Source organism: Bradyrhizobium sp. LA2.1 (assembly GCF_040547725.1).
GTDB lineage: Bacteria > Pseudomonadota > Alphaproteobacteria > Rhizobiales > Xanthobacteraceae > Bradyrhizobium > Bradyrhizobium barranii.
This window is the reverse complement of sequence record NZ_JBEPQI010000026.1, coordinates 55,619-112,657: the sequence shown is the minus strand read 5'-3', so window position 1 is coordinate 112,657 and position 57,039 is coordinate 55,619. Positions and strand designations below refer to the sequence as shown.

At 64.4% G+C, this 57,039-nt stretch carries 52 protein-coding genes and 1 pseudogene (2 of these 53 only partly in view); 21 read left to right on the top strand and 32 right to left on the bottom strand.

All coding sequences use genetic code 11. The features are described from left to right. The 7 genes from ABIB95_RS37135 to ABIB95_RS37105 form a co-directional block, all read left to right on the top strand. On the top strand, nt 1-137 hold the 3' end of the coding sequence (locus ABIB95_RS37135) for a sugar phosphate isomerase/epimerase family protein (RefSeq protein ID WP_354247140.1). The gene continues 697 nt to the left of window position 1, outside the view; 137 of the gene's 834 nt are visible here — the last part of the coding sequence; its start codon lies beyond the left edge, outside the window; its stop codon occupies nt 135-137. A gap of 19 nt (nt 138-156) precedes the next feature. Then, nucleotides 157-1,230: a Gfo/Idh/MocA family protein gene (locus ABIB95_RS37130; protein ID WP_354247137.1), complete on the top strand. Its 1,074-nt coding sequence runs from the start codon at nt 157-159 to the stop codon at nt 1,228-1,230. 100 nt (nt 1,231-1,330) lie between these two features. Continuing rightward, entirely contained in the window at nt 1,331-1,999 is a 669-nt protein-coding gene (locus ABIB95_RS37125) for an amino acid ABC transporter permease (RefSeq protein ID WP_354247134.1), read from the top strand. 9 nt (nt 2,000-2,008) lie between these two features. Then, complete coding sequence (locus ABIB95_RS37120; protein ID WP_354247131.1) at nt 2,009-2,650, top strand: amino acid ABC transporter permease; 642 nt, start codon at nt 2,009-2,011, stop codon at nt 2,648-2,650. A 22-nt stretch (nt 2,651-2,672) separates the two neighbouring features. Next, nucleotides 2,673-3,515, top strand: a complete 843-nt coding sequence (locus tag ABIB95_RS37115; protein ID WP_502917918.1) for a transporter substrate-binding domain-containing protein — start codon at nt 2,673-2,675, stop codon at nt 3,513-3,515. An 11-nt stretch (nt 3,516-3,526) separates the two neighbouring features. Then, on the top strand, nt 3,527-4,300 hold the full coding sequence (locus ABIB95_RS37110) for an amino acid ABC transporter ATP-binding protein (protein ID WP_354247127.1): 774 nt from the start codon (nt 3,527-3,529) through the stop codon (nt 4,298-4,300). 238 nt (nt 4,301-4,538) lie between these two features. Next, a complete protein-coding gene (locus ABIB95_RS37105; RefSeq protein ID WP_354247124.1) occupies nt 4,539-8,051 on the top strand; it encodes a tetratricopeptide repeat protein in 3,513 nt (1,170 codons plus the stop codon). Here the strand turns inward: ABIB95_RS37105 and ABIB95_RS37100 are convergent. The 7 genes from ABIB95_RS37100 to ABIB95_RS37070 all read right to left on the bottom strand — a co-directional run bounded on the left by ABIB95_RS37100 (nt 8,005) and on the right by ABIB95_RS37070 (nt 12,812). After that, nucleotides 8,005-8,802: an adenylate/guanylate cyclase domain-containing protein gene (locus tag ABIB95_RS37100; protein WP_354247121.1), complete on the bottom strand. Its 798-nt coding sequence runs from the start codon at nt 8,800-8,802 to the stop codon at nt 8,005-8,007. The genes ABIB95_RS37105 and ABIB95_RS37100 overlap by 47 nt on opposite strands. 89 nt (nt 8,803-8,891) lie before the next feature. Beyond that, entirely contained in the window at nt 8,892-9,104 is a 213-nt protein-coding gene (locus ABIB95_RS37095) for a hypothetical protein (RefSeq protein WP_014497603.1), read from the bottom strand. A gap of 1 nt (nt 9,105) precedes the next feature. Then, complete coding sequence (locus ABIB95_RS37090) at nt 9,106-9,291, bottom strand: hypothetical protein (protein WP_085403277.1); 186 nt, start codon at nt 9,289-9,291, stop codon at nt 9,106-9,108. Between the two features lie 79 nt (nt 9,292-9,370). Then, nucleotides 9,371-9,583 (bottom strand): hypothetical protein, encoded by a 213-nt coding sequence (locus tag ABIB95_RS37085; RefSeq protein ID WP_063985337.1) that lies wholly within the window; start codon nt 9,581-9,583, stop codon nt 9,371-9,373. A gap of 701 nt (nt 9,584-10,284) precedes the next feature. Next, nucleotides 10,285-11,478, bottom strand: a complete 1,194-nt coding sequence (locus ABIB95_RS37080; RefSeq protein WP_354247118.1) for an adenylate/guanylate cyclase domain-containing protein — start codon at nt 11,476-11,478, stop codon at nt 10,285-10,287. A 126-nt stretch (nt 11,479-11,604) separates the two neighbouring features. After that, a complete protein-coding gene (locus tag ABIB95_RS37075) occupies nt 11,605-12,189 on the bottom strand; it encodes a HutD/Ves family protein (protein ID WP_354247115.1) in 585 nt (194 codons plus the stop codon). 101 nt (nt 12,190-12,290) lie between these two features. Next, nucleotides 12,291-12,812, bottom strand: a complete 522-nt coding sequence (locus tag ABIB95_RS37070) for a hypothetical protein (RefSeq protein ID WP_354247113.1) — start codon at nt 12,810-12,812, stop codon at nt 12,291-12,293. A gap of 801 nt (nt 12,813-13,613) precedes the next feature. Here ABIB95_RS37070 and ABIB95_RS37065 point away from each other — a divergent pair. Then, entirely contained in the window at nt 13,614-13,913 is a 300-nt protein-coding gene (locus tag ABIB95_RS37065; RefSeq protein ID WP_354247110.1) for a hypothetical protein, read from the top strand. Between the two features lie 59 nt (nt 13,914-13,972). Here ABIB95_RS37065 and ABIB95_RS37060 read toward each other — a convergent pair. The 3 genes and pseudogenes from ABIB95_RS37060 to ABIB95_RS37050 form a co-directional block, all read right to left on the bottom strand. Next, a pseudogene (locus ABIB95_RS37060) lies at nt 13,973-14,816 on the bottom strand (SDR family NAD(P)-dependent oxidoreductase). A 10-nt stretch (nt 14,817-14,826) separates the two neighbouring features. Continuing rightward, on the bottom strand, nt 14,827-15,378 hold the full coding sequence (locus ABIB95_RS37055) for a carboxymuconolactone decarboxylase family protein (RefSeq protein ID WP_085403271.1): 552 nt from the start codon (nt 15,376-15,378) through the stop codon (nt 14,827-14,829). Then, on the bottom strand, nt 15,356-16,054 hold the full coding sequence (locus ABIB95_RS37050) for a TetR/AcrR family transcriptional regulator (protein WP_085403270.1): 699 nt from the start codon (nt 16,052-16,054) through the stop codon (nt 15,356-15,358). The genes ABIB95_RS37055 and ABIB95_RS37050 overlap by 23 nt, the downstream gene beginning before the upstream one ends. 168 nt (nt 16,055-16,222) lie before the next feature. Here ABIB95_RS37050 and ABIB95_RS37045 point away from each other — a divergent pair, with 168 nt between their 5' ends. The 5 genes from ABIB95_RS37045 (at nt 16,223) to ABIB95_RS37025 (ending at nt 20,793) form a co-directional block, all read left to right on the top strand. Further along, nucleotides 16,223-17,434, top strand: coding sequence for an ABC transporter substrate-binding protein (locus ABIB95_RS37045; protein WP_354247107.1), 1,212 nt, complete (start codon nt 16,223-16,225; stop codon nt 17,432-17,434). 4 nt (nt 17,435-17,438) lie between these two features. Beyond that, the gene (locus ABIB95_RS37040; protein ID WP_354247104.1) at nt 17,439-18,332 is read left to right on the top strand and encodes an MBL fold metallo-hydrolase; all 894 of its coding nucleotides are present in this window, start codon (nt 17,439-17,441) and stop codon (nt 18,330-18,332) included. A gap of 11 nt (nt 18,333-18,343) precedes the next feature. After that, a complete protein-coding gene (locus tag ABIB95_RS37035; protein ID WP_354247101.1) occupies nt 18,344-19,312 on the top strand; it encodes a Bug family tripartite tricarboxylate transporter substrate binding protein in 969 nt (322 codons plus the stop codon). Between the two features lie 31 nt (nt 19,313-19,343). After that, nucleotides 19,344-19,883: a VOC family protein gene (locus ABIB95_RS37030; protein WP_354247099.1), complete on the top strand. Its 540-nt coding sequence runs from the start codon at nt 19,344-19,346 to the stop codon at nt 19,881-19,883. Between the two features lie 100 nt (nt 19,884-19,983). After that, complete coding sequence (locus ABIB95_RS37025) at nt 19,984-20,793, top strand: class I SAM-dependent methyltransferase (RefSeq protein ID WP_354181002.1); 810 nt, start codon at nt 19,984-19,986, stop codon at nt 20,791-20,793. Between the two features lie 15 nt (nt 20,794-20,808). On the opposite strand, the gene ABIB95_RS37020 is transcribed toward ABIB95_RS37025, so the two are convergent. Then, nucleotides 20,809-23,649, bottom strand: a complete 2,841-nt coding sequence (locus tag ABIB95_RS37020) for an ATP-binding protein (protein WP_354247096.1) — start codon at nt 23,647-23,649, stop codon at nt 20,809-20,811. A 548-nt stretch (nt 23,650-24,197) separates the two neighbouring features. On the opposite strand from ABIB95_RS37020, the gene ABIB95_RS37015 reads away from it, so the two are divergent. The 4 genes from ABIB95_RS37015 (at nt 24,198) to ABIB95_RS37000 (ending at nt 27,335) form a co-directional block, all read left to right on the top strand. Further along, the gene (locus ABIB95_RS37015; protein ID WP_354181006.1) at nt 24,198-24,725 is read left to right on the top strand and encodes a hypothetical protein; all 528 of its coding nucleotides are present in this window, start codon (nt 24,198-24,200) and stop codon (nt 24,723-24,725) included. A 34-nt stretch (nt 24,726-24,759) separates the two neighbouring features. Then, nucleotides 24,760-25,407, top strand: coding sequence for a cysteine hydrolase family protein (locus ABIB95_RS37010; RefSeq protein ID WP_354247094.1), 648 nt, complete (start codon nt 24,760-24,762; stop codon nt 25,405-25,407). 105 nt (nt 25,408-25,512) lie between these two features. Continuing rightward, complete coding sequence (locus tag ABIB95_RS37005) at nt 25,513-26,490, top strand: ABC transporter substrate-binding protein (protein WP_354181010.1); 978 nt, start codon at nt 25,513-25,515, stop codon at nt 26,488-26,490. 23 nt (nt 26,491-26,513) lie between these two features. Then, nucleotides 26,514-27,335: an enoyl-CoA hydratase/isomerase family protein gene (locus ABIB95_RS37000; RefSeq protein WP_354181012.1), complete on the top strand. Its 822-nt coding sequence runs from the start codon at nt 26,514-26,516 to the stop codon at nt 27,333-27,335. Between the two features lie 25 nt (nt 27,336-27,360). Here the strand turns inward: ABIB95_RS37000 and ABIB95_RS36995 are convergent, their stop codons facing one another. The 17 genes from ABIB95_RS36995 to ABIB95_RS36915 form a co-directional block, all read right to left on the bottom strand. Continuing rightward, a complete protein-coding gene (locus tag ABIB95_RS36995; protein ID WP_354247091.1) occupies nt 27,361-28,923 on the bottom strand; it encodes a L,D-transpeptidase in 1,563 nt (520 codons plus the stop codon). A 220-nt stretch (nt 28,924-29,143) separates the two neighbouring features. After that, entirely contained in the window at nt 29,144-29,362 is a 219-nt protein-coding gene (locus ABIB95_RS36990) for a hypothetical protein (RefSeq protein ID WP_071916378.1), read from the bottom strand. Nucleotides 29,363-29,464: 102 nt separating this feature from the next. After that, nucleotides 29,465-30,658: a CaiB/BaiF CoA transferase family protein gene (locus ABIB95_RS36985; RefSeq protein ID WP_354247089.1), complete on the bottom strand. Its 1,194-nt coding sequence runs from the start codon at nt 30,656-30,658 to the stop codon at nt 29,465-29,467. A gap of 88 nt (nt 30,659-30,746) precedes the next feature. After that, nucleotides 30,747-31,961, bottom strand: coding sequence for an ABC transporter substrate-binding protein (locus ABIB95_RS36980; RefSeq protein WP_502917917.1), 1,215 nt, complete (start codon nt 31,959-31,961; stop codon nt 30,747-30,749). Nucleotides 31,962-32,177: 216 nt separating this feature from the next. Next, the gene (locus tag ABIB95_RS36975; protein ID WP_354247083.1) at nt 32,178-32,873 is read right to left on the bottom strand and encodes an ABC transporter ATP-binding protein; all 696 of its coding nucleotides are present in this window, start codon (nt 32,871-32,873) and stop codon (nt 32,178-32,180) included. After that, nucleotides 32,873-33,643 (bottom strand): ABC transporter ATP-binding protein, encoded by a 771-nt coding sequence (locus ABIB95_RS36970; RefSeq protein ID WP_354247081.1) that lies wholly within the window; start codon nt 33,641-33,643, stop codon nt 32,873-32,875. Before ABIB95_RS36970 ends, ABIB95_RS36975 begins: the two co-directional genes overlap by 1 nt. Next, nucleotides 33,640-34,920 (bottom strand): branched-chain amino acid ABC transporter permease, encoded by a 1,281-nt coding sequence (locus ABIB95_RS36965; protein ID WP_354247078.1) that lies wholly within the window; start codon nt 34,918-34,920, stop codon nt 33,640-33,642. The genes ABIB95_RS36970 and ABIB95_RS36965 overlap by 4 nt, the downstream gene beginning before the upstream one ends. Then, nucleotides 34,917-35,864 carry a branched-chain amino acid ABC transporter permease gene (locus ABIB95_RS36960; RefSeq protein ID WP_166349822.1) on the bottom strand — a complete coding sequence of 316 codons (948 nt, stop codon included), beginning with the start codon at nt 35,862-35,864 and terminating at the stop codon, nt 34,917-34,919. The genes ABIB95_RS36965 and ABIB95_RS36960 overlap by 4 nt, the downstream gene beginning before the upstream one ends. 118 nt (nt 35,865-35,982) lie before the next feature. Then, the gene (locus tag ABIB95_RS36955) at nt 35,983-37,215 is read right to left on the bottom strand and encodes a branched-chain amino acid ABC transporter substrate-binding protein (RefSeq protein WP_354247075.1); all 1,233 of its coding nucleotides are present in this window, start codon (nt 37,213-37,215) and stop codon (nt 35,983-35,985) included. A gap of 245 nt (nt 37,216-37,460) precedes the next feature. Next, a complete protein-coding gene (locus ABIB95_RS36950) occupies nt 37,461-38,588 on the bottom strand; it encodes a mandelate racemase/muconate lactonizing enzyme family protein (RefSeq protein ID WP_354247072.1) in 1,128 nt (375 codons plus the stop codon). A gap of 48 nt (nt 38,589-38,636) precedes the next feature. Beyond that, nucleotides 38,637-39,674: a tagatose 1,6-diphosphate aldolase gene (locus ABIB95_RS36945; protein ID WP_354247069.1), complete on the bottom strand. Its 1,038-nt coding sequence runs from the start codon at nt 39,672-39,674 to the stop codon at nt 38,637-38,639. Beyond that, a complete protein-coding gene (locus tag ABIB95_RS36940) occupies nt 39,671-40,600 on the bottom strand; it encodes a sugar kinase (protein ID WP_354247066.1) in 930 nt (309 codons plus the stop codon). Before ABIB95_RS36940 ends, ABIB95_RS36945 begins: the two co-directional genes overlap by 4 nt. Before the next feature lie 17 nt (nt 40,601-40,617). Beyond that, nucleotides 40,618-41,691 carry an ABC transporter ATP-binding protein gene (locus tag ABIB95_RS36935; protein ID WP_208069594.1) on the bottom strand — a complete coding sequence of 358 codons (1,074 nt, stop codon included), beginning with the start codon at nt 41,689-41,691 and terminating at the stop codon, nt 40,618-40,620. Nucleotides 41,692-41,697: 6 nt separating this feature from the next. Continuing rightward, nucleotides 41,698-42,702 (bottom strand): zinc-dependent alcohol dehydrogenase family protein, encoded by a 1,005-nt coding sequence (locus tag ABIB95_RS36930; RefSeq protein WP_354247063.1) that lies wholly within the window; start codon nt 42,700-42,702, stop codon nt 41,698-41,700. Nucleotides 42,703-42,710: 8 nt separating this feature from the next. Next, nucleotides 42,711-43,538 carry a carbohydrate ABC transporter permease gene (locus ABIB95_RS36925; protein WP_354247060.1) on the bottom strand — a complete coding sequence of 276 codons (828 nt, stop codon included), beginning with the start codon at nt 43,536-43,538 and terminating at the stop codon, nt 42,711-42,713. Between the two features lie 4 nt (nt 43,539-43,542). After that, nucleotides 43,543-44,430 carry a carbohydrate ABC transporter permease gene (locus ABIB95_RS36920; RefSeq protein WP_354247059.1) on the bottom strand — a complete coding sequence of 296 codons (888 nt, stop codon included), beginning with the start codon at nt 44,428-44,430 and terminating at the stop codon, nt 43,543-43,545. Between the two features lie 61 nt (nt 44,431-44,491). Continuing rightward, the gene (locus ABIB95_RS36915) at nt 44,492-45,793 is read right to left on the bottom strand and encodes an ABC transporter substrate-binding protein (protein ID WP_354247056.1); all 1,302 of its coding nucleotides are present in this window, start codon (nt 45,791-45,793) and stop codon (nt 44,492-44,494) included. A gap of 192 nt (nt 45,794-45,985) precedes the next feature. On the opposite strand from ABIB95_RS36915, the gene ABIB95_RS36910 reads away from it, so the two are divergent. Together ABIB95_RS36910 and ABIB95_RS36905 are read left to right on the top strand one after the other, a co-directional pair. Then, the gene (locus ABIB95_RS36910) at nt 45,986-47,026 is read left to right on the top strand and encodes a LacI family DNA-binding transcriptional regulator (protein ID WP_063985365.1); all 1,041 of its coding nucleotides are present in this window, start codon (nt 45,986-45,988) and stop codon (nt 47,024-47,026) included. Nucleotides 47,027-47,036: 10 nt separating this feature from the next. Further along, a complete protein-coding gene (locus ABIB95_RS36905; protein WP_354247053.1) occupies nt 47,037-47,771 on the top strand; it encodes an SDR family NAD(P)-dependent oxidoreductase in 735 nt (244 codons plus the stop codon). Nucleotides 47,772-47,781: 10 nt separating this feature from the next. Here ABIB95_RS36905 and ABIB95_RS36900 read toward each other — a convergent pair whose 3' ends face one another. Then, a complete protein-coding gene (locus ABIB95_RS36900; protein WP_354247051.1) occupies nt 47,782-49,218 on the bottom strand; it encodes a lipopolysaccharide biosynthesis protein in 1,437 nt (478 codons plus the stop codon). Between the two features lie 353 nt (nt 49,219-49,571). On the opposite strand from ABIB95_RS36900, the gene ABIB95_RS36895 reads away from it, so the two are divergent. After that, nucleotides 49,572-50,639 (top strand): endo-1,4-beta-xylanase, encoded by a 1,068-nt coding sequence (locus ABIB95_RS36895; RefSeq protein ID WP_354247048.1) that lies wholly within the window; start codon nt 49,572-49,574, stop codon nt 50,637-50,639. A 9-nt stretch (nt 50,640-50,648) separates the two neighbouring features. On the opposite strand, the gene ABIB95_RS36890 is transcribed toward ABIB95_RS36895, so the two are convergent. The 3 genes from ABIB95_RS36890 to ABIB95_RS36880 all read right to left on the bottom strand — a co-directional run bounded on the left by ABIB95_RS36890 (nt 50,649) and on the right by ABIB95_RS36880 (nt 55,959). Then, a complete protein-coding gene (locus ABIB95_RS36890; protein WP_354247045.1) occupies nt 50,649-51,602 on the bottom strand; it encodes a DUF6492 family protein in 954 nt (317 codons plus the stop codon). A gap of 95 nt (nt 51,603-51,697) precedes the next feature. Further along, on the bottom strand, nt 51,698-52,492 hold the full coding sequence (locus ABIB95_RS36885) for a protein-L-isoaspartate O-methyltransferase family protein (protein ID WP_354247043.1): 795 nt from the start codon (nt 52,490-52,492) through the stop codon (nt 51,698-51,700). Then, nucleotides 52,489-55,959: an ATP-binding protein gene (locus ABIB95_RS36880; RefSeq protein WP_247311692.1), complete on the bottom strand. Its 3,471-nt coding sequence runs from the start codon at nt 55,957-55,959 to the stop codon at nt 52,489-52,491. Before ABIB95_RS36880 ends, ABIB95_RS36885 begins: the two co-directional genes overlap by 4 nt. A gap of 135 nt (nt 55,960-56,094) precedes the next feature. Here ABIB95_RS36880 and ABIB95_RS36875 point away from each other — a divergent pair, with 135 nt between their 5' ends. Then, nucleotides 56,095-57,039, top strand: partial view of a non-ribosomal peptide synthetase gene (locus ABIB95_RS36875; protein WP_354247040.1) — the beginning only. The gene runs 5,499 nt beyond the window's last position; the window shows 945 of its 6,444 coding nt (coding positions 1-945); the start codon lies at nt 56,095-56,097; its stop codon lies beyond the right edge, outside the window.

Here is a 57,039-nt window from a genome sequence, read left to right as displayed (position 1 = left end):
CCGCCCTCAGCGTCGAGATGCCGTTGCCGGCACTCGACGCGAGAGAGCGGATCGCCACGGCGTTCAACGCGACCAGGAACTTGCTCGAAGGCCATGTCCGCGGCGCCAGACGCCGCGACTGTCACGGCTGGGCCTAAACCCAACGGAATGCACGAGATGACAAAAATCAGGATTGGCGTGATCGGCGCAGGATTGATCGGGCGCAAGCATCTGCGCAAGCTGGCCGAGCATGGCGACTACGAGCTCGCCGGCATCGCCGACGTCAACGCCGAGCAGGTCGCAGCCGAGCAGCCTGGCGCACGCGTCTTCGCGGATTACCGGAAGCTGCTCGACGAGGCGCGGCCCGAGGCCGTGATCATCGCATCGCCCAATCAGCTCCACGCCGAGAACGGCATCGCATGCGCGCGGGCCGGCATCCATATCCTGATCGAAAAGCCGGTCACCGATACGCTCGAGACCGCCGCCGGCCTGATCGCGGAGGTCCGCAAGGCCGGCATCCGGTCGCTGGTCGGGCATCACCGCCGCCATCACAGGCAGGTGAAGGCGCTCAAGGCGCTGCTTGGCGAGGGCCGCATCGGCGATGTCGTCGGCGTCTCGGCGATCTGGGCCACGCACAAGCCGGCCGACTATTTCAAGGCGGCGCCCTGGCGGTCGCAAGCCGGTGGCGGGCCGATCCTGATCAATCTGATCCACGAGATCGACTTCCTGCGCTTTGCGGTCGGCGAGATCGTCGCCGTGGAGGCGATCGCCGCGAACCGGCAGCGCGGCTTCGCGGTCGAGGATACCGCCGCGGCGCTGCTCGAGTTCGAGAACGGCGCGCTCGGGACATTTTTCCTCAGCGATTGCGCGGTGACGCCCTGGACGATGGAGCAGGGTCTCGGCGAGGCGCCGGAGTTTCCGTTCAGCGGCCAGAGCAGCTACCGCCTGATGGGCCGCCGCGGCGCGATCGAATTTCCAAGTCTCGATCAATGGACGCAGGAAGGCGGCGCGCAGGACTGGAACAGGCCGATCCAGGCGCAGGCCAATCATGCGGCGTCGATCGATCCTTACGTCGCGCAGCTCGATCATTTCCGCGACGTGGTCCGGGGCGTGACGCCGTCGCTGCAGCCGGTCGAGGACGGCGCGCGAAGCCTGCTGGTGACGCTCGCGATCGCGGAGGCCGCGACGGCGCGACGGCGCATCGACCTGCGCGAGCGCTACGCGGCGCTCGGTGAGCAGGCAACGACCTAGAGAACGGCTTTCACCGCCGTCGGACAGACGCGAACGGGCCAAGCCACGCCAAGAGGGCGGCCCGGCCACGCCAAGAGGGCGGCCCGGAGGGAGGAGCGAGGTGAACTACAAGTTCGATTTCGGACCCGTGATCGAGGGCCTGCCGGAGCTGCTCTGGGGCTGCGCCGGCACGCTCGGCCTGGCGCTGTCGGGCATGGTGCTGGCGCTGATCATCGGGATCGGCGGCGTGCTGCTGCGCGATTCCCGGTTCGCGCCGCTGCGCTGGCTCGTCATCGCGTTCGTCGAGGCAATCCGCAACACGCCATTCCTCGGCCAGATCTACTTCGTCTTCTTCGCGCTGCCGATGGTCGGCATCCGCCTCGATCCCACGCTGACCGCGATCATCGCGCTCGGCGTCAACGGCGGCGCGTATGCGATCGAGATCATCCGCGGCGGCGTGCAGTCGATCAACAAGGGTCAGGTCGAGGCCGGACTGGCGCTCGGCCTGAGCCGGACCCTGATCTTCCGCCTGATCGTGCTGAAGCCGGCGCTGCGCGCGATTTTCCCCTCGCTGACCAGCCAATTCATCATGCTGACGCTGACGACGAGCATCGCATCGGCGATCTCGGCCTATGAGCTGACCTCGGTCGGACAGGCGATCGAGACCAATACGTTCCGCAGCTTCGAGGTCTATGGCGTCGTCACGCTGCTCTATCTCGCGATGTCGTGGATGCTGATGCAGATGTTCGCGCGGATCAACGCGCGCTTCCTGCTCTATCCCGTGAAGTGAGGACGGCGCATGGACAAGAACCAGTTCCTGTTCCTGCTCGGCGGCCTGAAATGGACGCTGGCGCTGTCGGGAATCGGCTTCGCGCTCGGCTCGGTCGCCGGCCTCGGCGTCGCGCTGGCACGCACGTCGGGCCGGCGCTGGCTCGAACGCGGTGCGGCCGCCTACATCGCGCTGTTCCAGGGCACGCCGCTGCTGATGCAGCTGTTCGTCGTCTATTACGGCCTCGCACTCGCCGGGCTGAAGCTCGATCCCTGGGTCTCCGTCTCGATCGGCTTCACCCTGCATGCCGGCGCCTTCCTCGGCGAGATCTGGCGCGGCTCGATCGAAGCGGTGCCGCGCGGCCAGGTCGAGGCCGCCAAGGCGCTCAGCCTCGGCTATCTCGACCGGATGAAGGATGTCGTGCTGCCGCAGGCGATCCGCATCTCGCTGCCCGCGACGATCGGGTTCCTGGTGCAGCTGATCAAGGGCACCTCGCTTGCTGCCATCATCGGCTTCACCGAGCTGATGCGCGCCGGGACCATCGTGTCCAACCAGAACTTCAAGCCGCTGCTCGTGCTCGGCCTGGTCTGCGCGCTCTATTTTGCGCTGTGCTGGCCGCTTTCGCTCTATGGCGCGTGGCTGGAGCGGCGGCTCGTCACCGCGGCACGATGATGAATTCAACACAGAAGAGGGAATGATGACCAAAAAGATAATCCAGTTCAATCGCCGCCACATGCTGGCGCTCGGCGCCGCCGCGATCGCCTCGCCGTTCGTGCTGTCGCGCGCCGCCTACGCGGTGACGCCTTCGGAGATCAAGGCGCGCGGCAAGGTGCTGATCGGGATCCAGGGCGACAATCCGCCCTGGGGGTTCGTCAATTCCTCGGGCAAGCAGGAGGGCCTCGATGCCGACCTCTCCGAGCTGTTTGCAAAGGAGCTCGGCGTATCCGCCGAATTCACGCCGCTGGCTGTCGCCAATCGCATCCCGGCGCTGACGTCGGGACGCGTCGACATCCTGTTTGCGACCATGGCGATGCTGCCGGAGCGCGCCAAGGCGGTGCAATTCTCAAAGCCCTATGGCGCCAACATCATCACCTTCATCGCGCCGAAGGAGATGGAGATCAAATCGCCGGCCGACATGGGCAAATATGTCATCGGCGTCGCGCGCGGCAGCGTGCAGGACACCGACGTGACCAAGGCGGCGCCGCCCGGCACCACCATCCGCCGCTTCGACGGCGATGCGCCGACCATGCAGGCGCTGCTGTCCGGGCAGGTGCAGGCGGTCGGCGGCAACATCTTCTACATTCCGCGCCTCAACGAATCCAAACCCGGCACGTACGAGAACAAGCTCGAATTCACCAAACTCTATAACGGAGCCTGCACGCGGCTCGGCGAGAAGGAGATCAACGCCTTCGTCAACGGCTTCATCGACAAGATCATCGCCAGCGGCGAATGGGCCAGGATCTATCCGAAGTGGATGAACAACCCGCTGCCGGCCTTTCCCGACAGCATTCCCGGCATCCCCTTCACCGTCAGCTAACGGAGAGTGCCATGTCGGTCGCAGCCAAGTCGGTCGCAATCACGGCGGACACGATGATCGCGATGCGCGGTGTCAACAAATGGTACGGCACCTACCAGGTGCTGACCGACATCAACCTGGCGGTCCGCGCGAGCGAAAAGATCGTTCTGTGCGGGCCGTCCGGATCGGGCAAATCCACCCTGATCCGCTGCATCAACGCGCTCGAGAACTACCAGAAGGGCGAGATCGTCGTCGACGGCGTGCATCTCGGCAGCCAAGGCAAGGCCATCGACGCGGTGCGCCGCGAGGTCGGCATGGTGTTCCAGCAATTCAACCTGTTCCCGCACATGACGGTGCTGGAGAACTGTACGCTGGCACCGATCCGCTCTCGCGGCATTCCGCGCCCGGCGGCCGAGGAGACCGCGCGGCGGCTGCTCGACCGTGTGAAAATCCTCAACCAGGCGGACAAATACCCGGCGCAATTGTCCGGCGGTCAGCAGCAGCGCGCGGCGATCGCGCGAGCGCTCTGCATGGAACCGAAGGTGATGCTGTTCGACGAGCCGACCTCGGCGCTCGACCCGGAAATGGTCAAGGAGGTGCTCGACACCATGATCGGGCTTGCGACCGACGGCATGACCATGATCTGCGTCACCCATGAAATGGGCTTCGCCCGACAGGTCGCCGACCGCGTGATCTTCATGGCGGAGGGGCGGATCGTCGAGGAGGCGGAGCCGGAAATCTTCTTCAGGGCCCCGCAGCACGAGCGCACCAAAAAATTCCTCGGCGAAATTCTGCCACATCATTGAAGCCGTGCCGGCGCAGCGCGACGGCGGTCCGGTGTCCACCCTTGCCGGACGCCTCAATCCTCCCCGCGCGCCTTGATGCATGAAGGCGCGGAACGCTCACGCGGCGCCAGCTTCGCACCAGCTTCACACCAGAAACTGCCGCAACGGGACGCTAGGGTCGCGCTCGGTGGATCCCGCAGGCACGGCTGAACGCGAACTGACGGAACGAGAAGGCAAGTGCGATGGACGTCTCCTTCGCGTGACTGAGTATCAGTCAGCAATTTTGCGCTGCCTCCTTTTCCCTTCTGGTCAGCTTATGAATCGTCAAGAGCGTCGGGCCGCGGCCAAGCAACAATCCAAGACGGTCGCACCTCGACTTTTGCCGCGGCATCTGGAGGCCGCGAAACAGGGCAAATCGCTGTTCGATCTCGGCCGGTATGCCGAAGCCCTGGAATGCTTCGACCTGTTCGCGAAATTCAATCCTGACGTCGCGGCTCTGCATCAAACGCGCGGCCTTTGCCTGCAACGCCTGGGCCGGTTCGAGGAAGCGCAGGCCGCCTTCGAGAGGTCCATTGCGCTGAACCCCGGCGAGGCGGAGACGCACAAGAACCTTGGGACGCTTCATGCGAGATTTTTCCGGTTCGAGCGGGCCTTGGCGAGCATCGATCGCGCGCTCGAACTTCGTCCGAATTTTTCCGCAGCGCTCAACGAAAAGGCGCGGGCGTTGTGGAGCCTGCAATTGCGGGACGAGGCTCTCGCGGCCTTTCGCAAATCGCTGGCGGTCGACCCGGGCAATGCGGACACGATCTGGAACCTCGCACTGCTGCTGCTCGATCTCGGCCGGCACGCAGAAGCTCTCGAAGCCTTCAACGCCGCCGAGCCGCTGAAGCCGAATTCCGCAGCTCTGTATCAGAAGCGCGGCGCCTGCCTCCGGGAGCTGAACCGGTTCGAGGAAGCGGAGGCCGACTACGCGAAATCGATCGAGCTGGACTCCAGCCAGGAGGAAACGCACAACAACCTCGGCTCGCTTCACTGGAAGCATGGCCGCATCCCGCAGGCATTGACGAGCTTCGATCGGGCGCTCGAACTTCGGCCGGATTTTGCCGCGGCGCTTTCCAACAAGGCGCTGGTGCTGCTGAATCTGCTGTCGCTGGATGAAGCCTTCGCGGCCTTTCACAGGTCACTGGCGATCGATCCTGGTCATGCGCCGGCGACCTTCAATCTGGCGACGCTTCAGCTTCTGACCGGAGACTTCGAGCGTGGCTGGCTCGGGCGCGAAGCGCGCTGGCGAATTCCCTCTTTCGGTTTGCTCGATCGCGGTCTTCCCCAATCCCTTTGGCTCGGCGACCGGCCGATCGCGGGCAAGACCATCCTGCTGTACTGCGACGAGGGCCTGGGCGACTCGATTCAATTCGCGCGCTATGTCCCCATGGTGGCAGCGCTCGGGGCTCGGGTCATCCTGGGGGTCCAGCCTCCGATCCAGCGGCTCCTGGCTGATGTGCCCGGCGTCGCGACGTGTATCGGCCAATCGTCTGCGACTTCGCTGTCGTTCGACCTGCACTGTCCTCTTGGAAGCCTGCCGCTGGCGTTCGGGACGCGGCTCGATACGATCCCGTTCGCGCAAGCCTACCTTCCTGCGCCTCCGGCGGCGTGCGTGAAGGCGTGGGAAGACCGGCTTGAAGACCGGCTTGGCCCCCACAAGCGCTTCCGCGTCGGTCTTGTCTGGTCGGGAAATCCGGATCACAACAACGATCGCAATCGATCGATGGCGCTGCGCACGCTTGCGCCTCTCCTGGATTGCGACGTCCAGTTCGTCAGCCTGCAAAAGGGCGCCCGCGACCAGGACCGGGCCTTCCTCGGAGAGCATCCCGACATCGTCGACCTGACGGATCAGATCACGGATTTCACCGACACGGCGGCATTGATTGGCTGCCTTGATCTGGTGATCTCGGTCGACACCAGCGTCGTTCACCTCGCCGGCGCGCTGGGCGCTCCGGTCTGGACGTTGTTGCCCTTCAACCCGGATTGGCGCTGGCTGCTCAACCGCGACGACAGCCCGTGGTATCAATCCATGAGGCTATTCCGGCAACCGGAGATAGGCGACTGGGCCAGCGTCGTGGACTGCGTTCGCGTCGAGCTCGAGGGCCAGGTTTCCGCATGGCAGCCGGAAGCACGGTCACACCAGAGCAAAGCGGCGTCCCCCAGGACACAGGACGCGCTGCTCTCGAATCAGCTCGGCAATCAGCTCTGGCAACTCAAGCGCACGGACGAGGCTGTACTGCATTTCCAGCGGGCGCTGGAGCAGAATCCGCAATATCTGGAGGCGGCGAACAACTGCGGCATGCTGCTGTTTGATCTCGGCCGGTACGCGGAAGCCCTGGAATCCTTCAACGTCGTCGAGAAACTGAATCCAAATTCCGCGGCTCTCTATCAAATGCGCGGCGTTTGCCTGCTGGAGGTGAAGCGGTTCGAGGAAGCGGAGGCCGACTTCGAGAAGTCCATTGCGCTGGACTCCAGCCTGGCGGAGACGCACAGCAACCTCGGCTTGCTTCATTCGAGATTGGGCCGAATGGAGCAGGCATTTGCGAGCATCGATCGCGCGCTCGAACTTCGTCCGGATTTTGCCGCAGCGCTCGCCAATAAGGCAGTGGTGTTGTTGAATCTGCAATTGCCGGATGAAGCTTTCGCGACCTTTTACAGATCCTTGGCGGTCGACCCGCACGATGCGCGGACGATCTGGAATCTTGCGCAGCTTCAGATGCTGACCGGAGACTTCGAGCGAGGCTGGCTCGGGCGCGAAGCGCGCTGGAGACTCTTTCCAGTCGATCGCGGTTTTTCCCAATCCCTCTGGCTTGGCGACCAACCGATCGAAGGCAAGACCATCTTGCTTTATTCCGACGAGGGATTGGGCGATACAATCCAGTTCGCGCGCTATGTGCCCATGGTGGCCGCGCTCGGAGCTCAAGTGATCCTGGAGGTCCAGCCTCCGGTCCAGCGGCTCCTGGCCGACGTGTCCGGCGTCGCAAAATGTATCGGCCGCCCGTCTGCGACGTCGCTGTCGTTCGACCTGCACTGTCCTCTTGGAAGCCTGCCGCTGGCGTTCGGGACGCGGCTCGATACGATTCCGTTCGCGCAAGCGTACCTTCCTGCGCCTCCGGCCGCGTGCGTGAAGGCGTGGGAAGACCGGCTTGAAGACCAACTTGGCCCCCGCAATCGCCTCCGCGTCGGTCTTGCCTGGTCGGGGAACCCGGATCACACCAACGATCACAATCGAACGATGGCACTGCGCACGCTTGCTCCCCTCCTGGATTGCGACGTCCAGTTCGTCAGCCTGCAAAAAGGCCTCCGGGATCAGGACAGGGCCTTCCTCGGCGAACGTCCTGATATCGTCGACCTGACGGAACAGCTCACGGATTTCGGCGACACGGCGGCGCTGGTTTCCTGCCTCGATCTGGTGATCTCGGTCGACACCAGCGTCGTTCACCTCGCCGGCGCGATGGGCGCGCCGGTCTGGACGATGTTGCCTTTCAACCCGGATTGGCGCTGGCTGCTCAACCGCGACGACAGCCCGTGGTATCGCTCCATGAGGCTGTTCCGGCAACCGAAGAGAGGCGACTGGGCCAGCGTCGTCGACCGCGTTCGCGTCGAGCTCGAGGGCCTGGTTTCCGCGCGGCGCAGCCGCGACGGTGCGAGCGACGAGCTTGTAACTGCACTTGCGGGTCCCCTCACGCCTCCACCCGATACAGCCTCCACCGCTCCGGCACACCCTTGAGCTGATGCATGCCGTGATCCCTGAAGCTGATGGTTGATTGTGCCTTCAGCAAATCCTTGACCGCGCTCGAGACCAAGACTTCGCCGGCCCGCGCTTTCGCGGCGACGCGGGTGCCGATGTGGAAGGCGAGACCGACCATTTCGCCGCCGCTGATCGTATACTCGCCCGCATGCAGGCCGACCCTGATCTCTAGCCCCAGCGTGCGCACCGCCTTCTGGATCGCGGTCGCGCAACTGATCCCGGCAGCCGGCGCCTTGAACGTCGCTAGCACGCCGTCGCCCGTCGTCACGACTTCCTTTCCGCGCGAGCTCTTCAGCTCCTTGCGGACGGCTGCGTAATAATGGCCCATCACCTTGGTCCAGCGCGCATCGCCGAGCTTCGCGGCCTTGGCGGTGGAGCCGACGATATCGACGATCAGGATGGTGGCGAGCGCCCGCTTGAGATCGGTGCCGCGCTCGGCGGGGGGGCGCCGGAGCGCGATAGCTCCGACCAGCGGCTCATAGCGATGGCTGCGACGCCGCGCGATCGCGGCCTTTGCGTAATCCTGGGCACGCTGCGCCGTGCCGCACCGAACCGTCTTCTCCTGCGGCGAGCGCGTCCAGTAGACCTTGCGCCCGGCACCGGTGCCTTGGACCTCCACGCCGCCCCACTTCAGGAAAACCGCCGAGCCGACGCGCCTGACACACCACGCCTTCGACGTGTATCCCGATACGTTCGACTGATGGACTCCGATGCGAAGGAATTTTGGCATGAACGCGCGGCCAGTCGAAGGAACGTTTGGGCGGACCTGCGACCAACGTATTCGCACATGCCTGCATTGGCAACAGGGCTCCTCGCACCCTACGCTCCCCTGCGAGCCTCCTGCTTGCCGATCGAGCAGCGCCACGCCGCGAGACGTTCGGCTGGATGCTGCGCCATCCATTCGGCGAGCTGCGGCGCTCCCATCAGACAGGACTGCATCGTCACGTCAGCGAAATCCGAGGTCGTGACGATCTGCTCGTGGCAATCTGTCGGCGACGAGAGGCTGCAGAGCACGGCAATGATCTTGATCATGTCACGAGAGCTCCTTCGACGTACTCGGGCTCTGCGTCGCCGCCCGAGTGGTCGACCGCGGCTCGACGGGCCGCTCGCCGTCGGGATCGGCCCGCGGAAACACAGCGTCATAGTTAGCGCGCGCTTCGCGGATCAGCCGCGCACGCTCGCGCTCGGCCCTTGTGACCAGTCGAACAACTTCGCCCATATCGGCTCCACGGGGTGGCAAGAGAGGAAACTGACCAGACGGCCCTGATTGGGCGACCGGCTCACCGCGCAACCCGCAATCACGGGTACGATTCGTATCGCGTGCCGGCCGAACGCGCCGATGACCTCGCCGCATCGACGCTTGATGCCTTTTCGGCGCGCCGCTGATAGTCATTGGCCAGCATCTCGAGACGGGTCGCGACCACGATGTCCGTCATGGTCCGGGCCGCGCGCAGCAGGCTCTGCGCCGTCTCGAGATATTCCTTTCCTCGTCGTGACATCTGCATGGTCATAGGCGCCTCGCGCGGTTTTCTGAAAACATGTCGACAACCGACGGAAATCGACCGAACCAGTCGCGCTCACCCTGCCGGCGCGTCGCCAAACGTTCGACGCACTTTTTCGAGCAAAGGGGCTTTCGCCAAGAGTAGTAGCGGACCAGGCCAAACTTGCCGTCGCACGCGGCACAGCGAGCGGTTCGACTTCCAGAAACTTGGGAACAGTTTGGCATTGTCGTCTCCTCTTGTGGTCGCGTCCGATGTGTCGATCACCTTTTCTGTTGCATCGAGGCAGCCGCATCGACTGTCCTCGACCAAATCTTGCGGCACCAATCGCAACGCCGCCAGTGAAGCCAACCTAGGCGTCCTGCGCGAACATATCTTTCAACAACGCGTCCGATATTGCCCATAAGCACGACTTCCGTCGCGCGCAGGGGACGTACCCCGACAACTGCGCGTTTGCGCGATCGCCCGATTCCGGAACTGGATCAACGTCACAGCGACACACGCATGCACCGTTAATCACGGCACATCGAGGCCATGACGGGCGGCGATAGCGACCGTCGTTCGGAGATGCCGGGGTGTGCGGGACGATGGCAAGCTGGCGTTGCCGATAAGGAGCTGGATTTCTTCGCCATGCCGCAATCGGCGGCGCGCGGGTCATCGGCAATCTTGCGTCAGCGAGATTTCAACGGGCCGGCTGCGGCGAGCATCCCGCCTCAGCCGTGAAACGCAAACAGCTCGATCGGATCGCTGAAGCCGCGCACCTCGTATTTGCCGACATGCTCGAGCTCGAACTCCCGCTCGACCAGCTCGGCGAAGGCGCGCGAGAGCAGCACCGGTCGTCCCAGCTGCTTGGTCAAGGCTTCGAGACGGGAGGCCATGTTGACGGCGGGACCGATGACGGTGAAGTCGAGCCGGCTGGACGATCCGATGTTGCCGTACATGACGTCGCCGACGTGGACGCCGATGCCGTAGTTCAGCGGCGCGCGGCCGGTCCCGTTGTTCCGTGCGTTCAGCGCGACCATAGCCTGCCGGGCTTCAGTCACGGCGCGCAGCAGGTTTGCGCAGGCGCCGGGCCCGCTGAGCGGGAAAATGGCGAGCAGGCCGTCGCCGATGAATTTCAGGATTTCGCCGCCGTGCCGCGCGATCGGCTCCGACATCGCGTCGAAGTAGTCGTTGAGGAGATCGATGACGTCGTCGCGCGGCCAGTTGTCCGAGATCTTCGTGAAGTCACGGAGGTCGCAGATCATGATCGCGGCACGCACCGTCGTGCCGGTGCCGCGCCGCGTGGCCCCGGCCAGGATGAGCTCGCCGGCATGGGAGCCGACATAGGTCTCGAGCAGCGTTCGCGCCAGGCGGTTCTTGACGCGGATCTCGCTGACCAGCGCCAGCACCGGCAGCACGTTCTTGAGCGCAACTAGATGCGCGTCGTCGAAGCCGCCGGGGCGATCGGTCGCGAAGGTGACGAGATGGCGCTTGCCGAGTGTGTGGTGGAGCGGCCAGGCGACGTAGTCGGTCAGACCTTTCGCGCGCATCTCGTCATAGACCGCGTGCCTGCGGCCGAGCGACGGATCGCCTTCGAGGTTCTCGCGGAGTTCGCTCGCACCGTCCAGCATTTCGCTGACAGGGCTGCCGATGAACTCGGATCGCTCGAGCACATCGAAGTCGACCCGCGAGATCTTCGCCTCGCGCATGCCATCCAACCACATGAAGGCGGCGCCGAGCCATTGCGGATGCTGGATCCGGACGTGCATCGTCGACCGCTTGAGCGGAATGCCCGCCTGCTGGAGGCGGATGCACATCTCGGCAAAGATGTTGTCGACGAAGCGCTCGCCGCTCGTGCCGTTGGTCAGCCAGTCGACGACGCCGTCGGATAGCGTGGTGGGGCGATTTTGGTCTGGCGCGGTCATATCCTGCCCGTTCATATCGTGGCTTGCGCGGCGGTCCGCATGATCAGGGCAGATATCGTGTTCCGGCGCCGCGGCGTCAACCTAGCCATGTGCATGGATTGTGCGCATCCGCCGGGCGATTGCCATCTAGCCGACGAGCTGAATCGATCCCAGTACCGCCAGCCCTGAGACGAGTCCCAATCTGGACGCCTGGGTCTGCTCGACCTTCAGCGTGCTGCCGTCGGGGATGACAATATCCTCGCTATTGAGACGAATGCTGCAATCGCCGGAAACCGCGTAAACCAGGTGCGTGCCGGCGAACAAAGGCCGCTCGCCGGGTTCCCTGAGTGCCAGCAGCTCGATCTCGGCCGCGCCGCGCCGGGCCATCAGGTTGACGACCTCGACGGGACCCGCCTCGAGCGCGGTCACGACCTCCATCTCGCCGGTGAAGCGCACCGTCGTAAAAGGTTCACGCTCGTCGAAGTCCTGGCTGGGCGACTTCAGCACCAGCCCGCGCCCACCGACGACCATTTGCAGGCGGTCGATGCCGGGCATGTAGGAGAAGGGCCCGGGCGCCACGATCGGCGTCGAGGCAAAGCGCCAGAGCAGGCTGTCCCAATCCTTCGCCGGCGCGTCGGCGCGATGGGCATCCGCGATATCGGTGAAGATGCCGCCGCCGTTCTTCCAGGGCGAGCGGGTGTAGTCTTCGGACTTCAGCAGCGTGGTTTTCATGTTTTGAATCTATCCGGGAAGGCATGTGGCCGAGATCGCCCGCGCATCATGCGCGGGTTGGGCCGGCTTTGCCAACCGGTTTCACCAGCGATGAATTGCCGTCACGCCTTGGCGTCGAGGTTCAGCCTGGTGCTCAGCTCGTTGACGAGCGAATCCACGAACTGGTTCTGATAGGCCGTGATGCCGTTGAAATAGACTGGGCCGCCAGACTGCACCAGCAGGCCGCCGCCGGACACTTCGGTATCCTTGGCGCCGCTCTCGGATTGGGTATCGAGCTTGCCCATAGCGTCGTCGAGTTGCGCGGCGGTCTTGTCGTCCATCGCGCCATTGGCCTGAAGCGTGGCGAGCAAGGCCTGGTAGGCACTGCCGAGATCGGCTCCCGTCCCCGTCTCGGCGATGGCGGAGAAGCTGCCGTTGGCCTTGCCGCTGTAGCTCTTGTAGGTCAGCGTCTCCGTGGTGGTGCCGTCGCTGTTGGTCCGATTGTCGAGCAACAGCTCGAACGCGTTGCCATAGGCGCCCGTCGTCAGCATGTTCGGATCGTTCGGATTCTTGTTCTTGCTCGCGCCTGTCTTGTCGGAGCCTGCGGTCCAGTTCGGCGGAACGGTGTAGCTGACGTTGGTCACGGCGCGAATTCCTGTGATCATTGCGCGGAAACATTCAGCAATTTTTGCGCCAGCGAAAGCGCAGTTGATTCCTGTCGGCTTTCATTGTCGTAGCGCGCGGACTTCGCACAACGCTGCAAAAATTGCCCGGCAGTTTCATCCGGTCGCGCGATTGTGCGGAGCTTGCGCCTCTGTTCGTAGCCCGGATGAAGCGCAACGCAGTGCCGGGGCAGCTCGCGCGATGAGGCTGTGCTCCCGGATGACGCTTCGCTCCATCGGGCTTCGCGCGCCTCACTCTTTGTCAGGGGCTTTGTCGGCCGTCAGCCTTCATGGCCGCACCAAAAGCCTTGCTGTCGAACTTGCCTATCTTCTCGGTGACGGATTTGACGAGATTTGGGGGGACGGATCGCTTCCCCTTGCCCCCGCCGGCGGCAATTTAGGTCAGAAATCTACCCCTTTTGGGTACCTTGCACGAAGCTTGAAGCGCCGCATAATACAGACACTTATCCAAAGGTAACCCGCTCGCGCTTCGGCCAGGCAATTGCGTAACGCGCTCCTCTCAGTGGGAGAATTGCAATGCCCGTGTTGGACTTGCCGTATTGGTTGATCATTGCAGGCTCCGCGTTGGTATTGGGCGGGCTCATTGGCTTAGGGGTCAGCCGCAACAGGCGGGTTGAGAGCGATCCCATTCTGCTCCCGGGCGATTTGACAGCATGGAAAGCCGAGGGATCAGAGACCTCGGACCTTGCGGCTATCCGGGATTCGCACAACTGACGGCTTGCGCCCGTGGCCCATTCTGCGGAGCAAACTCTGGAGAGAGACATGACCCTGCACTTTACGCGCGTCGAGACTCCGGTGCATGAACTTGAAATCTGGATGGCGTGCAGCGGCGGATTTTCGTTCGTGATCAGTAACGAAAACCGCACCGGTCCTGGCCTTCACGGAAAGCCCGGCCTGGTTGCCTCATGGCGACCCGTCGAAGAAAACAAGTCCGCAATCAAGCTTGGCGGCTCCCCCTTCAGTACCTTCGCCGAAGCCGAGAAGGCCTGCGAAGCCGTATTGGAAGCACTCGAACAGATGAGCGCATCGCAAACTCCGACGATTGCGGAGTCGCCGCAATAAAGAGAAACCTCGGCTTCGTCGGGGTATCGAATTCGGTGGCGCCGGATTGCGCTGGCGTCTTACATTCCGCTCAGGCCGCTATCCACCGCGAGCGTCTGTGCGGTGACGTAGACGCTTTCATCCGACAGGAAGAACAGCACGGCATAGGCGATCTCCCAGGCGGTGGCCTGGCGGCCGAAGGGGACGTGGCCCTTGCCGCGCGAGGGGCGGCCAGCGCCGGCTTCGCGGCCGTTGGGGGTGTCGACGAGGCCGGTAGACGAGATTGGCGCGGATGCCGCGGCGCGATCCGAGATGGGCGATGTTGCGCATCAGGCCGCCGAGCGCGGCTTTCGACGAGTCATACACCGCCATCTGCGAGCCGGCTTTCAGCGCGGCAATCGAGGAGATGAAGACGATGGCGCCACCATTGTCGAATTTCGGCATCGCCGCGCGGCAACAGAGCATGGGACCGCGAACGTTGACGTCGTAGATCCTGTTCCACTCCTCGGGGCTGACGGCATCGAGCCCCGTCTTGCCGAAAGTGCCGATGTTCAGCACCATGCCGTCAAGGCCGCCCATCGCGCGATGCGCCTCCTCGATCATGCGCTGGACCTCAGGCTCCGACGTGACGTCGGCAGTGATGGCAAAACCCTCGCCGCCTTCGTCGGTGATGTGCTTGACGGTCTGCTGTGCGGAGGTCCGGCTGAGGTCCGCCACCGCGACCTTTGCGCCTTCGCGTGCGCACAAAATGCTCATGGCGCGGCCGTTGCCGATCGGGTCGGTGGCGGCGTCGAACACGCGCTGGCCGCCGCCGACGATCAGGATACGGTGTCCCTTCAGGCGTCCCCTGCCCGGCGCTTCGCCCAATGACTCCGCGCTTGGTGGACGGACGTAACGCTCCGGCTTGCTATCGATTTCCGCCATCTCAGCCGCCCTACTTCTTGCCGCCGTCATAGACCTTCATGCCGGCCGCGGGATCGAGATCGGTTTCGGTTGCCTCGGTCAGGCGCGCCATCATCATATAGAAGCCGAGCGCGACGATGGCTTCGACGATCTCCTGATCGCTGAAGTGTCTTCGCGCGGCAGCGAAGGTCGCCTCGGGCACGCGAACATTCTCGACCACCTCGCGGCCGAACTTCAGCAACGCGCGCTCAGCATCGCTTAAGCCGGCGGCATCGTAGTCAGCCCGCTCCACCGCATCGATCTGTCCTTGCGTGCAGCCGACCCCGATCGCGATCGGCACGTGCTGGCGCCATTCATAGGCGCCGCCCTCGAGCTGGGCGGCCTGCAAGATCAAAAGCTCGCGGTTGACGGCTGAGAGCTTCTGCTTGTGCAGGATCGAATTGCCGAGCCGCATCGCCGGGATCATGTTGGCCTCGGCATGGGCCATCATGCGGAAGATGTTGAGCTTGACCGGCATGCGGTCGAACGAGGCGCGGATATCGCCGCTCGTCGTCTCCGGATCAATCAGGGGCAGCCTTGCCACGCGTTTCTCCCTTGGGTTTTCGTTTCTTGTTGTCTTCGCCATTGCCTGCCGCGATCAGCGACAGGAAAAAGGCGAGATAGCGGTCGATCGCCTCGATCACCTTCGGCCGCGGCGAAGGTGCCGCGCCCATCACGTAATGCTCGAGGCGGATGTAGATCAGGCCGGCCGCGAACAGCCGCGCGGTCTCGCGGGGATCGGGTGTCGAGACCAGGCCGGCGAGCGCAAAACCGCGAAAGTAATCCGTCATCATGCTCTGCTCGCGCGCATAAAAATGGTCGGCGAATTTGGCGCGGATGCCGGGCACGCGGTTACGTTCGGCGGTGATTACTTTCTGGAATTGGTGCTCGCGCGGGTCGGACCATTGCTCGACGAGATCAAGCGCGAACTGACGGCAGAACGCGGCCGGCTGGCGCGCCAGCTGCTTGTAGCGCGGCTCTTCCAACCGGCTCGCCGAACTGGCGGGGCCGTGCTCGGCCACGATCGCTTCTAGGATCGCGGCCTTGCCGGAGAAATGATTGTAGAGGCTGCTTTCGCGAATGCCGACGCGGCGCGCGAGCTCGCGCATCGAGGCGCCGCCATAGCCGCTCTGCGCGAACAGATTGAGCGCTTCGGAGAGGATGCGCTCGCGGGTCGTGGGCGCAGCCGCTTCCGCCGCGCTGGAGGTGTGGACAGCCATGCAGCTTGACTAACGAACGATCGTTCGCTAGTCAACCGTACGAACGATCGTTCGTTTCGCCAGTCTGGCGGCAGCGGTCGCGGCCCCGCAAGTCCGCTTCGGGCGCTGTTCTCGCGTTTCAACTCCGCTCCAATGAGAGGCGGAGAGCAATTTTGGGGAGACGACCTCATGGCGCTCTTTGCCCGCCTTCGCCTTCGTGCGGCCTGCATCCTGTTGCCGCTGCTCGCAGCCAGTGCCGTTCAGGCCCAAGGCGCGAAATACGATCCCGGCGCCGACGACAAGACCATCAAGATCGGCACCACCGCGCCGCTGAGCGGGCCAGTGTCCGCCTTCGCGCAGATCGCGAAATCGGCGGAAGCCTATTTCCACAAGGTGAACGACGAGGGCGGCGTCAACGGCCGGCGCATCCAGATGATCATCGCGGACGATGCCTACAGCCCGCCGAAGACGGTGGAGCAGACCCGGCGGCTGGTCGAGAGCGAGGAGGTGCTGCTGATCTTCGGCGGCGTCGGCACGCCGACCAACAGCGCCGTGCACAAATATCTCAACGACCGCAAGGTGCCGCAGCTCTTCCTGGGCTCTGGCGCCGCGAAGTGGGACGATCCCAGGAGCTTTCCGTGGACCGTCGGCTGGCAGCCGACCTATCGCGACGAGGCAATCGCCTACGCGAAGTACATCAAGGCGAGCCATGCCAACGCGAAGATCGGCGTGCTCTACCAGAACGACGATCTCGGCAAGGATTATCTGAAGGCGCTGGAGGAAGGGCTCGGCAGCGGCGAGGCCATTGTCGCGCGCGCGGCCTATGAGACCTCGGCTCCGACCGTCGACACGCAGATCCTGCAACTGAAGACTGCCGGCGCAGACGTCGTGCTGGTGGCGGCGACGCCGAAATTTGCAGCGCAGGCGATCCGCAAGATCGGCGAGATCGGCTGGAAGCCTGTCACCATCATCTCCAACGTCTCGGCCTCGATCAGCGGCGTGCTGGAGCCGGCCGGCAAGGACAATTCCACCGGCGTGATCTCCAGCCAGTACCTGAAGGACGCCACCGATCCCGCATCGAAGGACGACGCCGGCTATAAGGAATGGCTGGCGTTCATGGACAAGTATTTGCCGGACGCCAACAAGAGCGACTGGCTCAATGTCTACGGCTACACCATCGCGCAGACGCTGGTGACGGTGCTGAAGGCGTCCGGAAACGACCTCACCCGTGCCAATGTGATGAAGCAGGCCACGACGCTCAAGGACGTCAAGCTGCCGATGCTGATCAACGGCACCGCGGTGAACAATTCGCCCGAGCACTACACGCCGATGACGAGCCTCCAGCTCATCCGCTTCGACGGCACGCGCTGGGTGCCGTTCGGCGATCTCCTGAAGAACTGAGCCCATGCGGCAGGTCAGGATCGGCAGCATGCGGATCGATCTCGTCAGCGAGATCCCTTCGCTTGCCTTCGAGAAGACCTGGCTGTTCGCCAACGTCACCGACGAGGTGATCGCGGAGAACCGGAGCTGGCTCGATCACCGCTATATCGAACCGGAGACCGGACGCTTCATCCTCAGCCACCACTCCTATCTGGTGCGCACGCCGCGCTGGACCGCCATCGTCGACACCTGCTGCGGCAATCACAAGCCGCGGCCGCGCGTGCCGGTGTGGGACAACCTCAACCGGCCTTATCTCGACAACATGCAGGCTCTGGGCGTTGCCCCTGAAGAGGTCGACTTCGTGATGTGCACGCATCTGCATGTCGACCACGTCGGCTGGAACACGCGGCTCCTCGACGGCCGCTGGGTGCCGACCTTCCCCAATGCGCGCTATCTGATGGGACGCGCCGAATATCGACACTTCGAAGCCGCGCACAATGCCGCGCCGAAACGCCCGGTCAACCACGGCTCTTTCGAGGACTCCGTGCTGCCGGTCGTCGCAGCCGGCCTCGCCGAGTTGGTCGAGACCGATCATCGCGTGTTCAGCGATCGCGACGCAGGCTTACGCTTTGCGCCTGCGCCGGGCCATACCGCCGGCAACATGCAGATCCACCTCAATGGCGGCCACGATCATGCGGTGATGTCGGGCGACGTCATCCACCATCCCATCCAGTGCGCCGCGCCGTGGCTGTCGAATGCCGCCGACGTCGATCCGGCCGCGGCGGTCGCGACGCGGATGGTGCTGCTGGAAGAGCTCGCGGACACGCCGAGCTATCTGCTCACCGGCCATTTTCCGGCGCCGACTGCGGGTCGCGTGATCCGGCACGGCGAGGCCTACAGATTTCGTTTCGAGGATTAGGGGAAACCATCATGAAGCTACGCACCGTCACGCTGTCATTGCTCGCATTGCTGTCGGCGGCGCTGCCGGCACGCGCCGAGGATCCTGCCGCCTACCCCACCCACAAGATCAAAATGCTTCTGCCCTATGCGGCCGGCGGCGGCGGCGACGTGATCGGCCGCTTGCTCGCCGACAAGATGGGCAAGACGCTAGGACAGGGCGTCTATATCGAGAACCACACGGGTGCTGCCGGCACACTGGGCACGCAGTTGGTCGCGGCGTCGCCGAACGACGGCTACACCATCACCGTCGGCGGCATGACCACGCATGTGCTGGCGCCGGCGATCTATCCAAAACTGCCCTACGATTCGATCAGGGATTTTACGACGATCGGGCGTATCGGGACGTCCTCGATCATGCTGGTGGCGACCAGGGATTTTCCCGCCAATGACATCAAGAGCCTGATCGCGCTTTCCAAGAAGGGCGAGCCGATCCAGTACGGAAGCTGGGGCGTCGGCTCGACCGGACAATTCTGTGCGGAAATCCTGATGCAGCAGACCGGCATCAAGATGGATCACGTGCCGTTCAACGGCATCGCCAAACTCGCGGGCGACCTGCTTGGCGGCCACATCTCGCTTGCAACGCTGGACATGGCAACCGCAACGCCGCTGGTGAAGGACGGTTCTATCAAGGCGCTGGCCGCCTGCGGCGAGCGCTCGCCGAGCCTGCCTGACGTCGCAACCTACAAGGAACAGGGCGTGCCGTTCGACCGCAGCCTGTCCTGGGCGATGTATGGTCCCGCCGGCCTCGCTCCCCCGATTGCACAGAAATTGTCGGCGGCGTTGAAGGACGCGCTGGGCGATGCCGAGGTGAAGGAGAAGCTTTTGGGGCTCGGCATCACGCCGCAATACGTGCCTGGCGACGAGCAGCGCGACATCAACGCCCGCGACATCGCGGCCTGGAAGCAGGTTGCCAGGGACGCAGGCATCGAGGTCAAGTGACGATCGCAAGCGATCGGAAGGGAGCGCGGGCATGAGCCGCATTTTCGGCGCGGTGCGCCAGAACGGATACGTCGTGCGGGACATCCAGGCCGCGATGAAGCACTGGATCGAGGTGATGGGCGTCGGCCCCTGGTACTACATGGACCGCGTCAAGACCGACTGGTTCCGCCATCGCGGCCAGGACTCCGCGGTCGAGATGAGCATTGCGCTGGCCAATTCCGGCGATCTCCAGATCGAGCTGATCCAGCAGCGCAACGATGCGCCCTCGCTGTACAGGGAATTCCTCGACGCCGGCCACGAGGGCCTCCAGCACATGTCCTACTGGAGCCACGACTACCAGGCGCTCTACGACAAGGCACTCGGGCTCGGCTACAGGATAGGCCATGAAGGCCAGATCGGCGGAGAAAAGGGACGCTTTGCCTATTTCGACACCCAGGCCCATCCAGGAACCATCATCGAAATCTCCGACATCAGCGGCACCAAGGGGCCGTTCTTCGAGAAGGTCCGGCAGGCGGCGATCACCTGGGACGGGACGCGGCCGATCCGCGAAGTCGGCGGAGCGAAACCTTAAAATCCGACCGCCGGGTTGCGACCGGAAGAGGCCGCAGATGCGGTACGACCGCGATCCATGGTAGCATGAACCTCGTGTCCGAACCTTCAGCGAGGCAAGCATGTCCAACACTGACAAGGTTTTCGCCGGCTCGATTCCGAAAATCTACGACGAGTATCTCGTCCCGCTGATCTTTGCCCACTACGCCGCCGACATCGCGAAGCGTATCGCGGCTCTTTCCCCGTCGACGATACTGGAAACCGCGGCAGGTACCGGCGCCGTTACGCGGGCCGTGACCGCGGCGCTGCCTCCCGGCATCCGTTACGTCGCAACCGATCTCAACGAGCCGATGCTCGCGATCGCGGCGCAGCGCCAGGGTGAGGACCCGCGCATGACATGGCGTCAGGCGGATGCCACCGCCCTGCCCTTTGACGAAGCCGCGTTCGACGCGGTCTGCTGCCAGTTCGGTGTCATGTTCTTTCCCGACCGCGTCAAAGGCTATGCCGAGGCAAAGCGGGTGTTGCGACCGGAAGGCACGTTCGTATTCAACGTCTGGGACCGCATCGAGGAGAACGTGTTCGCTGACGACGCCACCGCCGCGCTCGGAAAAATGTTTCCCGATGATCCGCCCCGTTTCATGGTGCGGACGCCGCATGGCTATCACGACAAGGCCATTATCAGAGCCGATCTGGAACAAGCGGGCTTCCGCCACATCTCGATCCAAACGCTTGCTGCGGTGAGCCGCGCGCCGTCGGCCGAGTATGTCGCGATCGCGCTCTGCCAGGGCACGCCGCTGCGCAGCGAGATCGAGGCCAGGGATGCCAGCAAGCTTCAGGCAGCGACCGACCTCGTCGCCGAGGCGCTCCGATCGCGCCATGGGTCCGGAACGGTCGAAGGCAAGATTCAGGCGATCGTGATCGAGGCGCGGTAGTTGGTGCGGGAGCTGCTACGCCAGCGTAGCTAGCAGATTGGCAGCAAGCTTGAGATCTGCTGTTTCAAAGCCCTCGGAGAATCGACCGTATACGTCTCGAAGCAGCCGTTTCGCGCTATCGCGTCGTTTGGTCTCGGCCATGAGCGCCGCCAGATCCGTTGCCGCGCGCAGTTCCCAGGACCGTGCGCCCTGCGCGCGCGCCAGGTCGACTGATTGCTGGAAGCACGCTTCTGCCTCCTCTCGGCTCGCGCCCGGCGTCGCACTGAGCAGCTTGCCCTTCACGCGGAGCAATTCCGGCATCTGGAACAGCTCACCACTCCCGTTCACCCGATCGATCGCCGCATCGACGAGAGGGAGCCCATCCCCGGCTTGCCCGAGCGTGAGCAAGCCCAGCGCAAGCTCCATGTTGAACTCGGTGGTGAGCAGTTCGTGGCGCGCCGCGTGAATCGGCTTGAGGCCGGCCCGCAGATCGTCGACGCCTTGCCTCACATCTCCTCGCCGGATTGTCAGCTCGGCCTTGCGGCAACGCCCGATCGCCATCAGCGGTCCCATGGCGTTTGCCTCAGCCAGCGAATAAGAGCGATCGATGTAGTGCTGGGCGGCGTCAAGATCGCCGCGCCAGAGGAAGACTGTTCCCGCGCCGGCCAGCACCAGAGCCAGCGCAGCCGAATGCCCCATGGCCTCCGAGGCCTTGACCGCCTCTCTCGCGCGATCCGCCGCCTGATCCGGATAGCCGTGCAGCCAGAGCGTTCGCGCCAGCGCGACGATCGACCGGTAGTGCGGATCGTAGCCCAACAAGACGGAGCCCTGCTGAGCGTGCGACAGGACCCCCATCAGGGACTCGAGCTCGCGGCGCGAGCCAGCGAGATCGCCTGAAAACTGCAAGGCCATGCCGAGGGCGGAATGAGCCAGCGTTCTGATCGCAAGATCGCCGGATCTTTCGGCGAGCCCGTGGCACCGCTGGGCGTAGTCGAGCAAGATCCTGAAATGCCCGCTGCGGCCGTGGAAGATGTACTGCATGTTGAGCAGTCCGGCCTCGTACGCCGTATCGCCCCGCGCTTCGGCAATCGCGAGGCTCCTGTTCAGGGTGTCATTGACGGCGTCGCTCTCCCCGTACATCTGCGACGAGGAGACCCCAAGGCCGGCCTGGAGCCGCATCTCATCGGAACTCCCGACGGTGGCCGCGTCGAGCGCGATCAGTGCACGCTGGGACCAGCGGTGACACTCTGCAAGTAGGGACATCGCCAGGAAGACGTCAACGGCCGCCGCGGCGAGTTGAATCCCGAGCCTGATCTCTCCGCGCTCTCCAAAACACCATTCGAGCGCCGCACGCACGTTGTTCATGCTGGCGAAGTGCAACGCTCGTTCCGCTCCGCTCGCGAAGGTCGACCAGTCGCGGCCCCGCTGTTCCAGCCAATTGCGGTAGTAAGTCGCATGCCGGACTGCGAGGTCATGGGCTTCGTCCTCGGCGATCTGAATGTCCCGCGCGTAGGCACGCGTTGTATCCAAGAGACGGTAGCTCATCATGGTTCCGACCGGACGCGTCGCGACCATCGATTTCGCGATAAGACTGTCAATCGCGCCGAGAATATCCCTCTCGCCGACATCGCGTCCGCAGACGGAGATCACGGCATCGAGCGTGAAGTGCCCGACGAAGGCGGCAAGCCGGCGGAGAACTATTCGCTCCAGATCGGAGAGAAGGCCAAAACTCCAGTCTAGCGTCGCATGCAGCGTCCTCTGGCGGGGCGGCGCGCTCCTCGGTCCAAGCCAGGACAGCCCAAGCCTCTGGTCCAGCAGCGAGGCTGTCCCATGCACGCCATAGCTCTCGACACGGCGGGCCGCGAGCTCGATGGCAAGCGCCACGCCGTCAAGCTTGCGGCACATGTTGGCAACGATGGGCGCCTCGTCGTCGCTGAACTGCAGCTGGGCGCCGCTCGCGCGGGCTCGCTCAACGAAAAGTTGGATGGCCGGAAATGCCCTGGCAATTTCTGCCGTCAAGTCAGCACCCTCGGGCGGACAGGCCAAGGTGTCGAGACGGTAGACATTCTCTCCATCGGCCTGAAGCGCTTCGCGGCTCGTCGCGAGAATGTGAACGTTTGGCGCAGTCGCGAACACCGACGATGCGAACGCGGCGACAGGTTCGACCAGATGTTCGCAGGTATCGAGGATCAGCAATATCCGCTTGTCTCGGAGATAGGCGACGATGCTGGGTGTCGCGTCGCTGGATTGCACCGACAATCCGAGAAGGGAGGCAACGACCGTACCGACCAGTGCCGGATCGCTGACCATGCTGAAATCGACAAAGAGCACCGCCCCATCGAAACTCTGCATCAACCGGTGTCCGACGGCGATCGCGAGCGTCGTCTTGCCAACGCCGCCGGCCCCTACGATCGTCACAAAGCGTGTCGCCTTCAGTCGCGCGGGGATTTCCTCGATCTCGACCTCGCGGTCGATCATCGGAAGGCGCACCGGCAGATTGGCTTGTTGAAAGGACGGCGCGGCGGCTGCTTGCGGTTCTTGATCGACCGAGCGGGCAACCTGGGCAACGAAAGTATAACCCCGCCCGGAGGAGGTCACGATGTAGCGGTTGCCTTCGCCGCCCTCACCGAGCGCCCTGCGAAGGTTGGTCATATGAAAACGCAAGGCACCTTCTTCGACGACCAAGCCAGGCCAGACCTGACGCAGAAGCTCGGCTTTGCTGATCAATTCGTTGGGCCGCGATAGCAGTGCGACCAGGAGATCGTAGGCCCGCCCCTTAAGCTCCACGTGCTCGCTGTTCCGGGTCAGCACCCGTTCGGTCAGATTCAGACGGAACGAACCGAACGAAATAATCTCCGTGTTCTGCGCTGTTGGCATCTATCGGCGTATTCTTGCGTCGCGCGCTACAATTGGCTGATCGCGGAATGGCGGTGGAGACCGGCTTTGTACTGATCGTGATATCCGATCTCCGGGGCAAAGAGTAGTGCTGCGGCGCCACGTCCCGACATGGCGGCCCGCCGTTTTGCGCAGCAATGGCGCCCGCATTTTCGTCTTGAGCGACAATGGCTTGTAAGTTCTCCGACATTCTGTGCGGGACCCGTTTGGCCGGGACGGAAGAGCCCGCGGCATCGCCGCTGAGACCGCCGCTCATAACAAAATCTCGCAGCCTCTAACACTCGGCCTGCCGACCGCCGGGAAGGCGCCGCCGGCTCGTTTGGCGCAGGCTGCTCGCGGCTCCGTGAGGGGCTAACGATCCATAACAATCCATAACGAGCAAATTCCGATCGTCCGCACCAATCTAGCTACAGGACGAGCGGCCAATCGACCCGTTCAAAAGATCTGCGAATGCGCCACGCAGGTCAGAACACGGGGCCGTGAAGTCTCGAGCACGTCAACGGCGCGCAACGCAACGAGGAGATTGAGACATGACCAGCAACCAGATCGTCGATTCCAGCTTCACCGCCATCATCAATGCCCCGAAGGACAAGATCAACATTCCCGAGTGGTGCTTCAACCTGTCCGAACGTGAATATCAGGGCTGCTCGCCGGCGCACATCGCCGCCGGCTTCACGACTGCGCCGGACGGCAAGCGGATGTCCATCAACGTCGAGACCATCGGCGGCAGCCTGATGGTACAGCACTACGTCGAGACTCTCGGCGAGAAGGACCATCTGATCCTCGATTCGACCTCCGACGTCTTCACACCCACCGGACGCACGACCATTCACGTCACCTGGGAATTGAGCGTCAAGGAAATGGAACCCGGCAAGTGCGAGTTCACCAACCGCGTCCGGTCGCACGCGACCGACGAGTTCATGGCCTTCATCGGCAAGCAGGGCATCCCGTTCGACCTGTTCCGTGCGCAGCGCCAGCCCGCTTCGATCGCCCACAATCAGAGCGAAACACCGCTGTTCGCCGCCAGCATCGAACGCGCTGCGCTAGCGAACGCCTGACAATCGCGGCTGCATCGTCACAATGGAGAGTTCCATGACACTTTCTTCCTACGACAAGAGCATCACCGCCCTCCTCGTGGTCGATCCCTACAACGATTTCATTTCGGAGGGTGGCAAGATCTGGCCACGGATCAAGGCCGTGGCCGAAGCGAACAATTGCGTTCCGCACATGCAGCAGGTTCTGCATGCCGCGCGCGATGCGAAGCTTCGGGTCTTCTATGCCATGCATCACCGCTACCGCCCCGGCGACTACGAATCCTGGAAGTACGTCGCGCCGGTCCAGCGGAGGGCGTGGAAGGCCAAGAGCTTCGAGTTTGGCACCTGGGGTGGCGAATTCCGCGCCGAGTTCGTGCCTGAGCCCGGCGAAATCGTCGCCGGCGAACATTGGTGCTCCAGCGGCTTCGCCAACACCGACCTGGATCTCCAGCTCAAACGGCACGGCATCCAGCGTCTCATCGTCATCGGGCTGATCGCGCACACCTGCATCGAAGCGACCGTCCGTTTCGCCGTCGAGCTCGGCTACGACGTCACGGTCGTCAAGGACGCCGTCGCCGACTACTCCGACGAGATGATGCATGCCGCACTCGAGATCAACATGCCGAACTACGCCAGCGCCATCGTGACCACGAAGGAGATCGTCGAGGTGTTGGCGTCGGACCCGTCCGCAGTGGTCGCTGCCTAGTCGGGCCCAACCGATACGAAGGATCCGGACGGGCAACCACGCCATGCAGCCTGGCCGGATCCGACGAGGCAAGAGCAGCTCAGAACCAAATCTGGAGGCTCGATCATGAGACGCCGCGATTTTCTTGGAATTTTCGCCGGGTTTGCATTGTGGCCGTCCTTTGCGAAGGAGGAGCACGGCAAGCCTGTCATCGGCTTCATGAGCAGCCGGACGCCGGACGATTCGGCCCGCATCCTCGCCGCCTTTCGCAAGGGGCTCACCGAGGCCGGCTACGTCGAAGGCCAGGACGCGACGATCGCCTACCGCTGGGCCGAAGGCGACTATGAAAGGCTTCCGGCGCTGGCGGCCGAGATCGTCAGGCTCAATCCATCCGTGTTGATCGCGGCCGGTGGTGAGCCGTCCGCGCTCGCGGCCAAGGCCGCATCGGCCGACATCCCGACCGTCTTCTCTGTCGGCGGAGATCCCGTGAAGATCGGTCTCGTCAGAAGCATGAACCGGCCCGGCGGCAACATGACCGGCGTGAGCCTGCTGGCCACGGAGCTGGAGGCCAAGCGGCTCGGAATCCTGCACGAGCTATTGCCTCGCGCAAAAGTGCTCGGCGTTCTCATTGACCGCGAATTTCAGGAGTCCGGAACGCAAATCCTCGAGATCACGCAGGCCGCGGAGGACATCGATCAGCCCGTCGAGATCGTGTACGCGAGCAGCGACGACGATCTCGCGATTGCCTTCGAGCGACTGAAGATCGTGGGCGCCGAAGGCCTGCTCGTTTGCGCGTCCCCGTTCTTCGACACGCGAGGAAAGCACATCGTGGCTTTCGAGGCACAGGGACGCCTTCCGGCGATCCACCAATTCCGCGAATACGCCGTTCAGGGCGCCTTGATGAGCTACGGCGTCTCCCCGCCCGACGGCTACCGGCAAATCGGACTTTATGCCGGCCAGATCCTCAAAGGCACCTCGCCGTCCGACCTGCCTGTCGTCCAACCGACGACGTTCGAGTTCGTCATCAACGCAAAGGCCGCCGGCGCGGCGGGGCTCGATATCCCGGCGAGCCTGCTCGCACGCGCCGACGAGGTGATTCAGTGAAGCCGAAAAACAAGGAGACTCCCATGACCCGACAGATCATCATCGACAGGCCGTACTCCGGCCTATGGATCGCGACCTTCAACAATCCGCCGATCAATCTGATCGACCCCGACACGATCGGCGAGCTCCAGGAGCTGCTCACGGCGCTGGAGAGCGATGCGGACGTCAAGGTCGTGGTGTTTCGAAGTGCGGACCCGGATTTCTTCCTGGCGCATTGGGACGTGCTCGCCGACAAGGCGAAAGTGGCGGCGATGCCGCCCGGCCCGACCGGCATGCATCCCTGGATCGACGTGCTCGTACGACTGGCGCGCGCGCCGGTCGCCTCCATCGCTGAAATCCGCGGCCGTGCACGCGGCGCGGGAAGCGAATTTGTCCTGGCCTGCGACATGCGCTTCGCCAGCATCGAACGGGGCATTCTCGGACAGTTCGAGGTCGGCCTCGGATCGGTCCCCGGCGGAAATCCCATGGCGCGGCTCGCAGGCCTGATGGGGCGCGGGCGCGGCCTCGAGGTGATCCTGGGCGCAGATGATTTTTCGGCCAAGCTCGCCGAGCGTTACGGTTACGTCAACCGCGCGCTGCCCGACGCGGAGATCGAGGCGTTCGTCGAGGCCTTCGCTCGCCGGATGGCCTCATTCGAGAAGCATGCGCTGGTTGGCGCCAAGGCGCTCATGAATGACGTGACACTGCCAGCGGACAGCGTCTTCCCGCCGGCGCTAAAGGCCTTCTTCACCTCGGCTACTCATCCGGCGACGCGGGCGCGGGCCGCGTCTCTGCTGGAACGCGGATTGCAGCGGCGTTCCGACATCGAGTTGCGGCTTGGTGCGGCGGTGGCGGATCTCAGATGAGATCATACGGACGCGGCGCGCCGTCCTACCAGAAGCCCCGCTGCATCGGCTGCGCCGGCTGATAATACTGATACTGGCCGCGGCGGCGCGGATTGACGGGCTGCGGGTTCGGCTGCTGCTGGAAGAAGAAGCCGAAGCCGTTGCCGCCATTGCCCCAGCTGTCATCGCTTGCCATTTCCATCGGCGGCGGCGCGGTCGGCTTGCGGGTGATGAAGCCGCCCTGCGGATGATTGCTCAGCACCGCGACGAACTCGGTGCGGTAGTTGGTTTCGGCGCTCAGCGGCTCGTCCGAGACCACGATCGACGAACGCGGCAATGCCGTCGGCCCGATGCGATCCCAGACGTCCTGCGGGATGGTAATGCGGTCGAGCGCGTCCTTGGCGTCGTCCCCGTTCTCGATCGTGACCACGCTCCAGCGCAGCCCCGTATCGTTCTTCGCCATCGCCGTGAAGATATGCGTGCCGAGCGGCTGGTCGGGATTGCGGATGGTGACGGGAACCTCGATGCTGGTGTCGAACACCTCGCCGCCGCCATCCGGCGCCGGCTTGTGCGTGTTCCGCCGCACGTAGAGCTTCTGCGTCGCGCGGCTGATGTAAACGGACACCGGCTCAAGCGCGAGCTTGGCGTCGGTCGCAGCCGTCACGGCATCGGCCTTCCTGGTTGCCGCGACCTTTGCCGCCTCCTTGGTGGCGGCAACGGCGTCGCGCTTCGGCTGCGCGGCGGCCTTGGCGGCCTCGAGCGCCGACGCAGCGTCGGCGGCCTTGGTCGCAACCTTCTGCTTCAGCTCCTCGGCCTGCGCCCGCGCCTGATCGGTCTTGGCAGCCGCGATCTTCTTGTCGGCGAAGGCGAGCTCGGCGTCGGCCTTGGACTTCTGCTGTTCCAGCTTGCGCAGCGACGCGGGAAGCGACGCGGCCTCCTTCGCGGCCGCGGCCGCAGCCTTCTTGGCCTCGGCGGCAGCCTGGATCGCCTCCTCGGCTTCAGCGGAGAGCTTGTCGGACCGGTTCGGCACGGCCGCGATGGCCTCGCGCTTCGGCACGAACAGCGACGGATGAGTGAAATCGATCGGGGCCGCGTCGTTCGGCGAGATGATCACGCGCATGCCGATGTTGGTCTTGTCGAACAGGCCCTCGGCGAAGTTGAAGGGCATGCGCACGCAGCCGTGCGAGGCGGCATAGCCGGGCAGCGGCCCGCCGTGGAGCGCGATGCCGTTCCAGGTGATGCGCTGCATGTTGGGCATCCAGGCATCGTCATACATGGTCGAGCGGTGGTCCTTGTCCTTCTCGACGATGGCGAAGACGCCGGCCGGCGTCTCGCGCCCGGTGGTGCCGGTGGACACCGGCGCGCGCAGAATCCAGCCGTCGGAATCGTAGAAAGTGACCTGCTGGCTCTTGATCGACACGATCGCCATGATCGGCTCGCCGGCCTCGCGCGGCGCCACCGCCTCGGCCGGCTGGCGGGCCTGCTTGGCCGCCTCGGCGCTTCCGCTCAGCGCCGTCAGGGCAACGGCCGTTGCGAGCGCAACAAGTCCGGGGGGCCGCCAACGCCGCATCGCCGTGGTGGATTGCGCCGTCGTCATCAGGTCTTTCATGCCATTCCCCGGTCCAGTACCAGTCCGCGCCTTACGTCGATCACGTCAGATTGCGATCTTTGAATTAAGAATTCGCAGCCACCTTGCGTTCCGTATCCGGCAATATTCGGACCTATCAGGCGGCAAATCTCTCATATACGAGGGCTCGCGCGGGCGGAAGGTGGGCTGGGGCCGGAGCTGGCCCGGGGCTGGTCACGAATCGCTGCGGCACAATGTCCGGTTAGTGGGTACGGCGCCCGATCAGCCGGGTCATTGCAGCGCCGAACAGGCCGAACAGCGCATACACCATGAGCGGCAGAGCGTGCGCGGCAGCCTGCCCGACCGGTTCGTGCTCCACGATTAGCAGGACCGCGAACACGGTCAGGCTCAGGAGGACGCAGATGAGGGCGGCAGCAAGGCCTAGCCTGCGCAGAACGAAGGCAAAGTCGGTGGTGGTCATGACCGCATCCGGGGCGAAGATGAACAGACCTACGCTAGACCCGCCCGCGATAGCAGGATGTGACCGTCATCACAGAGAGTCGGTTCCCGAACGCCGGCCGGCTCAGGACGCGACACCAACCGCCTTGCTGTCGACCGCGGCCTGGATTTCCGCATCGCTCAGGCCGGCCTCGCGCAACACCTCGCGCGAATGCTCGCCGAGGCGCGGCGCCATGCGATGGATGCCGGCCGGGCTTTCCGAGAATTTCGTCGCGGGCCGCGCCTGCCGGATCCGGCCTTCGGTCGGATGATCGATATCCGCAAACAGTGCGACGGCGGCGAGATGCGGCTGCTCGCCGATCTCGGTGAGCCGGGCGAAGGCGGTGTGCGGTACGTCCAGCCGCAGCAATAGCTCCTCCCATTCCGCGGTGGTGCGGGTCGGCCCGATCTCGCTCATGCGGTCATAGACCTTGTCGATGTTCTGGGAACGAAGCACGGGATCGCGCACCCCGAGCTCCTCGATCAGCTCGGGGCGGCCGACAGCCTCGAAGAAGGCGCACCAATTGTCTCCGGAGTAAGGCAGCATCGTCAGCCAGCCGTCCTTGGTCTGCACCGGGCGCCGGTTCTTCATCCGCTTGTAGCCAGTCGGGCCGATCGGCGGATCGAACGCGTGCCCGCCCAGCATCTCGATACTGTTGAAGCCGGCGATGGTTTCCAGCATCGGAACTTCGACCATCTGCCCCTGCCCGCTGCGCTCGCGCCGGAACAAGGCCGCGGACACCGCTCCGACCATCGCCATCGCGCAGATCTTGTCGCCGATCAGGCTCGGAACGAATTCCGGCTCCTCGTCCGATCCGATCGATGACGCCAGACCCGACGCGGCCTGGATGATCTCGTCGAAGGCGGGGCGCGCTGCCCACGGCCCGTCCTGGCCGAAGCCGGTCGCCGCGGCATAGATCAGGCGCGGATTGAGTTTTGCGCAGGCCTCATAGCCGAAGCCGAGCCGCGCCATCGCCGCGGGTCGCACATTGGTGACGAGCGCATCGACCGTCGGGATCAATCGCGCCAGCGCCGCCTTGCCGTCCGGATGCTTCAGATCGAGCGCGAGGCTGCGCTTGTTGCGGTTGACGGCCATGAACTGGCCGCTCATCCCGCGGTTCCGGAACACGCCGGTGTAGCGCCAAGTATCGCCCGCGGGCGGCTCGACCTTGATGACATCGGCGCCCCAGTCGCCGAGCATCTGCGCGGCGTAGGGGCCGAACAGCACGCTCGTCAGATCGAGAACGCGGATACCGCTGAGGGGACCGGTCGGTGTCATCGTCGTTTCACTGTCGTTGGAGGAAGCAACTGCGGGACAAGACGGGCGGCCAAGGCTGTGCCAGCCCGCCCGTCACACTGCATCGATCCTATTCGCCGATCACGTCGCCGAACAGCTCCCAGGACTTGCCGTTGAAGCGCGCCATCTGCAACTGCCGGATCGGCGTCACCTGCTCGGCCGAGGTGTTGAGCTTGATGCCCGGCAGCAGCATCGGCAATTCGACCTCCTTGAACGACTGCGTCTGCTTCATCAAATTGGCGCGGGTGAGGTCGTTGCCGGCGCGCTGCAGCACCAGCTCCATGATCTGCGCCATGGTGTAGCCGGTGACGTTGAAGACGTCGGCCGGATCGGCGCCCGAATTGTACGTCTTCATCCACTCGCGCCAGGCTTTCATGCCGGAATCATTCTCCCAGCGCGGATCACCGGGATCCTTCTGGAAAGCACCGGTGACGATGCCGACGGAATTGTCGAGCCCGGCCGGCACCAGCACAGAGCCGACGGAGTTGGAAACGGCGGGAAGGATGATCTGCGGCTTCCAGCCGAGCTCGGCGATTTTCTTGATCGCTTGCGCCGCGAATTTCGGCGTGCACTCGTTGAAAACAACGTCAGCGCCGGCGGCCTTGAACTTGACGATCTGGGAGTCCACGGTCGGATCCGATGTCTCGTAGGTGGCCTCGGACACGATCTGGTTGACGTGCTCCCCTAACCCTTCCTTGAAGCCGGCGAGATAGTCGCGCCCGGGATCCTCGTTCGGCGTGATGACGGCGATTTTGGCATTCGGCTTGTTCGCAAGAATCCACTTGGCATAGATGCGGCCTTCGGTCCGGTAGGTCGGCTGCGAACCGGTGGTCCAGGGAAAATGCTGCGGATCGTTCCAGCGGCTGGCGCCGCTCGACGGGAACAGCTGCGGGATCTTCTTGGCGTTGAGGTATTTCTGCGCGGCGATGTTGGGACCGGTGCCGAGCATCGAGAACATCGCCAGCACCTCGTCGCTCTCGGCGAGGCGGCGAACCTGCTCGACCGTCTTCGACGGCGAATAACCGTCGTCCATGCTGAGCAGCTCGACCTTGCGGCCGTTGATGCCGCCCTTGTCGTTGAGCATCTTGAAATAGGCGATCTCGGCGCGGCCAATCGCGGAATAGGCGGAGGCCGGTCCCGAATAGGGCATGGTCTGCCCGAGCTTGATCGACGTGTCGGTCGCGCCGGTGTCGTAGTTTCCGGCCGTCGCGGCCGAAGCGGCGCCCAGCGCCGCAAGCAGAGCAACGACTCCACGGACCAGTTGTCTTCCCGGCATGCTCGGCATCTCCTTCCCAGGCAAGACGCATCGACGCGCGAGCTCACAGGCTGCCGCCGGCGCCCTCCACTTTCTTCTTGGTTATCATCGGCCGCATCGATTGCGATGCCGGCGAGCGCGACGATACAAGGATTATGAAGCGTGAGATGTAGCGAAGAATTCAGATGCGTATGCGCGGCTTGCAGCCGTTCTATTTTGCGCGCTCGTTACACGGCAATGTGAGCGTCAGACCTCAAGCCATTCCTGCCGCACGGCGGCATTGGCCTTGAGCTCGTCCGGCGTGCCCTCGAACACGACGCGGCCGTGGCCCATGATGTAGACGCGCTTCGAGATCCGCATCGCGATCGAGAGCTTCTGCTCGACCAGCAGGATTGCGACGCCGGCCTGCGCGATGCGGGCGATGAGATCGCCGACCTGCTGTACGATCAGCGGTGCCAGACCTTCGGTCGGCTCGTCGATCATGATCAGGTCCGGATCACCCATCAGCGTCCGGCAGGTGGTGAGCATCTGCTTCTCGCCGCCCGACAGCACGCCCGCGGCCGTATCGGCACGCGCGGCGAGATTGGGGAACATCTCGAGCATGTCCTCAAGCCGCCATTTGCCTGGGCGGCGCGTGTCCTTGACGCCGAGCAGGAGGTTTTGGCGAACCGTCAAGCTCGGGAAGATATCGCGATGTTCAGGGACATAGCCGAGGCCGAGGTGCGCGATCTTGTGGCTGGGCAGGCCGGCGATGTCCTTGCCCTTGAAGCGGATCGTGCCCTGCGGCGCGACCTCGCCCATGATGGCCTTGACCGTGGTGGAGCGGCCGACACCGTTGCGGCCGAGCAGGCTCACGACCTCACCCGCGGCGACATCGAGGTCGACGCCCTGGAGGATGTGGCTCTTGCCGTAATAGGCGTGGAGATCCCTGACCTCGAGCATCAGTGCGCTTCCTCGCCGAGATATGCTTCCTTGACCTTCGGATCGCGCCGGATCTCTTCCGGCGTGCCCGAGGCGATGATGTGGCCGTAGACCAGCACGGAGATGCGGTCGGCAAGGCCGAACACCACGCTCATGTCGTGCTCGACGATGACCAGGGTCTTGCCCTCGGTCAGCCGCCGGATCAGCGACACCGCGCGGTCGGTTTCGGCGTGGCTCATGCCGGCGGTCGGCTCGTCGAGCATGACGACCGTGGCCCCGCTCGCGATGGTGATGCCGATCTCGAGCTCGCGCTGCTCGGCGTAGGTCAGAAGTCCCGCCGGAACATCGCGCCGGTGCGTGAGATGGATGTCGTCCAGGATCTGAGCCGTGCGCTCGCGCACTTCCGGCAGGCTGTCGACGTTCTTCCAGAAAGCGTAGCGGTGTCCCGTCGCCCACAGCACGGCGCAGCGGACATTCTCCCAGACCGACATGCGGGCGAACACGTTGGTGACCTGGAACGAGCGCGACAGGCCGCGCCGGTTGATCTCGAACGGCCGCAGGCCGGAGATCACATCGCCGTTCAGCTTCACCTCGCCCGAGGTCGGCTTGATGTGGCCGCTGATCAGATTGAACGTCGTGGATTTCCCGGCGCCGTTCGGACCGATGACGGCGTGACGCTCGCCTTTCGCGACACTGAGGTTGAGATCGCGGATGATGCCGACATTGCCGAAGCGCTTTTCGACGGCGCGGACTTCGATAGCTGCGTTCTTTTCAGATACCGCTCCGCTCATGCCAGATACCCCCGGTCACGGGCGACCGTCGCAGCCCTGTCCCACGCGTCCGCGATCCTCCGCCAGCTCAGCCGCGCGACGAACGCACCGCCGACGACGAGAACTGCCGCGGTAATCCACGTCACCGGGGACTTCGCGTTGAACGGAATGCCAAACAGGTTGATCGGGTCGCCGCCGGAATAGCGCGCGACCGTCTCGATGGTGAGGATGACGCCGCAGGCGAGCGCCAGAGTCGGCACAACAGCGACGAGATAGGACGGGATCACCGTCCACAGCGTTCCGGCGCGAACCAGCGGCCGGTGCATCATCAACAGGCCGGCGATACCGCCCGGCGCGAACATCACGATGCCGATGAAGATGATGCCGAAATAGAGCTGCCAGACGCTGGTGAGGCCTGTCAGCCCGAGCTGGAGATAGGTCACCAGGATCGCGCCGAGGATCGGCCCGAAGAAATAGGCGATGCCGCCGATGAAGGTGGAGAACAGCACCAGACCGGACTGGATCGCACCGAGCAGCGCGGAGTTCGCGATCTCGAAATTGATCGCGGTCAGGCCGCCGGCGACGCCCGCGAAGAACCCGGCAAAGCAATAGGCGAGATAGCGGACGACGTGAGGATCGTAGCCGATGAACTGGACGCGCTCGGGATTGTCGCGGACTGCGTTGCTGATCCGCCCCAGCGGCGTCCGCGTCAGCGCGTACATCGCAATCGCCGACAGCACCAGCCAGAACGCGATGAGGTAATAGACCTGAACCTGCGGCCCGAACGACCAGCCGAACATCTTGGGCAACGCCGTGCGATCCGTGGTGATGCCGGCCTCACCGCCGAACACCGAGCGCAGGATCAGCGAGGACGACGCCACCAATTCGCCGATGCCGAGCGAGATCATCGCGAACACGGTGCCGGCGCGCTTGGTCATGACCCAGCCGATGATGACAGCGAAGACGAGACCACCGATCCCGCCGAACAGCGGAATGAACGGCAGCGGGATCGGCCAGCCGTGCGACACCACCGCATTCATCATGTGACAGGCCGCGAAGCCGCCGAGGCCGTAGTGCACGGCATGACCGAACGACAGCAGGCCGGTCTGGCCGAGCAGGATGTTGTAGGACAGCGCGAAGACGATCGCGATGCCGATCAGGCTGAACGACGTCAGCGAGCCGCCGGAGGAGAAGATCAGCGGCAGGACGATCAGCAAGGCAATGCCGATCAGCCAGACGCCGTAGAAGCGCAAGCCGTCGCCGGCGGGCTTCGATGCCGAAATCGGTTTGGCGGTCATGACTCGCGCGTCCCCATCAGGCCCATGGGGCGAACGATCAGAATGAGCACCAGCAGCATATAGGGAACGATCGGCGCGACCTGCGCGATTGTGACGTTCCAGATGTCGGTGAGGACCGACGGTCCCGTCGACGGATCGAGCGGTCCGAACGCACTCGCCAGCGAGCCGTTCAGCGCCACCGCAAAGGTCTGCACCAGTCCGATGACGAGCGAGGCGATGAAAGCACCGGGCAAGGAGCCGAGGCCACCGAACACGATGACGACGAACAGGATGGGCCCGAGCGCCGCGGCCATGTCCGACTGCGTGACCAGGGCCGGACCGGCGATGACGCCGGCAATGCCGGCGAGCGCGCTGCCGACGCCGAACACCACCATGAACACGCGCCCGACATTGTGGCCGAGATGCCCGACCATGTGAGGATGCGTCAGCGCCGCCTGCACGATCAGACCGACGCGGGTGCGCTTGAGCACGACCAGCAGCGCCACGAAGATCACGACCGAGACGGCCAGCATGAAGAGCTTGTAGGCGGGATAATTGGTCGAGAAGATCGTGAAGGCCGGGAAGTCGAGCAGCGCCGGTACACGATAGTCGACCGGGCTCTTGCCCCAGATCATCGACACGATCTCTTCGATCGCAAAAGCCAGGCCGAAGGTCAGCAGCAATTCCGCGACATGGCCGTGCTTGTGGGTGTTACGGAGGCCATAGCGCTCCACTGCCATGCCGATGGCGCCAACCAGCAGCGGCGCGAGCACCAGCGCCGGCCAGAAGCCGATCCACTTGGTGAGCTGGAAGCCGAAGAAGGCGCCGAGCATGTAGAAGCTGGCATGCGCGAAGTTGAGCACGCCCATCATGCTGAAGATGACGGTCAGCCCGCTCGACAGCAGGAAGAGCAGCATGCCGAACAGCACGCCGTTCAGGGTCGAAATGACAATGAGTTCAAGCACAGCGCACTCGTCTCTGTCCGGGGCCTGATGGCCCCGGTGAACATCGCCCAATCAAGAATAGTCCAGCCACCGATTCCCGCGACCGATGGCGGCCGCGGGAAAACGACGGCTGTCGTGATTACGGCCGCGCCATCTTGCAGGTCGTGGGGACCATGGCCTGCGCCGTGTCGACCTTGGAGACGAGGTGCCAGCCCCAGCCGGTGTTTTCCTCGTCGAACGGCTCATTCTCGGTCAGCTTGCCGAAGGAGGAAATGTAGATCGGCTGCAGGAACTGGTGGTCGTCCTTGCGCATGATGCCGTTGCCGCCGTCCAGGACCTCGAACTTCAGGTCCTCGAGCGCCGCCGCCACCTTCACGGGATCGATCGAGTTGGCCTTCTCGGCAGCCGCCTTGAACATGCGCATCTCGTTGACCGCACGCGGGTACCAGAGCGACAAATTGACCTTGGCGCGGAACGCCTTCTCGTAATCCATCGCGGTCTTGTTGCCGGAATTCGCAAAGCCTTCGGTGATCTGGAAGACCTGATGATCGAGGCCGGTCTGCTTGACGGCAGTGGGGCCGCCGGCGCCGCCGGCATAATAGGTGTACCAGTTGACCTTCAGGCCGGCGTCAGCGGCAGCCTTGAGCAGCAGCGCGAAGTCCTGGCCCCAATTGCCGGTGACGACGCTGTCGGCGCCGGACGCCTTGATCTTGGCGATATAGGGCGAGAAATCGGTGACCTTCAGCAGCGGATGCAGCTCGTCGCCGACGATCTGGACGTCGGGCCGCTTGGCGCCGAGCATCTTGCGCGCGTCGGAGCGGACGGACTGACCGAACGAATAGTCCTGGTTGATCAGGTACACCTTTTTGATCGAGGCGGTGTCCTTCATGTAGTTGGTGAGCGCCTCCATCTTGATGTCGGAGCTCGCATCCCAGCGGAAATGCCAGTAGCTGCACTTCTCGTTGGTCAGGCTGGGATCGACGGCGGCGTAGTTGAAGTACAGCACTTCCTTGCCGGGATTTCGCGTGTTGTTCTTGGTGACGAAATCCGACAGCGCCGCGCCGACGGACGAGCCGTTGCCTTGCGTGATGTAGTGGACCCCGGCGTCGATCGCCTTCTGGGCCTGCACCAGGCTCTCCTGCGGATTGGTCTTGTTGTCGAGCGGCACGATCTCGATCTTGTGGCCGAGAATGCCGCCCTTGGCGTTAAGCTCGTCGGCCAGATACTGGAATGTCTTCAGACCACCCTCGCCGACGCTGGCGCCACCGCCGGAGAGCGGATCGATGTAGCCGATCTTGAGGGTGTCCTCAGCCGACGCGGCATGACCGAGCATCGGGGCGATCACGGCAATGGCCAAAGTGAGCTTGCGCATTTTTTCGTTTCCTCGCTGGCTATCGACTTTAGTCGATGGGCTTTTTGCGCATGTTGCAGCGCAATTGCAGATCCCTAATGAGCAGAACGAACTTTGATTTTCAAGCTCGGCGAGACATGGCTCCGGCCATCGTTATGAAATGTGAAGGCGGCTGCCCGTCTCGCCGGCAGCTTTCCGCGACGAGGAATAGAACGCAAGGGGAAACTGGCCTGCGCGGCGCCCGACGACGCAGGTGTCGCAGCCGTCTACAGGCTGCGATAGTTCGCGATTCCCGACAGGTCTGGCGTGAATCCGAGCCCCGGTTCCTCGCCGAGGACGATCGTACCATCCGTGACATTGGCAACGGCACCGCAGAACCGGTCGCGCAGCGGATTGTCGTTGGCATCGACCTCGAGCCAGCCGTCGCCGCCGATGCCCGCCAGCAGATGCGCCGAGGCAAGCAGTCCGATGCCGCCGCCGAGATAATGCGGGCAGAACGTCTTGCCCGCCTTCAGGATGTCGCGCGCGACGCCAGCGCATGCGCTCAGCCCGCCCCATTTCGCGATGTCGGGCTGAACGACGCCGAGCACGTCTTCGGCCAGGACATCCTTGAAGCCCTCGACGCTCGAAATGTTCTCGCCCGCGGCAATCGGCATTGTCGCGCTCGCCCGTAGCCGGCGCCATTCCTCGCGCCGCCGGTCGGCGCGGAGGGGCTCCTCCAGCCAGCGCAGATCGAACGCGGCCAACCGCGGCAGCATCTCCAGCGCCTGATCGACCGACCAGCCCTGATTGGCATCGGCGGCGAGCATGCCCGCGCCGACGATCGCGCGCAGCGCGGCCAGATTGGCGAGATCGGTCTCGGCACCGAAGCCGACCTTCAGCTTCAACGCGCGATGGCCGCGCTTGAGTGCAGCTTCGGCCGTTTGCGCGGCGCCACCGGGATTGATGCCGCTGGCATAGACCTTGATCCTGCCCGTCTGCCCGCCGAGCAGCCGCCACAACGGCAAGCGCCGCCGCCGCGCCGAGAGATCCCACAGCGCGAGATCGATGCCGGAAATCGCCTGCGCGAACGGACCGGGCTCGCCGCATTGGAGCGCGAGCACCTCGGTGCCTTTCGACAGGACCTCGAAAGCCTGAGCGGGACCGTCGAACCTGCGCCCGACAATGCCCGGAGCGAGCACTTCGTTGACAAGCCGGGCACGGTGCTCGGCGCCCGGTGCAGGAAAGTTGGACCAGGCTTCGCCCCATCCCTCGACACCGTCCTCGTCGAGCGCGCGAACGAAGACGGCCGGACGGTTGAGCATCTTGCCGAACGACGTCACCACCGGCGTCGCCAAGGGATAGCGATAGCAGAACGCCTCGATCGAGCGGATGATGAAGCTGTCAGTCGTCATATTGCAGGTCCTGCGACCGAGGTGAGACCACGCGGGACCGTTACCATCTCAGTAGGCGCGCGCGAAGTCACCTTCCTGCTTGATATCAGCGAACACCGGGAAGCGCGCCTTCCACGCCGTGCCCTTGGCCGTGGTCAGCTGATTGAGCCGTTCCAGCACCCCGAGGCCATCCTTGCGCAGGCTGGCCGACACCGCTGCGCGGTCCGGAAAGTTCTTCAGGACGGCATCCAGCCAGATGGTGCGGCCCGCCAGGAAACCGCTTGCGCCTGCGGCATAGGAGTAGTCGAGCACGCGCTCGAACTTTTCAGGCGCAGCGCCGCCCGACAGCAACACCCAGGGGATGCTGCGTTCGCGGCAGATATCACCGATCGCATCGAACTCCTTCTGCGCGGCCTTTGCTCCCGTGCTGCCGTCACGCGCCGGCAGGCTGTTGGCTGCAAGCGGGCTCTCCAGCTTGAGGAGATCGACGCCGTATTCAGGCTTTGCGAATTCGCGCACGCTGTCGATGACGAGGCCCGGGAGCTTGCCGGGCGATTCCACGTAATCGGCCGTGTGATTGGCGCTGCCGAGGAACGGGTAGACCAGCAACTCGAGCACGTACGGGATATCGTGACGGGCGCAGTCTTCGCCGATTTCGCGCACGAAACGCTTCTGGTGCTCGTTCACCGCCGCATCGGCGTCCGGCCGGTACCAGGCCAGCACCTTGACGGCGTCGCCGCCCATCGCGCGGATCTTCTCCACGCTCCAATTGGTGATCGCGCGCGACTTGCGGCCGCCCGCGGTTTCCTCAACGCGGTGCTCTTCCAGCGTCATGATCAGACCGCAGCGCGGCGGCAGCAGGTCGATCGCGGCAGGCACTGCGAAGTTCGGGTCGAACAGCATCGAACTGCAATGCGGCGCGAGGTTCTCGACGAGGAGACGCTTGGCCGCCGTGACGTCGGAATATTCGACCTGGTCCCGCGTGATCCCCTTTGCCTTTGCAATGGCGTCGAACAACGGCGGCCGCTGATCCAGCGCGACCATGCGAAAATGGCCATCCGCGTCAGCAAGCCGTGCCAGGCCGCGGTTCTTTCCAATCGTTCTCATGGCTTCGTCCTCATGAATACAAGACACTCGTTGATCTCAGGGATTCCGTTACGGCCGCCGGCGTGGCGGCATTTCATGGCGGCCGTCGCCGCCGAAAACGCCATGGCGGCGCGCACATCGAGGCCGGCGCCGATTGCGAGCGCATAGGCGCCGTGGAAGACGTCGCCCGCGCCCGTGGTGTCGACGACGTCGACGGCGTAGGCGACCTGCCGGTGCAGCTGGCCGTTCTCGTACCAGCTCACGCCGCCCTCGCCGCGCGTAACGGCGATGACGCGGCAGCCGAAGCGCGCAAGGGCTGCGAGATATCTATCTTCGGCCGAGCCGGCAAAGGCGGCGAGCGCGGGCTCGGAAAAGATGGCGTGATCGGTCAAGGGCAGCAGCCGCTCGAATACCTCGGCATCGGCCATGTCGCCGTCGAGCACCGTCGGAATGCCGCGCGATCGCGCTTCCCGAAACAACGTCGCGGCGCCTTCGACCCAGCGCGGATCGGCCAGCACGGACGATGCGCGCGCGACAGCTTCGAGCGGAAGCCAGTTCGCGGCTTCCGGATAAAGGCCGCGGAAATTGACGATCTGCCGCTCGCCGGAGCTGTCGACGATGACCCCGGACACGGACGAGCGGCCGTCGGGAAACAGCCGGAAATTCTCGACATCGACGCCTTCGGCCGTGAAGGCCGATTTCATCTCATGGCCGGCGGCGTCATTTCCTGCTCGCCCCCAGAACGCGACGGACGCGCCGAGCTTCGCTACCGCGACGCTCGCATTGGCGGCCATGCCGCCGCCAAGCGTACCGTACTCGACGGCCTTGATCTTCTCGCTTCCACCCGCGAATGGCCGATCGACGCGCCAGACCTGGTCGAGCGCGGATAGCCCGAGGCAGATCACGTGCACGGGCTTCGTGCCGGACGCAACGTCCGCGAGATCCACTATATTGGCCGGCGCGCTCACCGCAGGACCTGTCCGTTGGATGCAGCAAACAAATGCGTCTTGCCCGACTGTGGGCGCAGATTGATGCGATCACCAACCTTCGGCCGCAGCGCCGGATCGACCCGCGCGATGGCGGAGCCGCCGGCGAGATCGAAATGGATCAGCGTGTCCGAGCCGAGCGGCTCGACCAGCTTGACGTTGATGGCGATGCCATCGGCGGCATCAGTGGCGATGGCAAAGTGTTCGGGGCGAATGCCCAGCACGGCGTTGCCGGCTTTGCTCAGGCAGCCAGCGGTCTCGCCGTCCAGCGGCACCACCGTTCCGCCTTGCGACAGGATCGCGCGCTCCTGACGCCATTCGACCGGGAAGAAATTCATCGCGGGCGAGCCGATGAAGCCGGCGACGAACTGGTTGGCGGGCCGCTCGTAAACCGTCTCCGGTGTATCGTATTGCTGGATCGTGCCGCTCTGGAGCACGACGATCCGGTCGGCCATGGTCATGGCCTCGATCTGGTCATGTGTCACGAAGACCATGGTGGTCTTCAGCTCCTGCGACAGCGCCTTGATCTCCGCCCGCACCTGCCCGCGCAGCTTCGCATCGAGATTGGAGAGCGGCTCGTCGAACAAAAAGGCCTTGGGATTGCGCACGATGGCGCGGCCCATGGCGACGCGCTGGCGCTGACCGCCGGACAACTCCTTCGGCTTGCGGTCGAGATAGGGCTCGATGTGCAGCAGTGCGGCCGCACGCCTCACGCGGGCGTCGATCTCGGCCTTCGGCGTGCCTCTCAGCTCCAGCGCAAACGACATATTGTCGTAGACCCGCATGTGCGGGTAGAGCGCGTAATCCTGGAACACCATCGCGATATCGCGCTGCGCAGCCTGGACGCCGTTCACGCGCTTGTCGCCGATGTAGAGATCGCCGGACGAAATCGGCTCGAGGCCGGCGATGATGCGCAACAAGGTCGACTTGCCGCAGCCGGACGGGCCGACGAACACGACGAATTCGTGGTCCGCGATCTCCAGATTGAGATCGGGGATCACGGTGAAATTGCCGTAGCGCTTGGTGAGGTTGCGGATCGAGATCGAAGCCATGATCGCTCAGTCCAGTGCCAGCACAGGCTTGATCAGCTCGCCCTTGGCGAAGCGGGCGAAATTCTCCGGCAGAGCCGACAGACCGAACTCGCCATCGACGAGGACGCGGTACTCGTCCTTGTATTTGCGCAGCAGTTCGACATTCGGCTCGAAATCCGAGACCGGGAAGTAGAAGGTCCGGATCATGTAAAAGTCCTTGCGGCGGAAGACCTTGCCTTCCTCGATGGTCCAGGGCGCGGCGTTCTCGCCGACCAGCACCAGCGCGCCGCGCGGCAGGACCAGCTCGATGCCGAGGTTGCGCGCGGCATGTGCACCGGAGCATTCCATGATGAGGGCAAAGCGCTTCGAGGTATCTCCGACCGGGTGCGCATTTGCGCCAAAGGACTGTGCAATCTTCAGCCGCGCCGCGTTGGGATCGGCAACGTGGATATCGTCGTAGCCGAGCGCGCGGAGCGCCAGCACGACGCCGAGGCCGACGGGCCCTGCGCCCATGACGAGCACAGGCCCAGCCTCGCTCGCCGGCACGACGCGGCTGACGAAGCGCACGGCGTGGCCCGACGTGCCGATGGTGTCGAGCAGCAGCGGCGCAAGGCTGTCCTCGATATCGTCAGGCACCGGCAGCAGGCAGTTCTCCGGCACCGGCACATATTCGGCATAGCCGCCCGGCCTGTTCCAGCCGATCAGGCTGGAGACTTCCAGGCACATCTGGGTATCGCCGCGCTTGCAAGCGGCGCAGTGGCCGCAATGCAAGGGGATATAGACGGCGCAACGGCGTCCGTGCAGGCGATGACCGGGCTGCTCGACGACACCAAAGATCTCATGGCCGGCGGTGAACTCGGCGCCCTTGTGCCAGAGCTTGAAGTCGGAGCCGCACAGTGCGGTGCGCGAGACGCGGACGAGCACTTCATCTGTGCCGACATCGGGCATCGCGACGCGCTCGATGGTGATGCGGTCATTGCCGTGGAAGACCGCGGCCTGCATGATCGAATTCGGACGGGGCGACACGTTCATTTCGATACCTAGCCTTTCACCGCACCGAGCGTCAGTCCGGACACCAGCCAGCGCTGAACCAGGGCCGCCAGCACCAGCGGCGGCAACGCGATCAGCGTCGCCGCAGCCATGAGAGCGCCCCATTGCGTTGAGCCCTCACCGATGAAGTTGAAGGCGGCCGCGATCAGCGTCTTGGTGTCGCCGTTGGAGAGCACCAGCGCAAACAGGAAGTAGTTCCACGAAAACACGAAGGCGAGGATCGCCGAGACGGCGACGCCTGATGCCACCAGCGGCAGCGCGATGCGCCAGAGGATGCGCGTGACGCTGCACCCATCCACCTGCGCCGCCTCGAACACGCTGCGCGGAATGCCGTCGAAGGACGGCAGCAGAACCCAGATCACGATCGGCAGCGTGATGACGGCGTGGCTGAGGATCAGGGCGGTGTAGGAGCCGATCATGCCGATTTGCCGGAACATCACGTACCACGGCAGCAGGAACAACGTGCCGGGCGCCATGCGCGCGGCGAGCGTCAGGATCGCCGGCCACGAAATCCGCGTCCAGGAGACGGCGAAGGCAGCAGGAATTCCAAAGAGCAGACCGAGTGCGGTCGAGCCAACGGTGACGATGAGACTGTTGAGCGCGTAGCTGAGGAACGGCGTGGTCCTGGTCAGCTCGACATAATTTTCCAGCGTCGGCGAGAAGCTCAGCGTCGGCGGATAGGCGGTGACCTCGAACGACGGCTTGAACGAGGACAGCACCATCCAGACCGTCGGCGCCATGATGAGCACGCCGGCGAGCAGGAGCTGCACCGTGTTGAGCCAGCGGATCCAGCGGTCGGTGTTGGCGGCATCGCTCATGACATCACCAGGCCACTGCGCCGCGCAGGCGGTTGAAGGCGAGCACGGCGCCGAACACGATCGCCGTCAGCGTCAGCATCAGGGCGCTGGCATAGCCGATGTTGAAGAACTCGAAGCCGACCCTGAAGCCGTAGATGTTGAGCGTGTTCGAGGCGTTGCCCGGGCCGCCCTGGGTCGTGATGTAGATGATGTCGAAGAAGCGCAGCAGATCGACGCTGCGCAGGATCGCCGCGGTGACGATGGTCGGCAGCAGCAGCGGCAGCGTGATGCGCTGGAAAGTCCTGAATGGCGACGCGCCGTCGATCTGCGCCGCCTCGTAGACGCTCGGCGGCAGGGATTGCAGGCCGCCCAGCACGATCAGGGCGACATAAGGCGTCCACTGCCAGCTGTCGATCAGAGCCACGGTCGGAATGACCCAGGTCGGCGAGGCCAGCCAGTCCGACGGCGGCAGGCCGAATGACTGGAGGATATAGTTGGCAGCACCGAGCGACGGATCGAGGATCACCAGCCACATCATGCCCGCCACCACCGGCGGCATCATGAAGGGCGAAATGAACAGCGAGCGCACGATGCCTGGCAGCCGCTTGGCGTGGAACAGCACCAGCGCCAGCCAGACGCCGAAGACGAGCTGCAGCACCAGCGACAGCACGAATAGCGCAATGGTGATCCACAGCCCGTGCCAGAATTCGTAATCGGAGATCAGCTTCGAATAATTGGCGAGGCCCGCGAAAGACTGCTTGCCGGTCGAGGAGAAGGTCTGGAAGCCGAGCCAGATCGTATAGACGACCGGAAACGCGATCATCGCGACCGTGAAGACCACGGCCGGCGCCGATAGGGCCGCCATCTCCAGCTTCTGCCGGTCCTGCGTGAGTGTCGCAGCCGCATCAGACATGCGTTCGTATCCTCGATCGAGTTGGGTGCCGGCAGGCAGCAAGCCTGCCGGCATGAGGCGGTTAGTTCAGCGCGATCAGCGCATCCAGCGCCTTGTCGGCATCCGCGCAAGCCTGATCGACGGTCTTCTGCTTCAGGATCAGATCCTGTACCGCCTGCCCGATGAACTCGCGCGATTGCGGATTGGCGACGATGGGATAGCCGACCTCGGAGGAGCCCTTGGTTGCGAGCACGTCGAGCGCGGCCTGCCATTCCTTCCGCACCGGCTCCTCGTCGATCCACTTGCGGTATTCAGGATCCTTGGCGACCGACGGACGCGGCGGGGCAATGCCCTGAAGCGCCATCTTCTTCTGCACCTCGGGGCTGGTCGCCCATTGCACGAAGTACCAGGCCGCATCCGGCTGCTTGCTGTGCGAGGACACTGCCATGCCCCAGCCGATCGTGGTCGGCACCTGGCCGGCATCGCCCGCCGGGAACGGCAGCAGGCCGGTGTCCTTCAGGCGCGCGCCGCCTTCCATCACCGTGCGCAACTCGTTCGACGACTCAAACGCCATCGCGGCGCGGCCGCCGCGGTAGAGCGCCGAAATCTGCTGGAAGCTATAATTGACGACGCCAGGCGGTCCGAAATCGCGCAGCAACCGGCTATAGGTGTCGAGCGCTTCCTTGCCCTTGACCGAGCAGAGGTTCGACCTGCCGTTTGCGATATAGCTGCCGCCGACATTGTGCAGCATGTTGCTGAAGGTATAGGCAATCGCGGGCTTGAGGCCGCGCGACACGAACGGCGTCACGGTGCTATCGCAGCTCTTGATCTTCTCGGCAGCGGCCTCGACGTCCTTGATCGTCTTCGGCGCCTCGAGCCCGCACTTTTTGAAGATGTCGGTGCGGTAATAGAAGATCGGGCCTTCGATGTTCATGGGCATGCTGGTCAGCTTGCCGCCGAAGGTCGCGGCCTTCAGCAGGGCCTGGCTCAATCCGTTGGGGTCGTATTCCCTGGCCACCTCGTTCTTGGCCATCGCGGTGAGATCGCCGTACCAGCCGGCGGCGGCGAACTGCTCGCCCTCGCGCGAGGGCAGCGTCATGAACACGTCCACCTCGTCGCTGTTCGCATTCATGACGGTCACCAGACGCTGGCGCATCTGCTGCTCCTGATAGCCGTCGACCTTGAGGGTCATGCCGGTCAGCTTCTCGAAATCGGCCTTGTAAGTCAGCAGCGCCTGCGACACCGGATTGTTGTTGGCGAGAAAGGTGACGGTCTTGCCCTTGAACTTCATCCAGTCGAAATCGGCGGCGTGCGCCTGCGCGGTCGCCGCAGCAATCGCGAGAACGGGCAACGCGACGTGGGTCGCGAGCATCCTGGCCTTCATCGAACTCTCCTCCCGGCTGGCCGCCTTAAGCTGGCGGACCATTTTGAACACGCTTGAGCAGTACTTGAAAACGGTTACAAAATAGACCTCGCATCCGCCGTGTCAAGCGATGGACAAGCCGCACAATCTGCGGCAGATTCGCGACATTGCCGCTACCATGCGGCTCGCTACGCCCGATGTAACGTTACATTCATGAGACTGACCAACGCCAAGTCTGTGAAGCAGGGCATCCGCGCCGTGGCGGCCCGTGCCGGCGTCTCGACGGCATCGGTCTCGCGCGCCCTCAACAACCCCGACGCGGTGAGCCCTTCCTTGCGGGCGCGTATCGAGCAGGCCATCGACGCGCTCGGCTACATCCCGCATGCGCCGGCGCGCATCCTGTCGTCACGCCGCTCGCGCACGCTTGGCGCAATCGTACCGACGATCGACAACACGATGTTCGCACGCGGCATCGCCTCGCTGCAGCAATATTTGTCGTCGGTCGGATACATGCTGTTTCTCACCACGAGCGGCTACGATCTCGACGTCGAATTGCAGCAGGCGCGCAATCTGATCAGCCGCGGCGTCGACGGCCTCGTGCTGCGCGGCGATTGCCATCACGACGGATTGCGCAAGCTGCTGGCGGACAACGCGGTGCCCTTCATCAATGTCGGCATCTACCAGCCCGACCGGCCCTATCCTTGCGTCGGCACCGACAACGAAGCCGCCGCCCATCGCGCCGCCGCGCATGTCATCGAGCTCGGCCACCGCCGCATCGGGATCGTCTCGGCGCTCCAGCGCAACAACGACCGCGCCAGCGCGCGCGTCGCCGGCTTTCGCCGCGCGCTGACGGAGAACGGGCTCGAATTGCCTTCGCAATGGCATGTCGAGGTGCCCTATACGCTGGACGACGCGCGCGAGGCGGCCCGCTATCTCCTGGGCCTCGAGGACCGCCCGACAGCCGTGGTGTGCGGCAACGACGTGATCGCCTATGGCGTGCTGCTCGAAGCCGAGCGCAGCGGTTTTTCGGTGCCGCGTGACCTCTCGGTGGTCGGCTTCGACGACCTCGACTGGAGCCGGCATTTGCGGCCGAGCCTGACCACGATCCACGTACCGACCGGAGAAACCTGGCAGCGCGCCGGCGAATATCTGGTGCGCAGCCTCGCCGGCGAGCAAACCATCATGCATCGCGAGATCGACTTCTCGCTGGTCGTCCGCGAGTCGACGGCAGCGCCCCCGAAATCCCTGAAGTGAGACACTCCCGATGAATCCGAACTTTTCCCTCGCCCCCGGCTTCCATGCCGTCGTGATCGGCGGCGCCGGCGACATTGGTGCCGCCATCAGCAATCAATTCTGCGATCTGGGTGCGGCGGTGACTGCAACGGGTGCGAACGAGGCCGATCTTGCCCGCACCCTCCTCAAACCGCGCGCGGGCCTCACGCTCGCGACGCTCGATGTCACCGATGACGCGGCCGTCACGTCCTTCGCCCGGAAACACAAGCGCGTCGACGCGCTGATCAACTGCGCCGGCGTTCTCGCGCGCGACAAGGAATTCGAGATCGAGACCTTCATGAAGGTGCTCGACGTCAATCTCACCGGCACGTTCCGGACCTGCATGGCATTCCGTCCGCTGCTCGCGGAGCAGACGGGATCGATCGTCAACATCGCTTCGATGAACGCGACGCTGGCGCTGCCGCGGATTCCCGCCTATTGCGCCAGCAAGGGCGGTGTCGTGATGCTGACCAAGGCGCTGGCCTTGAAGTGGGCCGAAGAGGGCATCCGCGTCAACGCGGTCGCGCCCGGCTATGTCGAAACCGCGATCAACGCCGCCGGTCGCAGCGACCTTGCGCATTATCAGCGCATCGCCGACCGCACCGCCTTCAAGCGCTGGGGACAGCCAGAGGACATTGCCGGCGCCGTCGCTTTCCTCTGCATGCCGGCTTCGCAATATGCGACCGGCACCGTCATTGCCGTGGATGGCGGCTTTCTGGCGGGGTAGCGCGCGGGTTCTATACGCCCAGCGCCTTGCGGTTGAACGTCCGCAGGAAGCGCAGCGACAACGTCCGCACGTTCGCGACGTTGAGCAGCCAGGCCGCTGCGGCGTAAGCAACCCCACCCGCGGAGCTGACGACCATCAACGCCACGATACCGGTACCGCCGGCTTGCGTCCGCGCAATGAGGATGGCGCCCGCCATCGCCGCAGCCGAAGCCGCAACGCCGGCGAGGCGGTTGACGTCGAACGGCACGGGATGGGCGCGGTGCATCAGGGCGACGGCGACGACGAAGCCGAGCGCTTCGGTGGCGAGCGTGGCGAGCGCCGCGCCGTAAAGGCCGTAGCCGGCCACCAGCGCGAACATCAGTGCCACGCTCAGAACGAGCGTGAGGAACGACTGCGCCGCCAGCATGAACGGCCGCTCGGCGAGCTGGAAACTGATCTGCACATAGAATTGATTGGCGATGCCGAAGAAGCGCGCGAGCACCAGCGTCGGCAGCAGCGCCGACACGCCGGCGCGGAAATCGACGCCGACGAGCGTGCCCGCGACCTGGTCGGCCGCGAGCGCGAGCCAGACGGCGACGGGTGCGACGACGACGAGCAGCAACTCGAGGCTCTCGCTCAGCCGCTCCCGCGTCGTCTCGTTGTTCTTCTCCGACAACGAGCGGAACACCAGCGGCACGGTCGCGGCCGCGACGCTGGAGGCGATCATCACCATGAACTGGCGCGGCAGATCGGCGGCGACGCCGAAAATGCCGGCGGCGTCCTTGCCGAGCAGATAAGCGACGATAAGCCGGTCACAGGCCGAATAGACCGCAACGGACAATCCGGCCAGCGTCAGCGGCAGGCCGTAGCGCGCCAGCTGCATGAACTGGCTTCGCTCGAAGCGCGCGATCTTCGTGCGGTCGCCGACGAGATTGAGAATGATGCCGGTGAGCGAGCCCAGACCGAACGCGGCGAGCAGTCCCAAGCCACCCCAGCCGAGCCAGATGCCGAGCAGACCAAAACCGACGCTCGACACGCTGCGGACGATCGAGATCGCCGCGAACCTGTAGGGGCGCAATTTGGCGCGTTCGAATTCCTGACCGACATCGACGGCATTGGCCATGATCGCCACGAACATGCTGGCGAGCAGCAGCTCGACACTGAGGTCGCTACGGAACAGAATGACCAGCGGCGTGGTGGCGCAGAGGACCGCGGCCGTCAGCCCGAAGGCAACCATCGCCGTGCCGCGAAAATCCACCTCCGCCGACATCGCCTGATAGCGGGACACCGACAGCTTGATCCAGGCGAAGAAGATCGCGCCCAATATGCCGGCGAGGCTGATGCCGACGACATAGACGCCGTACTCGGCCGGCGTCAGCAGCCGCGTGTAGGCCGTGACCGCGAAGAAGCCCACCGCTGCGGGCAGGATATAGGCAACGAGATAAATCGAGAAATGGCGGTTCAGCATGCGAGCACAGGACCGGCAACGGTGTTGTGATGGTGACGGCCGTTAATCAATGACCTTGGCGGGGCGAACGAACTGCGCCGCAGCATCTCTCAAGAGTGTCACATAAGTCTGCAGATCGGGCGGCGAATGAGGCTGGAAGGCCGCTTTCGCGCGTTAGCGTTAAATTTGCCCTTTCCCTGGGGCGGTTCGAGCGATCACGACACGAAACCCTGATCCAGACTGGAACAGCGACGCAGCGCCACGCGCGTTGCGCACCGGACATCCGCAAAGGTTAACCCAACGACAGGAAACCCCGGCGTCGCAAGGCGCCGCTTGGTACGATGGCGCATTGGTTCCAAAAGGAACGTCCCACCGTGACCAGGCTCGACAGACGCGAATTTCTCCTCGGCGGCGCCGCAGCACTCGCGGCGGGGGCATCGGCGTCCGCCGCGCCGGCATCAAAACTCGCGCAGCGCCGTCCGGGCTTTGGCGCTGCGGCGACGCTCTGGGACCTGCAAGCCGATCCCAGGCTCGGCGAAGCCATCAGCACCTATTGCACCCAGGTGGTGCCGGTGCTCGAGCTGAAATGGCCGATGCTGCGGCCGAACGCGCACACGTTCAACTTCGAGCGCGCCGACGCGATCCTGGATTTCGCCAGGGAGAACGATCTGACGATGCGCGGCCACGCGCTCGCCTGGTATCACGACATTCCGGACTGGACCAAGCAGATCAAGGACACCAAGGGCGTCGAGCGCGCCTATGTCGACCACATCGGCACCGTCGTGTCCTATTACAAGGACAAGCTGACGTCGTGGGACGTCGTCAATGAGCCGATCCCGGACAATCCGAAGAAGATCACCGACCGGCGCGACACGTTCTGGACGCAGCATCTGGGCAACCGCTGGATTCCGCTGGCCTTCCGCACGGCGGCCGCGGCCGATCCCTTCGTCAAGCTCGCGATCAACGAATATGACATCGAGTCGGCGAAGGACTCGTTCATTGCCAAGCGCGCGGCGTACCGCAACCTGATCATGGACCTGCTCGACCAGGGCGTGCCGCTGCACGCCGTAGGCCTACAATCGCATCTGCATGCCGAGCTCGAGATCGACACGCATGGGCTCGCCGAATTCGTCACCGAGTTGCGCTCCTGGGGCCTCGATGTGCTCGTCACCGAGCTCGATGTCGACGACCAGAAGCTGACGGGAAGTCCTGCGGAGCGCGACGCCATCGTCGCCAAGCGCGTCGACGATCTCCTGACCGCGATCTCGACCAGCGGCCCGGTGCGCTCGATCCTGACCTGGGGCCTCTCGGATCGCTATAGCTGGATCAACGGCACCTTCGCCCGCGCGGACAAGCAGCCGAACCGCCCCTTGCCGCTCGACGGCGAGTTCAAGCCGAAGCCGTTCATGGACGTCATCAGCAAGTTCACGAGAGACGCCTGAGACGCGGCCTTAGCGCGTCTTCGCCGGCACTTCGAATTCGGCCGCATCACCCATATCTTCAGGAGACAGGCTCGGGCTGCGTCGATCCCGCGAGCTAAGGCGGAACACGTCGCGGATGTCGTCGACCGAGGTCGACGAATAGGACTGGATGCAGAGCGCGACCTGTTCGGGCGAGGCCGCGCGCATCATCGCTTCGATGGCCGGGCGGTCGAGGGGCGTGTCGTCCCAATGCGAGACCGCAACGCTGTCTTCGGTGACCCGATGGGTGGCCAGATGCGCGGGCGACTTCGCAACGAAGTGTCCGTACATCAGATACTCCGAGAACTTCTTCTTCCGGCACAACGCCAGAACCCAGTTCAATCCTGTCGCCGCCTTGATGGCGTCGGTCATCGCGCGCGCGGTGTCCCGGTCCCAGACCAGCGCGTTGCCGACATAGTCGTCGGCCGGGAACGAGCGCTCCTTGATACCGAGAAGCTGATCGACTGTGCGCAGCCACAACCCGTGCAACGGGTGGTCCGCGCCGATGTCCTTTGGAGTGACGAACAGTGGCGTCTTCTCGGCGCCGGCATATTGGCCAACGTCGAATTCGCGGAAGAACAGATTGTCCGAGTCCAGGATGCAGACGCGCTGCTCGGATGCGTTGAGCACGCCGGCGATCTTCAGGATCTGCTGGATGTGCCAACCATGCACCGGCGACGACAGCAGCGACAGCCAGACCCGGCGCTTGCTGAGGAACTGAAGCGCCGGCGGCAGCGCCCAGAGCCATTTCGGCAGATAATTCGAGGCCGGAACGATGACGCGCTTGTCGGATGCGAACCGCGCGAACAGCGGCACGTCCTCATCGTTAACGAGAACATAATGCCGCGTGTATCCCGAGAGCCAGGTGTCGATGCTCTCGCTGAGCAGCGAAAAGCGTTCGATATCCTTGGCGTAGCTGGCGGTCAGCAGGGCAACGGAATGCATGGAGCGCGCTCGAATGGCCATCAAGCCGCACTCATAGCCGCACCGCGAGATGCTGGAAACTCACAAACGGAATCAAGGTAAAACGAAACCAAGCATTAGCCATCCGACGGCAGCCCCTGCTCGATGGCGCGAAAACGCAGTGGCGCCAGCGCGGAGGTGCGCTGCCACCAGTCGGCGACGCGGTCGTCCAGTGCGGTCACACCGCGACCCTGGCCGGGGAAGATCCGGATCTGCTGCACCGCCTCGGCCTCGAACCCCCTGCCCTTGCGCGTGATCTTGAGGGCGGCGCCTTCGCGGTCGCGCTGCGTCAACGGCGCCAGGAGGCGGCCGCGCGGACGGAGCGACTGAAGCCAGAGCGGATGCGGGTGCGGGAAGCCGGCATGAACGATGATCACGTCGGCCGGCTCGCCGATCTCCTCGCATCCATCGCCATGCACGACCTCGACATTGCGATAGGGGCGAAGGTAGTTCGCGGCACGCGCCGCAATCCGCCCGTCGCATTCGATTGCATGCACCCTGCCCTTGGGCCCCACGATCTTCGACAACACCGCCGAAAAATAGCCGAGACCGCAGCCAATCTGGACCACGCGGTCCTTCTCCCCGACGTCGAGCAGATCGATGAAGTGCGCCCACAGGCTCGGCAGCCCGGTGTCGAGCTTGCGGCGCGCATCGATCGCGACCAGCACATTGTCGTAGAGATGAACGGGATCGGCATCCGGCGTCAGCCGGTAGCTGCGCGCCGCCTCGCTCTTGATGCGCCAGGGTCCCTTCGCCAGAAAATCCTCGCGCGGGACGGCGGCGAGCGCTTCGAGCAGGCGCGGCGAGGCGATCCGCTCTCGCTTCGTAATCAACTCGACGTAGCGCGCACGCGCGGCGGCAAGATCGCTCATTTCATCGCATCGGCCTGTTCAAGGACGGGCACGTCTCCGCCGAGCTCGCTGAGGAGCTGCATCGCCTGCTTCAGATCCGGGGTATAAAAGCCCTCGCTGAACTTGCCGACGATCGGCAAAAGCAGAAGACTTGCGTGCTCGCGCTTGCCGGCTTGGTGCGACAGCCGCGCAAGGCTGACGGCGGTCCGAAGCTCCCATGACAGCGCGCCCTGCTTGCGCGCGGTCTCCAGCGACAGGGCGAACAGGTCCTCGGCCTCCTGCACCGATGCCGGATCACCGTCCGACATCGTGATCTCGCCCTGCAGCCGATAGACCTCGGCGAGATAGGAGTGATCGCCGGTCCGTCTCGCGGTCGCGAGCGCACCGTCCAGCGCGCGCAAGGCGGCATCGCGCATCCCGACCTTGGCATAGGCTTCCGCAAGCAGGCAGCGGAACCAGCAGCCGGCGAGCCAGGAATCCATCGCCTCGTATTCGTCGAGGCCGAGGCGCATCTGGCTGAGACCTTCGTCGGCCTCGCCGAGCTGGGCCAGCGCCCAGCCGCGTAGGATCGCCGCCTGCTGCTTCCAGTGCAGGAAATTGTGCTCGGTGGCGATGATCATGGCGCGGTTGGCGTGGTCGCGCGTACCCTCGACGTCGCGCAAATGCTGGCACAGATAGGCGCCGAACACGAGCGCGAAGGCGAGCGTGAAGGGATGGCGGATCTTCTCGGCATTCGCGATCGCCTGCTCGCTGTGCTGGCGCGCCGCGTCGGGCCGGCCGAGGAACCAGAGGAGATAGCCAAGATAGGACAGCGAAACGACGCCGGGATCGGTACCGTGCCGCTCCATCAGATCGGAGTGCAGATCGGGACTGTAGAGGTTGATGCAGCGGTGCAGATGGTGCTGGGAGGCGGCAAAACGGCCGCGATAGAGCATCGTCATCGCGATCGAGCGGTGCGCCTCGATCAGATAGCCGGTCTGCTGCGCCGGCTGCGTGCGCTCGTTCAGCCGTTCGCGCTTGGCGAACTTCAACAGCTCGACGCTGAGATCGTGCGCGCGGCTGAGATCGGCACGGATGAAATGGCAGACCCAGAGCCCGCGCGTGGCGGCGAAGGCCTTCTCGTCGTCGTCGAGTTGCTGACCGAGCTCGAGCGCGCGGATGTAGTTCTCCTCGACCTCCTGCACGGCGTAGCCCTTGGCGGCAATCAATGCGTTGCCGAGCGCGATGCGCAGCTCCAGCTCCATCTCGTCGGCGCCCTGCATGCGCGCATTGGCCTGCACGACGCTCAAGCCCCGGCGCAAATGCCCGATCGCCTCCAGATTGGCGCCGCTCTTGGCCGCCTGCTTGCCGGCCTTGAGCCAGAAGCTGGCGGCGCCCTCGCTCTGGCCGGATTCGGTGAGGTGATGCGCGAGCAGCTCCGGTTCGCGCTCGGTCTTCTCCGGATACATCTCGGCGAGCACCTGCGCGATCCGCGAATGCAGCTTGCGCCGCTCACTGTGCAGCAGGCTGTCGTGCGCGGCGTTCTGGATCATCACATGCTTGAAGGAGTAGAGCGCGCCGGGCGGATGGCCGCGGCGCATGATCAACCCGGCCTCCTCCAGATGATTGAGCGCGGCCTCGATCTGTTCCGCCGGCGTATTGGCGACCGCGTGCAGCGTCTCGTAGGAGAACTCGCGACCGATGGTGGCGCCGATCTGCGCGATTCGCTTGAACGGCCCCATCCGGTCCAGCCGCGCCATCAGCGAGTCGGTGAGGGTCGCCGGGATCGCGAGCTGCCGCCATGGGCCCGACAGCACGTAGCGCCCGTGCCGCTCGGTCAGGAGGTTGGATTCGAGAACGGTCTTGGTCAGCTCTTCCAGGAACAGCGGCACGCCGTCGGTCTTGACGATGATCTCCTCGACCACCTCCTTGGGAAGCTCGCGGCCCGCGACGCGCTCGACCAGCGTCGTGCGCAGCTGCCGGCTCAGGCGGTTCAGCACCAGCGTGGTGATGTGCGAATGCGCGTTCCAGCTCGGCTGGAATTCGGAGCGCGCGGTGATGATGACAAGGACCGGCTGGTTCTGCACCCGGGCGACGAGGAGGTCGATCACCTCGCGGGAGGTCGGGTCGATCCAGTGCAGATCCTCAAGCGCGATCACCAGCGGCATGTCGCGCGCAAGGCCGAGGAAATGATTGACCAGCGCCGCGACGGTCGCGTCCTTCTGCTGCTGCGGCGACAGGTCGAGCGGCGGATAGCGGTCTCCAGTCGGGATCGACAGCAGCGCGGCAAACAACGGCGTGACCTGTTCGATGTCGCCATGGGCGGCCGCGATCGCGGTCTCCAGACCCGCCAGCGACGTCGCGGATGGATCCTCGCGGTCGAGGCCGAGCGAGAATTTGAGCTGCTCGGAGAACGGATAGAACGCCGTGGAGGTGTAATAGGGCGAGCACTGGAACGAGACGTGTCCATGGCGGTCGCCCGCGATCCGGTCGAAGATCTCCTGGATGATGCGCGACTTGCCGATGCCGGGCTCGCCGAACTTGACCACGACCTGGCCGTCGCCGTCCTTGACCTGCTGCCAGCGCCCCATCAGCAGCGCGATCTCCTCCTCGCGGTTGACGAGCGGCGTCAACCGCCCGCCCATGGCAGCGGCGAAGCGGGTCTCCGCCCGCGAGGCGCGCACCACGTGCCAGGCCTGCGTCTTCTCCGAGATGCCTTTCAGCGCGTGGACACCGAGATTGCGGTAGTCGAACTTTCCCTTCAGCAGCGACTGTGTCGAGGACGAGATCACGACGCCGTTGGGTGGCGCCAGACCTTGCAGGCGCGCGGCGAGATTGACAGTTTCTCCGACCGCGGAATCGCGCTCCTCGGTGCCTTGGCCAACGAGGTCGCCGACCACGACGAGACCGGTTGCGATCCCGATGCGGACGGCGGGGGCGTGGCTCAGCGCACCGCGTGGCTCGATCGCGCGCGCGGTCGACAGCACCCGCACGATCTCGAGCCCGGCGCGCACCGATCGCTCGGCATCGTCCTCATGCGCGGTCGGATAGCCGAAATAGACAAGGATACCGTCGCCGACGAAGCGCGCGGCAAACCCCTCATAATGTTTCACCACACGGACACAGGTCTCGCGAAAGCTCGCGATCATGTCGCGCACGTCTTCCGGGTCGAACTGCACCGACAGCGAGGTGGAATCCACCATGTCGCAGAACATGGTGGTGAGCTGACGCCGTTCGGCACCGACTTCCGCCCGGACTTGCGGGCGCGCGGCCGTATCGGGCTTCTCGGCGGTCTCAGCGTGGAATAGCGCCGACATCGCGCGCTGAAGCCGCTTGCGATCGCCGAGCGGCAATCCGAGCTCGACCAGGTCGGATTCCGTCAGGTCCCCCATCACATCGAGATCGAGGCGGTGCTGTGCGAAGAGATCGGTGTAATGTCCAAGACCGACGCCTTCGAGCCAGCGCTTCAACCCGCCTTCCGTCCCCGTAACAGGTTCATTCTCCAGCATGGTGATTCTGCCCAACCTTCACTCCGTCGAAGGGCTTTAGGCCCCTCAACCACAGATTTTGGGGCCCGAACTTCACCTCAGACTGGACGCGTTCCCTAAGTCTTGGGAAGAATAGCTCAATCAGATCAAAAGGGAATGGCATTGTCCCACATTGCATCCGTAGCGGGAGAGGATTCGGACAGCGCAGGCGCCGAAACCAGGACGTTTGCCGATATCGGCGGCCTTCTCGACTTTTATGCGCGCAAGACGCCGTCGGCACCGGCTCTCCTCGCGCCGGGCCGGCCGGCCCTCACCTACGGCAAGCTGGGTGAGTTGGTCCAGCAGCTGGTCCGCACCCTGCGGGGGCTCGGCATTGCCCCTGCCGACCGGATTGCCGTTGCGCTGCCGCGCGGCGCCGACAGCGCGCTCGCGCTGATCGCGGTCGCCTCGGCCGGCGCCTGTGTCCCCATCAATCCGGATCTGACGGCCGACGAGCTGCAGCGCTATTTCAGCGAATTGAAGCTGACCGCGCTCGTCACCCGGGCCGACATGAATTCACCAAGTCGTGACGTTGCCAAGGCACTCGATATCGCGGTGATCGATTTCGTGCCGGGGCCGAACGACAATCTCGGCGGCTGCGCGTTCATCGGCCCGGCAGTCGGGCCGGCCAGCACAAGCGGCGCCTCGCGCGGCGACGATGACGCCTTCATCCTGTTGACGTCAGGCACGGCGGCGCGGCCGAAAATGGTGCCGCTGACGCAGCGCAATGTGTGCCTGTCCGCATACAATGCCGGCCGCGTGCTGTCGCTCGCAGCCCACGACCGCCTGCTCAACGCTCTGCCGCTGTTTCACGCCCATGGTCTGATCTCCGGCCTGCTGACGGCGCTGGCCGCGGGCTCCAGCGTGATCTGCACCAACGGTTTCGACGCGTTGTCCTTCTTCAGCTGGATGCGGGAGCTGCGACCGACCTGGTACACGGCGGTGCCGACCATCCATCGCGCGCTGCTGACGGCGGCCGAGGCCGACCCGGACCGCGCCCGCTCGTCGTCGCTGCGCGTGATCCGCTCGGCCTCATCCTCGCTCGCGCCTGCGATCCTGAAC

Bases quoted from the DNA above. Each gene is read 5' to 3' on its own strand.
- ABIB95_RS37130 (WP_354247137.1), top strand. From the start codon at position 157: ATGACAAAAATCAGGATTGGCGTGATCGGCGCAGGATTGATCGGGCGC.
- ABIB95_RS37120 (WP_354247131.1), top strand. From the start codon at position 2,009: ATGGACAAGAACCAGTTCCTGTTCCTGCTCGGCGGCCTGAAATGGACG.
- ABIB95_RS37115 (WP_502917918.1), top strand. From the start codon at position 2,673: ATGATGACCAAAAAGATAATCCAGTTCAATCGCCGCCACATGCTGGCG.
- ABIB95_RS37110 (WP_354247127.1), top strand. From the start codon at position 3,527: ATGTCGGTCGCAGCCAAGTCGGTCGCAATCACGGCGGACACGATGATC.
- ABIB95_RS37100 (WP_354247121.1), bottom strand. From the start codon at position 8,802: ATGCCAAAATTCCTTCGCATCGGAGTCCATCAGTCGAACGTATCGGGA.
- ABIB95_RS37095 (WP_014497603.1), bottom strand. From the start codon at position 9,104: ATGATCAAGATCATTGCCGTGCTCTGCAGCCTCTCGTCGCCGACAGAT.
- ABIB95_RS37090 (WP_085403277.1), bottom strand. From the start codon at position 9,291: ATGGGCGAAGTTGTTCGACTGGTCACAAGGGCCGAGCGCGAGCGTGCG.
- ABIB95_RS37085 (WP_063985337.1), bottom strand. From the start codon at position 9,583: ATGACCATGCAGATGTCACGACGAGGAAAGGAATATCTCGAGACGGCG.
- ABIB95_RS37080 (WP_354247118.1), bottom strand. From the start codon at position 11,478: ATGACCGCGCCAGACCAAAATCGCCCCACCACGCTATCCGACGGCGTC.
- ABIB95_RS37075 (WP_354247115.1), bottom strand. From the start codon at position 12,189: ATGAAAACCACGCTGCTGAAGTCCGAAGACTACACCCGCTCGCCCTGG.
- ABIB95_RS37065 (WP_354247110.1), top strand. From the start codon at position 13,614: ATGACCCTGCACTTTACGCGCGTCGAGACTCCGGTGCATGAACTTGAA.
- ABIB95_RS37050 (WP_085403270.1), bottom strand. From the start codon at position 16,054: ATGGCTGTCCACACCTCCAGCGCGGCGGAAGCGGCTGCGCCCACGACC.
- ABIB95_RS37045 (WP_354247107.1), top strand. From the start codon at position 16,223: ATGGCGCTCTTTGCCCGCCTTCGCCTTCGTGCGGCCTGCATCCTGTTG.
- ABIB95_RS37040 (WP_354247104.1), top strand. From the start codon at position 17,439: ATGCGGCAGGTCAGGATCGGCAGCATGCGGATCGATCTCGTCAGCGAG.
- ABIB95_RS37035 (WP_354247101.1), top strand. From the start codon at position 18,344: ATGAAGCTACGCACCGTCACGCTGTCATTGCTCGCATTGCTGTCGGCG.
- ABIB95_RS37030 (WP_354247099.1), top strand. From the start codon at position 19,344: ATGAGCCGCATTTTCGGCGCGGTGCGCCAGAACGGATACGTCGTGCGG.
- ABIB95_RS37025 (WP_354181002.1), top strand. From the start codon at position 19,984: ATGTCCAACACTGACAAGGTTTTCGCCGGCTCGATTCCGAAAATCTAC.
- ABIB95_RS37020 (WP_354247096.1), bottom strand. From the start codon at position 23,649: ATGCCAACAGCGCAGAACACGGAGATTATTTCGTTCGGTTCGTTCCGT.
- ABIB95_RS37015 (WP_354181006.1), top strand. From the start codon at position 24,198: ATGACCAGCAACCAGATCGTCGATTCCAGCTTCACCGCCATCATCAAT.
- ABIB95_RS37010 (WP_354247094.1), top strand. From the start codon at position 24,760: ATGACACTTTCTTCCTACGACAAGAGCATCACCGCCCTCCTCGTGGTC.
- ABIB95_RS37005 (WP_354181010.1), top strand. From the start codon at position 25,513: ATGAGACGCCGCGATTTTCTTGGAATTTTCGCCGGGTTTGCATTGTGG.
- ABIB95_RS37000 (WP_354181012.1), top strand. From the start codon at position 26,514: ATGACCCGACAGATCATCATCGACAGGCCGTACTCCGGCCTATGGATC.
- ABIB95_RS36995 (WP_354247091.1), bottom strand. From the start codon at position 28,923: ATGAAAGACCTGATGACGACGGCGCAATCCACCACGGCGATGCGGCGT.
- ABIB95_RS36990 (WP_071916378.1), bottom strand. From the start codon at position 29,362: ATGACCACCACCGACTTTGCCTTCGTTCTGCGCAGGCTAGGCCTTGCT.
- ABIB95_RS36985 (WP_354247089.1), bottom strand. From the start codon at position 30,658: ATGACACCGACCGGTCCCCTCAGCGGTATCCGCGTTCTCGATCTGACG.
- ABIB95_RS36980 (WP_502917917.1), bottom strand. From the start codon at position 31,961: ATGCCGAGCATGCCGGGAAGACAACTGGTCCGTGGAGTCGTTGCTCTG.
- ABIB95_RS36975 (WP_354247083.1), bottom strand. From the start codon at position 32,873: ATGCTCGAGGTCAGGGATCTCCACGCCTATTACGGCAAGAGCCACATC.
- ABIB95_RS36970 (WP_354247081.1), bottom strand. From the start codon at position 33,643: ATGAGCGGAGCGGTATCTGAAAAGAACGCAGCTATCGAAGTCCGCGCC.
- ABIB95_RS36965 (WP_354247078.1), bottom strand. From the start codon at position 34,920: ATGACCGCCAAACCGATTTCGGCATCGAAGCCCGCCGGCGACGGCTTG.
- ABIB95_RS36955 (WP_354247075.1), bottom strand. From the start codon at position 37,215: ATGCGCAAGCTCACTTTGGCCATTGCCGTGATCGCCCCGATGCTCGGT.
- ABIB95_RS36950 (WP_354247072.1), bottom strand. From the start codon at position 38,588: ATGACGACTGACAGCTTCATCATCCGCTCGATCGAGGCGTTCTGCTAT.
- ABIB95_RS36945 (WP_354247069.1), bottom strand. From the start codon at position 39,674: ATGAGAACGATTGGAAAGAACCGCGGCCTGGCACGGCTTGCTGACGCG.
- ABIB95_RS36935 (WP_208069594.1), bottom strand. From the start codon at position 41,691: ATGGCTTCGATCTCGATCCGCAACCTCACCAAGCGCTACGGCAATTTC.
- ABIB95_RS36930 (WP_354247063.1), bottom strand. From the start codon at position 42,702: ATGAACGTGTCGCCCCGTCCGAATTCGATCATGCAGGCCGCGGTCTTC.
- ABIB95_RS36925 (WP_354247060.1), bottom strand. From the start codon at position 43,538: ATGAGCGATGCCGCCAACACCGACCGCTGGATCCGCTGGCTCAACACG.
- ABIB95_RS36920 (WP_354247059.1), bottom strand. From the start codon at position 44,430: ATGTCTGATGCGGCTGCGACACTCACGCAGGACCGGCAGAAGCTGGAG.
- ABIB95_RS36915 (WP_354247056.1), bottom strand. From the start codon at position 45,793: ATGAAGGCCAGGATGCTCGCGACCCACGTCGCGTTGCCCGTTCTCGCG.
- ABIB95_RS36910 (WP_063985365.1), top strand. From the start codon at position 45,986: ATGAGACTGACCAACGCCAAGTCTGTGAAGCAGGGCATCCGCGCCGTG.
- ABIB95_RS36905 (WP_354247053.1), top strand. From the start codon at position 47,037: ATGAATCCGAACTTTTCCCTCGCCCCCGGCTTCCATGCCGTCGTGATC.
- ABIB95_RS36900 (WP_354247051.1), bottom strand. From the start codon at position 49,218: ATGCTGAACCGCCATTTCTCGATTTATCTCGTTGCCTATATCCTGCCC.
- ABIB95_RS36890 (WP_354247045.1), bottom strand. From the start codon at position 51,602: ATGCATTCCGTTGCCCTGCTGACCGCCAGCTACGCCAAGGATATCGAA.
- ABIB95_RS36885 (WP_354247043.1), bottom strand. From the start codon at position 52,492: ATGAGCGATCTTGCCGCCGCGCGTGCGCGCTACGTCGAGTTGATTACG.
- ABIB95_RS36880 (WP_247311692.1), bottom strand. From the start codon at position 55,959: ATGCTGGAGAATGAACCTGTTACGGGGACGGAAGGCGGGTTGAAGCGC.